General features: G+C 56.4%; 54 protein-coding genes (2 of these 54 running past the window's edge). 32 read left to right on the top strand and 22 right to left on the bottom strand.

Annotation, left to right across the window (positions count from 1 at the left end):
* The 3 genes from AAZT04_RS24650 to AAZT04_RS24640 all read left to right on the top strand — a co-directional run.
* Positions 1 to 535: the 3' portion of a glutathione peroxidase gene (locus tag AAZT04_RS24650; RefSeq protein WP_048762356.1), read on the top strand. The gene continues 197 nt to the left of window position 1, outside the view; 535 of the gene's 732 nt are visible here — the last part of the coding sequence; the start codon falls outside the window, past its left edge; the stop codon is at positions 533 to 535.
* 77 nt (positions 536 to 612) lie between these two features.
* Entirely contained in the window at positions 613 to 2,061 is a 1,449-nt protein-coding gene (locus AAZT04_RS24645; RefSeq protein WP_115060810.1) for a dihydrolipoyl dehydrogenase, read from the top strand.
* A gap of 208 nt (positions 2,062 to 2,269) precedes the next feature.
* A complete protein-coding gene (locus AAZT04_RS24640; protein WP_242498866.1) occupies positions 2,270 to 2,362 on the top strand; it encodes a toxin-antitoxin system HicB family antitoxin in 93 nt (30 codons plus the stop codon).
* 36 nt (positions 2,363 to 2,398) lie between these two features.
* Here AAZT04_RS24640 and argH read toward each other — a convergent pair whose 3' ends face one another.
* The 4 genes from argH to argC all read right to left on the bottom strand — a co-directional run bounded on the left by argH (position 2,399) and on the right by argC (position 6,904).
* Complete coding sequence (gene argH, locus AAZT04_RS24635; protein ID WP_020837524.1) at positions 2,399 to 3,772, bottom strand: argininosuccinate lyase; 1,374 nt, start codon at positions 3,770 to 3,772, stop codon at positions 2,399 to 2,401.
* A gap of 78 nt (positions 3,773 to 3,850) precedes the next feature.
* Positions 3,851 to 5,071: an argininosuccinate synthase gene (locus AAZT04_RS24630; protein WP_020837526.1), complete on the bottom strand. Its 1,221-nt coding sequence runs from the start codon at positions 5,069 to 5,071 to the stop codon at positions 3,851 to 3,853.
* Between the two features lie 25 nt (positions 5,072 to 5,096).
* Positions 5,097 to 5,870: an acetylglutamate kinase gene (argB, locus tag AAZT04_RS24625; protein WP_020837527.1), complete on the bottom strand. Its 774-nt coding sequence runs from the start codon at positions 5,868 to 5,870 to the stop codon at positions 5,097 to 5,099.
* Between the two features lie 29 nt (positions 5,871 to 5,899).
* Positions 5,900 to 6,904 (bottom strand): N-acetyl-gamma-glutamyl-phosphate reductase, encoded by a 1,005-nt coding sequence (gene argC, locus AAZT04_RS24620; protein WP_048762362.1) that lies wholly within the window; start codon positions 6,902 to 6,904, stop codon positions 5,900 to 5,902.
* A 216-nt stretch (positions 6,905 to 7,120) separates the two neighbouring features.
* Between argC and argE the strand changes: the two genes are divergently transcribed.
* The gene (gene argE / locus AAZT04_RS24615) at positions 7,121 to 8,266 is read left to right on the top strand and encodes an acetylornithine deacetylase (RefSeq protein ID WP_048762363.1); all 1,146 of its coding nucleotides are present in this window, start codon (positions 7,121 to 7,123) and stop codon (positions 8,264 to 8,266) included.
* A 387-nt stretch (positions 8,267 to 8,653) separates the two neighbouring features.
* A complete protein-coding gene (ppc, locus tag AAZT04_RS24610) occupies positions 8,654 to 11,290 on the top strand; it encodes a phosphoenolpyruvate carboxylase (RefSeq protein ID WP_046374890.1) in 2,637 nt (878 codons plus the stop codon).
* 178 nt (positions 11,291 to 11,468) lie between these two features.
* Here ppc and metF read toward each other — a convergent pair whose 3' ends face one another.
* The 3 genes from metF to metB form a co-directional block, all read right to left on the bottom strand.
* Complete coding sequence (metF, locus tag AAZT04_RS24605; protein ID WP_020837531.1) at positions 11,469 to 12,362, bottom strand: methylenetetrahydrofolate reductase; 894 nt, start codon at positions 12,360 to 12,362, stop codon at positions 11,469 to 11,471.
* A gap of 226 nt (positions 12,363 to 12,588) precedes the next feature.
* Positions 12,589 to 15,024 (bottom strand): bifunctional aspartate kinase/homoserine dehydrogenase II, encoded by a 2,436-nt coding sequence (locus AAZT04_RS24600; RefSeq protein ID WP_020837532.1) that lies wholly within the window; start codon positions 15,022 to 15,024, stop codon positions 12,589 to 12,591.
* A gap of 2 nt (positions 15,025 to 15,026) precedes the next feature.
* Complete coding sequence (metB, locus tag AAZT04_RS24595) at positions 15,027 to 16,187, bottom strand: cystathionine gamma-synthase (protein ID WP_020837533.1); 1,161 nt, start codon at positions 16,185 to 16,187, stop codon at positions 15,027 to 15,029.
* Between the two features lie 317 nt (positions 16,188 to 16,504).
* On the opposite strand from metB, the gene metJ reads away from it, so the two are divergent.
* Positions 16,505 to 16,822, top strand: coding sequence for a met regulon transcriptional regulator MetJ (gene metJ, locus AAZT04_RS24590; RefSeq protein WP_012147461.1), 318 nt, complete (start codon positions 16,505 to 16,507; stop codon positions 16,820 to 16,822).
* A gap of 77 nt (positions 16,823 to 16,899) precedes the next feature.
* Here metJ and rpmE read toward each other — a convergent pair whose 3' ends face one another.
* A complete protein-coding gene (rpmE, locus tag AAZT04_RS24585) occupies positions 16,900 to 17,115 on the bottom strand; it encodes a 50S ribosomal protein L31 (RefSeq protein WP_012147462.1) in 216 nt (71 codons plus the stop codon).
* Positions 17,116 to 17,314: 199 nt separating this feature from the next.
* Between rpmE and priA the strand changes: the two genes are divergently transcribed.
* The 7 genes from priA (at position 17,315) to rraA (ending at position 25,389) form a co-directional block, all read left to right on the top strand.
* Entirely contained in the window at positions 17,315 to 19,510 is a 2,196-nt protein-coding gene (gene priA, locus AAZT04_RS24580) for a primosomal protein N' (protein WP_116691584.1), read from the top strand.
* Positions 19,511 to 19,798: 288 nt separating this feature from the next.
* Positions 19,799 to 20,827: a DNA-binding transcriptional regulator CytR gene (cytR, locus tag AAZT04_RS24575; RefSeq protein ID WP_020837535.1), complete on the top strand. Its 1,029-nt coding sequence runs from the start codon at positions 19,799 to 19,801 to the stop codon at positions 20,825 to 20,827.
* A gap of 65 nt (positions 20,828 to 20,892) precedes the next feature.
* Complete coding sequence (gene ftsN / locus AAZT04_RS24570) at positions 20,893 to 21,834, top strand: cell division protein FtsN (protein ID WP_020837536.1); 942 nt, start codon at positions 20,893 to 20,895, stop codon at positions 21,832 to 21,834.
* 102 nt (positions 21,835 to 21,936) lie between these two features.
* The gene (gene hslV / locus AAZT04_RS24565; protein WP_012147466.1) at positions 21,937 to 22,467 is read left to right on the top strand and encodes an ATP-dependent protease subunit HslV; all 531 of its coding nucleotides are present in this window, start codon (positions 21,937 to 21,939) and stop codon (positions 22,465 to 22,467) included.
* 12 nt (positions 22,468 to 22,479) lie between these two features.
* A complete protein-coding gene (hslU, locus tag AAZT04_RS24560; RefSeq protein WP_020837542.1) occupies positions 22,480 to 23,814 on the top strand; it encodes an HslU--HslV peptidase ATPase subunit in 1,335 nt (444 codons plus the stop codon).
* A 91-nt stretch (positions 23,815 to 23,905) separates the two neighbouring features.
* Positions 23,906 to 24,823 (top strand): 1,4-dihydroxy-2-naphthoate polyprenyltransferase, encoded by a 918-nt coding sequence (locus AAZT04_RS24555; protein ID WP_020837544.1) that lies wholly within the window; start codon positions 23,906 to 23,908, stop codon positions 24,821 to 24,823.
* A gap of 80 nt (positions 24,824 to 24,903) precedes the next feature.
* Positions 24,904 to 25,389: a ribonuclease E activity regulator RraA gene (rraA, locus tag AAZT04_RS24550; protein ID WP_020837546.1), complete on the top strand. Its 486-nt coding sequence runs from the start codon at positions 24,904 to 24,906 to the stop codon at positions 25,387 to 25,389.
* Between the two features lie 56 nt (positions 25,390 to 25,445).
* Here rraA and zapB read toward each other — a convergent pair whose 3' ends face one another.
* Complete coding sequence (gene zapB / locus AAZT04_RS24545; protein WP_020837547.1) at positions 25,446 to 25,685, bottom strand: septal ring assembly protein ZapB; 240 nt, start codon at positions 25,683 to 25,685, stop codon at positions 25,446 to 25,448.
* A 539-nt stretch (positions 25,686 to 26,224) separates the two neighbouring features.
* On the opposite strand from zapB, the gene AAZT04_RS24540 reads away from it, so the two are divergent.
* The 3 genes from AAZT04_RS24540 to glpX all read left to right on the top strand — a co-directional run bounded on the left by AAZT04_RS24540 (position 26,225) and on the right by glpX (position 29,764).
* Positions 26,225 to 27,070: an MIP/aquaporin family protein gene (locus AAZT04_RS24540; RefSeq protein ID WP_020837548.1), complete on the top strand. Its 846-nt coding sequence runs from the start codon at positions 26,225 to 26,227 to the stop codon at positions 27,068 to 27,070.
* Between the two features lie 43 nt (positions 27,071 to 27,113).
* A complete protein-coding gene (gene glpK / locus AAZT04_RS24535; protein WP_020837549.1) occupies positions 27,114 to 28,622 on the top strand; it encodes a glycerol kinase GlpK in 1,509 nt (502 codons plus the stop codon).
* Between the two features lie 131 nt (positions 28,623 to 28,753).
* On the top strand, positions 28,754 to 29,764 hold the full coding sequence (gene glpX / locus AAZT04_RS24530; protein WP_020837550.1) for a class II fructose-bisphosphatase: 1,011 nt from the start codon (positions 28,754 to 28,756) through the stop codon (positions 29,762 to 29,764).
* A 238-nt stretch (positions 29,765 to 30,002) separates the two neighbouring features.
* Here the strand turns inward: glpX and emrD are convergent, their stop codons facing one another.
* Complete coding sequence (emrD, locus tag AAZT04_RS24525; RefSeq protein WP_046374887.1) at positions 30,003 to 31,187, bottom strand: multidrug efflux MFS transporter EmrD; 1,185 nt, start codon at positions 31,185 to 31,187, stop codon at positions 30,003 to 30,005.
* Positions 31,188 to 31,483: 296 nt separating this feature from the next.
* On the opposite strand from emrD, the gene AAZT04_RS24520 reads away from it, so the two are divergent.
* Together AAZT04_RS24520 and fpr are read left to right on the top strand one after the other, a co-directional pair.
* Positions 31,484 to 32,107, top strand: coding sequence for a helix-turn-helix transcriptional regulator (locus AAZT04_RS24520; RefSeq protein ID WP_434682117.1), 624 nt, complete (start codon positions 31,484 to 31,486; stop codon positions 32,105 to 32,107).
* A gap of 3 nt (positions 32,108 to 32,110) precedes the next feature.
* Positions 32,111 to 32,857 carry a ferredoxin--NADP(+) reductase gene (gene fpr, locus AAZT04_RS24515; protein WP_020837557.1) on the top strand — a complete coding sequence of 249 codons (747 nt, stop codon included), beginning with the start codon at positions 32,111 to 32,113 and terminating at the stop codon, positions 32,855 to 32,857.
* A 16-nt stretch (positions 32,858 to 32,873) separates the two neighbouring features.
* On the opposite strand, the gene AAZT04_RS24510 is transcribed toward fpr, so the two are convergent.
* Positions 32,874 to 33,299, bottom strand: coding sequence for a DUF805 domain-containing protein (locus AAZT04_RS24510; RefSeq protein WP_041415101.1), 426 nt, complete (start codon positions 33,297 to 33,299; stop codon positions 32,874 to 32,876).
* 199 nt (positions 33,300 to 33,498) lie between these two features.
* Here AAZT04_RS24510 and AAZT04_RS24505 point away from each other — a divergent pair, with 199 nt between their 5' ends.
* Both AAZT04_RS24505 and tpiA read left to right on the top strand, forming a co-directional pair.
* Positions 33,499 to 34,089: a DUF1454 family protein gene (locus AAZT04_RS24505; protein ID WP_020837562.1), complete on the top strand. Its 591-nt coding sequence runs from the start codon at positions 33,499 to 33,501 to the stop codon at positions 34,087 to 34,089.
* A 127-nt stretch (positions 34,090 to 34,216) separates the two neighbouring features.
* Positions 34,217 to 34,984 (top strand): triose-phosphate isomerase, encoded by a 768-nt coding sequence (tpiA, locus tag AAZT04_RS24500; RefSeq protein WP_434682116.1) that lies wholly within the window; start codon positions 34,217 to 34,219, stop codon positions 34,982 to 34,984.
* 68 nt (positions 34,985 to 35,052) lie between these two features.
* Here the strand turns inward: tpiA and AAZT04_RS24495 are convergent, their stop codons facing one another.
* The 4 genes from AAZT04_RS24495 to cpxP form a co-directional block, all read right to left on the bottom strand.
* On the bottom strand, positions 35,053 to 36,042 hold the full coding sequence (locus AAZT04_RS24495; RefSeq protein WP_046375108.1) for a sulfate ABC transporter substrate-binding protein: 990 nt from the start codon (positions 36,040 to 36,042) through the stop codon (positions 35,053 to 35,055).
* 192 nt (positions 36,043 to 36,234) lie between these two features.
* On the bottom strand, positions 36,235 to 37,197 hold the full coding sequence (gene pfkA / locus AAZT04_RS24490) for a 6-phosphofructokinase (RefSeq protein ID WP_020837567.1): 963 nt from the start codon (positions 37,195 to 37,197) through the stop codon (positions 36,235 to 36,237).
* Between the two features lie 230 nt (positions 37,198 to 37,427).
* Complete coding sequence (fieF, locus tag AAZT04_RS24485; RefSeq protein ID WP_048762380.1) at positions 37,428 to 38,330, bottom strand: CDF family cation-efflux transporter FieF; 903 nt, start codon at positions 38,328 to 38,330, stop codon at positions 37,428 to 37,430.
* A 287-nt stretch (positions 38,331 to 38,617) separates the two neighbouring features.
* The gene (gene cpxP, locus AAZT04_RS24480; RefSeq protein ID WP_041415106.1) at positions 38,618 to 39,112 is read right to left on the bottom strand and encodes a cell-envelope stress modulator CpxP; all 495 of its coding nucleotides are present in this window, start codon (positions 39,110 to 39,112) and stop codon (positions 38,618 to 38,620) included.
* A 148-nt stretch (positions 39,113 to 39,260) separates the two neighbouring features.
* Here cpxP and cpxR point away from each other — a divergent pair, with 148 nt between their 5' ends.
* From cpxR to AAZT04_RS24455, 5 genes are all read left to right on the top strand, one after another.
* Positions 39,261 to 39,959: an envelope stress response regulator transcription factor CpxR gene (gene cpxR / locus AAZT04_RS24475; RefSeq protein WP_004953234.1), complete on the top strand. Its 699-nt coding sequence runs from the start codon at positions 39,261 to 39,263 to the stop codon at positions 39,957 to 39,959.
* A complete protein-coding gene (cpxA, locus tag AAZT04_RS24470; RefSeq protein ID WP_020837572.1) occupies positions 39,956 to 41,329 on the top strand; it encodes an envelope stress sensor histidine kinase CpxA in 1,374 nt (457 codons plus the stop codon). The genes cpxR and cpxA overlap by 4 nt, the downstream gene beginning before the upstream one ends.
* Positions 41,330 to 41,392: 63 nt before the next feature.
* Positions 41,393 to 41,866, top strand: a complete 474-nt coding sequence (gene trmL, locus AAZT04_RS24465; RefSeq protein ID WP_020837573.1) for a tRNA (uridine(34)/cytosine(34)/5-carboxymethylaminomethyluridine(34)-2'-O)-methyltransferase TrmL — start codon at positions 41,393 to 41,395, stop codon at positions 41,864 to 41,866.
* Positions 41,867 to 41,928: 62 nt separating this feature from the next.
* Positions 41,929 to 42,678 carry a CHAD domain-containing protein gene (locus tag AAZT04_RS24460; protein ID WP_262259576.1) on the top strand — a complete coding sequence of 250 codons (750 nt, stop codon included), beginning with the start codon at positions 41,929 to 41,931 and terminating at the stop codon, positions 42,676 to 42,678.
* A 133-nt stretch (positions 42,679 to 42,811) separates the two neighbouring features.
* Positions 42,812 to 43,483: a DUF3313 domain-containing protein gene (locus AAZT04_RS24455; protein WP_020837576.1), complete on the top strand. Its 672-nt coding sequence runs from the start codon at positions 42,812 to 42,814 to the stop codon at positions 43,481 to 43,483.
* Between the two features lie 63 nt (positions 43,484 to 43,546).
* On the opposite strand, the gene cysE is transcribed toward AAZT04_RS24455, so the two are convergent.
* The 5 genes from cysE to AAZT04_RS24430 all read right to left on the bottom strand — a co-directional run bounded on the left by cysE (position 43,547) and on the right by AAZT04_RS24430 (position 46,735).
* Positions 43,547 to 44,368, bottom strand: coding sequence for a serine O-acetyltransferase (cysE, locus tag AAZT04_RS24450; protein WP_046374883.1), 822 nt, complete (start codon positions 44,366 to 44,368; stop codon positions 43,547 to 43,549).
* A 106-nt stretch (positions 44,369 to 44,474) separates the two neighbouring features.
* Entirely contained in the window at positions 44,475 to 45,494 is a 1,020-nt protein-coding gene (gene gpsA, locus AAZT04_RS24445; protein ID WP_020837578.1) for an NAD(P)H-dependent glycerol-3-phosphate dehydrogenase, read from the bottom strand.
* Complete coding sequence (gene secB, locus AAZT04_RS24440) at positions 45,494 to 45,964, bottom strand: protein-export chaperone SecB (RefSeq protein WP_020837579.1); 471 nt, start codon at positions 45,962 to 45,964, stop codon at positions 45,494 to 45,496. The genes gpsA and secB overlap by 1 nt, the downstream gene beginning before the upstream one ends.
* A gap of 59 nt (positions 45,965 to 46,023) precedes the next feature.
* On the bottom strand, positions 46,024 to 46,272 hold the full coding sequence (gene grxC, locus AAZT04_RS24435) for a glutaredoxin 3 (RefSeq protein WP_012147490.1): 249 nt from the start codon (positions 46,270 to 46,272) through the stop codon (positions 46,024 to 46,026).
* A gap of 28 nt (positions 46,273 to 46,300) precedes the next feature.
* Positions 46,301 to 46,735 carry a rhodanese-like domain-containing protein gene (locus AAZT04_RS24430; protein ID WP_434682113.1) on the bottom strand — a complete coding sequence of 145 codons (435 nt, stop codon included), beginning with the start codon at positions 46,733 to 46,735 and terminating at the stop codon, positions 46,301 to 46,303.
* A gap of 298 nt (positions 46,736 to 47,033) precedes the next feature.
* Here AAZT04_RS24430 and gpmM point away from each other — a divergent pair, with 298 nt between their 5' ends.
* The 3 genes from gpmM to AAZT04_RS24415 are packed head-to-tail and all read left to right on the top strand — an operon-like array spanning position 47,034 to position 50,890.
* Positions 47,034 to 48,578, top strand: coding sequence for a 2,3-bisphosphoglycerate-independent phosphoglycerate mutase (gene gpmM / locus AAZT04_RS24425; protein ID WP_174574904.1), 1,545 nt, complete (start codon positions 47,034 to 47,036; stop codon positions 48,576 to 48,578).
* Positions 48,579 to 48,587: 9 nt separating this feature from the next.
* A complete protein-coding gene (gene envC, locus AAZT04_RS24420) occupies positions 48,588 to 49,922 on the top strand; it encodes a murein hydrolase activator EnvC (RefSeq protein ID WP_262259577.1) in 1,335 nt (444 codons plus the stop codon).
* 2 nt (positions 49,923 to 49,924) lie between these two features.
* A complete protein-coding gene (locus tag AAZT04_RS24415) occupies positions 49,925 to 50,890 on the top strand; it encodes a divergent polysaccharide deacetylase family protein (RefSeq protein ID WP_115060818.1) in 966 nt (321 codons plus the stop codon).
* Positions 50,891 to 50,922: 32 nt separating this feature from the next.
* Here AAZT04_RS24415 and tdh read toward each other — a convergent pair whose 3' ends face one another.
* Complete coding sequence (gene tdh, locus AAZT04_RS24410) at positions 50,923 to 51,948, bottom strand: L-threonine 3-dehydrogenase (protein ID WP_044554904.1); 1,026 nt, start codon at positions 51,946 to 51,948, stop codon at positions 50,923 to 50,925.
* A 9-nt stretch (positions 51,949 to 51,957) separates the two neighbouring features.
* The gene (gene kbl, locus AAZT04_RS24405) at positions 51,958 to 53,154 is read right to left on the bottom strand and encodes a glycine C-acetyltransferase (RefSeq protein ID WP_262259578.1); all 1,197 of its coding nucleotides are present in this window, start codon (positions 53,152 to 53,154) and stop codon (positions 51,958 to 51,960) included.
* Between the two features lie 240 nt (positions 53,155 to 53,394).
* Here kbl and rfaD point away from each other — a divergent pair, with 240 nt between their 5' ends.
* The 4 genes in view from rfaD to AAZT04_RS24385 are tightly spaced (at most 22 nt apart) and all read left to right on the top strand, a layout consistent with a single transcriptional unit that may run on beyond the window.
* Complete coding sequence (gene rfaD, locus AAZT04_RS24400; protein WP_020837590.1) at positions 53,395 to 54,324, top strand: ADP-glyceromanno-heptose 6-epimerase; 930 nt, start codon at positions 53,395 to 53,397, stop codon at positions 54,322 to 54,324.
* A gap of 22 nt (positions 54,325 to 54,346) precedes the next feature.
* Complete coding sequence (gene rfaF, locus AAZT04_RS24395) at positions 54,347 to 55,393, top strand: ADP-heptose--LPS heptosyltransferase RfaF (RefSeq protein ID WP_020837591.1); 1,047 nt, start codon at positions 54,347 to 54,349, stop codon at positions 55,391 to 55,393.
* 2 nt (positions 55,394 to 55,395) lie between these two features.
* A complete protein-coding gene (gene rfaC / locus AAZT04_RS24390) occupies positions 55,396 to 56,367 on the top strand; it encodes a lipopolysaccharide heptosyltransferase RfaC (RefSeq protein WP_116691553.1) in 972 nt (323 codons plus the stop codon).
* A protein-coding gene (locus AAZT04_RS24385; protein ID WP_116691552.1) for a sugar glycosyltransferase crosses the window boundary here: on the top strand, positions 56,367 to 56,922 show its 5' portion. The gene runs 347 nt beyond the window's last position; the window shows 556 of its 903 coding nt (coding positions 1–556); its start codon is at positions 56,367 to 56,369; the stop codon falls past the right edge of the window. Before rfaC ends, AAZT04_RS24385 begins: the two co-directional genes overlap by 1 nt.

Raw genomic sequence — 56,922 nt, 5'->3', positions numbered from 1 at the left:
ACAACACGGCGTTGACAGCATTCTGTGCGTTTCAGTGAACGACACCTTCGTTATGAACGCCTGGAAGGCCGATCAGCACGCAGAGAACATCACCTTCATTCCAGACGGCAACGGCGAGTTCACCAAAGGCATGGACATGCTGGTCGAGAAAGCGGATCTGGGCTTTGGCCCGCGCTCATGGCGTTATTCCATGCTGGTGCGCAACGGCGTGGTGGAAAAAATGTTCGTCGAACCTAACAAGCCGGGCGACCCGTTTGAAGTGTCTGACGCCGACACCATGCTGAAATACCTGGCTCCGGAATTCAAAGTGCAGGAGTCGGTTTCCCTGTTCACCAAACCGGGCTGCCCATTCTGCGCCAAAGCCAAACAAATGCTGCAGGAACGTGGCATCCAGTATGAAGAGATCGTACTGGGTCAGGACGCCACCACCGTTAGCCTGCGCGCCGTCACCGGCCGTGCAACCGTACCTCAGGTCTTCATCGGCGGCCGTCATATCGGCGGCAGCGATGACCTGGAAAACTTCCTGTCAGCCTGATTTATAAGTAATAACAAAGCCAACGTGAACTTTTGGCGGGCTTCGGCCCGCCCTTTTTTTAGCTTTCAGGAGCGGATATGAAACAGTTGAATGTTGACGTCGCGGTCATCGGCGGCGGCACCGCCGGTCTGGGCGCCTATCGCGCCGCCAAGCTTGCCACCCCAAGCGTGGTGATGATCGAAGGCGGAGCTTATGGCACCACCTGTGCCCGCGTTGGCTGCATGCCATCAAAATTGCTGATTGCCGCCGCCGAGGCGGTGCATCAAATCGAGCGGGCACCGGGTTTTGGCGTGTATCCCGCCGGAAAAACTACCATTAACGGCCGTGAAGTCATGGACCGTGTTAAACGCGAGCGCGACCGTTTCGTCGGCTTCGTACTGGAAGGTGTCGACGAAATCCCGGCCACCGACAAAATTCAGGGTTATGCCCGTTTCATCGACGACAATACTTTGCAGGTGGACGATCACACCCGCATTGTGGCGCAACGCATCGTTATCGCCACCGGTTCCCGCCCAAGCTGGCCGGCAGCATGGAATGCGCTGGGCGACCGCTTGATTGTCAATGATGACGTGTTCAACTGGACTGATTTGCCAGACTCGGTGGCCGTGTTCGGGCCTGGCGTAATTGGCCTGGAGCTGGGGCAGGCGCTGCATCGCCTCGGCGTCGAAACCAAAGTATTTGGCGTTGGTGGTGCCGTCGGGCCGCTAACCGATAGTACGGTACGCAATTATGCCGCCAAAGCGTTGGGCGAAGAGTTCTATCTTGATGCCGATGTGAAAGTGGACATGATGCAGCGCGAAGGCGACAAGGTCTTTATCCGCTATCAGGGTCTGAACGGCTTACCGCAGGAGATCATGGTGGATTACGTCCTGGCTGCCACCGGTCGTCGACCGAACGTCGATAATCTGGGTCTTGAGAACACCCGTCTGGTGCTCGATGCCAGGGGCGTGCCTCAGGCCGATCGTCTGACGATGCAAACCAACGTGCCGCATATCTTTATCGCCGGTGACGCCAGCAACCAGCTGCCGTTATTGCACGAAGCCAGCGATCAGGCGCGCATTGCCGGAACCAACGCCGGGAGCTTCCCGGAAGTGACCCCGGGCCTGCGCCGCAGTGCGATCTCGGTGGTATTTTCCGATCCGCAGATCGCCATGGTCGGTTCCACCTTCCGCGAGCTGAATGAAAAATTCAGCGCCTGCGGCTGTTTCGAAATCGGTGAAGTGTCATTCGAAAATCAGGGCCGTTCACGGGTGATGCTGCGTAATAAAGGCATCCTGCACGTCTACGGCGAACAAGGTACCGGGCGTTTCCTCGGCGCAGAAATGATGGGGCCGGATGTCGAGCACATTGCTCATCTGTTAGCCTGGGCGCATCAGCAGAAAATGACCATCAACCAGATGCTGGACATGCCGTTCTATCACCCGGTGATCGAAGAAGGCCTGCGAACCGCACTGCGTGACTTGCAGTCAAAACTGAAACTGGGCGAAGCCGAGGCGGAACGCTGCCAACGCTGTCCGGGCGAGTAGTTCTTCCCCCTGCTATCTATCCCCACCGGGCCTTCGTGCCCGGTTTTTTTTTGCGCTTCGAATTCCACTCTTGTCGCTTGCTGCTTGCCGCAACGCGTACCGCAGCGCTTGAAGGTATTGAAAAACAGGTTAGCGAGATGATCAATGACCTGAAACACCGCCACAGGCGCTGGCCGAGAGAGTTTTCAGCGGCAAACTGGTATTGCGTATGACACCGGAACAACATCGACGTCTGGCGATCAACGCTATAGAGGAAGGCGTCAGCCTGAACCGCTATCTTTGCGCACGGCTGGCGAGATAATCGATAAAGGGCAGCACCGGGCTGCCCTTACGCCACTCAAGCCAAACGCTGTTTCGCTGCGGCGATCGCACTGGCGACCTGTTGAGGAGATACGCCCCCCTTGGCGGAACGTTTATCCAGGCATGATTGAAGTGCCAGAATTGGGTATACGTCGTCGCCAATCACCGCGCTGAATTTCTGCAAATCAGCCAACGGCAGGGCTTCCAACGCCTTACCCTGGCGAATCGCCTCTACCACCGCCTCACCGACGATATGGTGCGCCTCACGGAATGGCACGCCTTTGGCGACCAGATAATCCGCCAGTTCGGTCGAATTGGCGTAACCCTGCTCTGCCGCTTCCTTACAACGCGGACGTTTCACCTGGATGCCATCCAGCACCAGCGCCGCCATCTGCAGACAGTCCATCCAGGTATCCAACGCGTCGAACAGCCCTTCCTTGTCTTCCTGCATATCTTTGTTGTACGCCAGCGGCAGGCCTTTCAGCGTCATCATCATGCCCGTCAATGCACCCTGTACACGCCCGCATTTACCGCGGATCAGCTCCAACGCATCCGGGTTTTTCTTCTGCGGCATCAGCGAGGAGCCGGAAGTCACGCGGTCGGACAGATCGACAAAGGCCGCTTCGCCGCTGTTGAAGAAGATCAGGTCTTCGGCAAAGCGCGACAGGTGCACCATGCTGATGGAGGCGTTAGACAACAGTTCCAGCACGTGGTCACGATCCGAAACGCTGTCCAGGCTATTACGGGTTGCCGAAGCAAAGCCCAGCCAACCGGCCAATTGCTCACGGTCGATCGGGTACGCAGTGCCGGCCAGTGCGCCACTGCCCAGCGGGCTGACGTCCAGGCGTTTCAGCGTATCCTGCAGGCGGCTTTCATCACGCGCCAGCATTTCAACATAGGCCAGACACCAGTGCGCGAAGGTCACCGGCTGCGCACGCTGCAGGTGGGTATAACCCGGCATCACCGCATCCTGGTTGGCTTCGGCGGTTTCCACCAGCGCCTGTTGCAGTTGCACGATGGCCTGATGCAGTTCACCAATTTGGTGTTTGCACCACAATTTCAGATCGGTCGCGACCTGATCGTTACGGCTACGGCCGGTGTGCAGCTTTTTACCGAGATCGCCGACCTTGTCGATCAGCTTTTGCTCCACCCAGCTGTGAATATCTTCCGCATCGCTGCTGACAATCGCCTGCGGATCGGCCTGTACCTCTTCCAACAGCACGCTCAACGCCTGTTCCAGCTGTTGCTGCTCGGTCGCCGTCAATACGTTGACGGTCACCAGCGCTTTCGACCAGGCCACTGACCCTACGATGTCCTGTTCCGCCAGGCGATAATCGAAGCGCAAAGAATCATTTAACTGCTTGAACCGCTGATCTGCCGCCTGACTGAACCGTCCGCCCCAAAGTGCCATACCTTACTCCTGAATTTTATGCGAATAAGGGCGCAGCACGCTGCGCCCTTATCAAGTCACGCCGAATAATCAATAAAGTTACTTGTTCTTTTTCTCGTTCAGTGCACGGATGCGTGAAGAGAGCGAGAACAGGCGGATAAAGCCACCGGCATGGCTGTGATCGTAAACTTCGTCTTCGCCAAAGGTGGCGAACTCTTCAGAGTACAGGCTATTGGCAGATTTCTTCTGAATTGCCGTTACCTGGCCTTTGTACAGCTGCAGCACCACTTCGCCGTTCACTTCTTCGGCCAGTGCCTCAGCAGATGCTTGCAGTGAACGACGCAGCGGCGCGAACCAACGGCCATCGTACACTACGTAAGCCATTTCCAGGCCCAGCTGCTCACGCCATTTGAAGCTATCGCGATCCAGAACCAGCTGCTCAACGCCACGCAGTGCCGCCACCATGATGGTGCCACCCGGGGTTTCGTAGCAACCGCGGGATTTGATACCCACCAAACGGTTTTCCACGATATCGATACGGCCCACACCATGTTTGGCGCCCAGCACGTTCAGGGTTTCCAGGCATTTGTACGGGCTCAACGCTTCGCCGTTTACCGCCACTACCCGACCTTTCTCGACGGTGACAGTCACCTGCTCTGGCTGATCCGGAGCTTCCTGCGGATCGACGGTCCAGACCCAGCAGTCTTTATTCGGTGCATTCCACGGGCTTTCCAGCACGCCGCCTTCGGTAGAGATATGCCAGGCGTTTTCGTCACGGCTGTAGATTTTTTCCAGCGACGCCGTGGTCGGGATGTTGCGCTCTTTCAGGTAGTCCAGCAGCGCTTCACGGGAACGCAGGTTCCACTCGCGCCAAGGGGCTACCACTTTCAGGTGCGGCGCCAGTGCGGTATAGGTGGTTTCGAAACGCACCTGGTCGTTACCTTTACCGGTTGCGCCGTGGCACAGCGCGTCAGCACCGACCTTCAGCGCCAGCTCAACCTGCGCCTTGGCGATGATCGGACGGGCCATTGAGGTCCCCAGCAGGTAGCTGCCTTCATACAGAGCACCGGTTTGCAGCACGGGGTAAACATAATCACTGATGAATTCTTCACGCAGATCAACAACGTGACACTCAGAGGCACCGGATTGCAGGGCTTTTTGCTCCACGCCTTCCAGATCGCTGCGCTCCTGGCCGATATCTGCCACGAATGCCACCACTTCGCAGCCGCCGTAGTTTTCTTTCAGCCAGGGAATGATGGCCGAAGTATCCAGGCCGCCAGAGTACGCCAGAACGATTTTTTTGATGCCTTGGTTTTGCATGGTCTTTTCCTTTTTAATTCTAAATTTAAGCGAGGATCCGGGTGCCAATCGACACGCCGTTAAACAGTGCAGGAAGCTGATCGGCATGGCGCCAACTGGCGATATCTACCGGGCGACCGAGGGTGCGGGCCGCATCGAGCGCCGCATTCACCTTCACCACCATACCATCAGTGATGATGCCCTGGGCAATCAGTTGTTCCGCTTTTTGCGCCGTCATTTCTGCGATGCGCTGCCCTTTTCCGTCGAGGATGCCACTGACATCCGACAGCAGGATCAAATCCGCACCCAGCGTGGCGGCCAACGCGGTCGCCGCCTGATCGGCGTTTACATTCATTAACTTCCCATCGGCGGTAATACCGATAGAGCTGATCACCGGCAGGTAGCCGGCACCCAGCAGGGTATTGAGCAACGCTGGCGACCCCGGCTGCGCGTTGCCTACGTGGCCAAGCGCCGGATCGAGCGGGGTGACGGTGACGCTGCCGCCGTCCGCCAGGCTCAGGCCTACGGCATTAATCTGGTGTTTGATCGCCCATGCCAGCAAGGTTTTGTTGGCCGTACCGGCCAGTGCGCCGGTGATAATGTCGATCTGATCGGCCGGGGTAACCCGCAGCCCATTTTTCTTCACCACCGGCAGGGAAAGCTGCTTCATCAGTTCGTCCACCACGCAACCGCCGCCGTGGACGATAACCAGTGGGCGCTGATGCTGCTGGCGGTAGCTGTCCAGCGCGGTAAACAAACGCTCCAGCGCTTCTTCACTGTCTAATAACACGCCACCTAACTTGATAATTAACGGGTTCATCGCTGTTTACATCCCACGCTGGTGATTTATTAAAGTAATGACTGGGTTTCCGGGAACCCAAAACGGATATTCAGGCATTGCACCGCCTGGGCGGCTGCGCCTTTCAACAGGTTGTCTTCCACCGCCACGGCAATCAGGTGTTCGCCCTGCACAGCAAAGCCGATATCGCAAAACGGCAACCCAACCACTGACTTCAGCGCCGGCACGCCTTTGTCGTACAGCCGCACCAGCGGTTTGTCGTCATAGGCAGCGTGATAAACGGCGGCCACGTCCTGCGCGGTCACGCCGGCTTTAAGGCGACAGGTGATGGTTTCGAGAATACCACGCGGGAAGTTACCCAAATGTGGCGTAAAAATGACCGGCGCTCCCAGATGCGCGACGATTTCCGGATGATGACGGTGGTTGAAAATCCCGTACGGCTGCAGGCTCACTTCACAGAAGCTGGTGGTGACGCTGGCCTTGCGGCCCGCGCCGCTAACGCCGCTAGTGGCGTTGATGACCGGCCACTGGTCGAGGTTCAGCAAACCTTGGTCGATCAGCGGTTTCAGTGCCAGCTGCGCTGCCGTTGGGTAACAGCCTGGCACGGCTATCAGCTGCGCCTGTTTGATTTCGTCGCTCTGCCACTCCGCCAGGCCATATACCGCCTGCTCCAGCAGCTCGGCATGCTGATGTTCAAAACCGTAGTACTGGCTGTAGAAAGCGGTATCTTTTACGCGGAATGCACCGGAAAGATCGAACACCACGCAACCGGCGGCCAGGAACGCTGGCGCGATATCGTGGCTGACCTCATGCGCCGTGGCCAAAAACACCACGTCGATACCTTCAGCCGCTTTCGCAACGTCAACCAGTGGTTGCAACGGCAGATCAACGATGCCTTTTAACTGAGGGTGCAAATCGGAAAGCAATTTTCCTGCATCTGCACTTTGCGCTGAAACCGCTAAAGCGGTTATGTTCATGTGTGGGTGACGATTAAGGTACGCCGTGAGCTCCGCTCCGGCATAACCGCTGGCACCGACAATCAGCGTATTCAACATGGGGCCTTTCACCTTCTTGACTTGCGTTTGGTCGTTTTCGACTCAGGTTTCCAGGCTCACCAGCGTTGTTTCGCCGTTCACCCACGAGGTCGAGCGTTGATGTTTTTATAATCATCCGGGAATCGGGTTCCCTTACGCTCCAGCTTACTGTATTTTTATTCACAATAACTGCATGAATATTGATACCAACCTAACCAAAGGCTGTCAACAGTGAAGATGAAATTACCTCCATTTATTGAGCTGTACCGGGCGTTGATCGCCACTCCGTCGATCAGCGCCACCGATGGTGCCCTCGATCAGAGTAATGAAGCGTTAATCAACTTGCTGGCCGGCTGGTTTGCCGATTTGGGTTTCCGCGTCGACGTGCAGCCGGTGCCGGACAGCCGCAACAAATTCAACCTGCTGGCAAGCATTGGCGAAGGCAGTGGCGGCCTGCTGCTGGCGGGCCACACCGATACCGTGCCTTATGATGAAGGCCGTTGGACACGCGATCCTTTCACCCTGACCGAGCACGACAATAAGCTGTATGGACTGGGTACCGCCGACATGAAGGGCTTCTTTGCCTTTATTTTGGATGCGGTGCGTGACATCGATGCCAGCCAGCTGACCAAGCCGCTGTACATTTTGGCCACCGCAGATGAAGAAACGACGATGGCCGGCGCACGTTACTTCGCCGCCTCGACCAGCATCCGCCCTGACTTCGCGATTATCGGCGAACCGACCTCATTGCAGCCGGTGCGTGCGCACAAAGGCCATATGGCCAACGCCATTCGCATTGTCGGCCAATCTGGCCATTCAAGCGACCCGGCGCGCGGCGTGAACGCCATCGATCTGATGCATGACACCATCGGCCGTTTGATGGAGCTGCGTAAAACGCTGCAGGAGCGCTACAACAACCCGGCATTCGCCGTGCCTTATCCCACCATGAACTTCGGCCATATCAGCGGCGGCGATGCCGCTAACCGCATCTGCGCCTGCTGTGAACTGCATCTGGATATCCGTCCGCTGCCGGGCATGACGCTCGACAATATCAACGAACTGATGCACCAAACGCTGGAACCCATCAGCCAACGCTGGCCGGGCCGCCTGAGCATTGAAGAACTGCATGCCTCGGTACCGGGCTACGAGTGTCCGACCGATCATCAGATGGTGGCGGTGATTGAGAAACTGCTGGGCACCCGTACACAGGTGGTCAACTATTGCACCGAGGCGCCGTTCGTCCAGCAGGTCTGTCCGACCCTGGTACTGGGCCCCGGCTCTATCGACCAAGCGCATCAGCCGGATGAATACATCGATATCGGCTTTATCGAACCCACGCGCAAACTGCTGGGCCAATTGGTCGATCATTTCTGCCGTCAATAAACCTGATACAAAGTAGGGGTTATGATTTATCATTTCCCCTACCTCAAAATACGTATTAAACCAATGAAATAAGCCAGACTGATAACCGGCGTGCCGTAATTAAATTTCAGAAAATGCGCCGATTTTGATGTTTTTTTGCTAAAAATAGTGTCAATTGACGATTGGACAGGAACGTGGCGAGATAAAACAGGCGCTCTTCGCCTGACACGTGAAATTTACTTACAAGATAAAAATCATCTACCCAATAGATTTCAAGTTGCAGCTAGGCGGCGAACGCTTGAATCCCCGGGAGCTTGGATCAACCAAGTGAACGGGGTGAGAGCGCGAAGCCAACACCGCTGTGGCTTGAAAGATGAAGGGTAAATACAGAATTGGGTCAGGGGTTATATGAACGAACAATATTCGGCAATGCGAAGTAATGTCAGTATGCTCGGCAAATTGCTCGGCGATACCATCAAAGAAGCTCTGGGCGAGCATATTCTCGATCGCGTTGAAACTATCCGTAAGCTTTCCAAATCTTCACGTGCAGGCAATGAAGCGCACCGTCAGGAGCTGCTTTCCACCTTGCAAAACCTGTCCAACGACGAGTTGCTGCCGGTCGCACGCGCCTTCAGTCAGTTTCTCAATCTGACCAATACCGCCGAGCAGTACCACAGCATTTCACCCAACGGTGAAGCCGCCAGCAACCCGGAAGCGCTGGCTCAACTGTTCACCCGGCTGAAAGACAAAAAGCTCAGCACCAAAGAGCTGCAGAATGCGGTGTCTCAACTTTCTATCGAGCTGGTGCTGACTGCGCACCCGACGGAAATCACCCGCCGCACCCTGATCCACAAACTGGTAGAGGTGAACACCTGCCTCAGCCAGCTCGACCATAACGATCTGGCCGACTACGAGCGCAACAAGATCATGCGCCGCCTGCGTCAGTTGGTGGCTCAATCGTGGCATACCGACGAGATCCGCAAACACCGTCCGTCCCCGGTTGACGAAGCCAAGTGGGGCTTTGCGGTGGTGGAAAACAGCCTGTGGGAAGGGGTCCCTGCCTTCCTGCGCGAATTCAACGAACAGCTGGAAAATTCCATCGATTACAGCCTGCCGGCGGAGGCGGTGCCGGTGCGTTTCACGTCCTGGATGGGCGGTGACCGCGACGGCAACCCGAACGTCACGGCCGAGATCACCCGCCACGTGCTGCTGCTGAGCCGCTGGAAAGCCTGCGATCTGTTCACCCGCGATATTCAGGTGCTGGTGTCCGAACTGTCGATGACCGAATGTACTCCGGAACTGCGCGCCCGGGCCGGTGGTGACGAGGTTCAAGAGCCGTACCGCGAAATCATGAAGCAGCTACGCAGCCAGTTGATGAGCTCTCAGGCCTATCTGGAAGGCCGCCTTAAAGGCGAGCGCGTGCTGAAGCCGCACGATCTGCTGGTGAATAACGAACAGCTGTGGGAACCGCTGTTCGCCTGTTACCAGTCGCTGCAGGCCTGCGGCATGAGCATCATCGCCAACGGCCAATTACTGGATACCCTGCGTCGCGTGCGCTGCTTTGGTGTGCCGCTGGTACGCATCGACGTTCGCCAGGAAAGCACGCGCCACACCGAAGCCATCGCCGAACTGACCCGCTACCTGGGCCTTGGCGACTACGAAAGCTGGTCAGAAGCCGACAAGCAGGCGTTCCTGATCCGTGAACTGAATTCCAAACGCCCGCTGGTCCCGTTGAAGTGGGAACCGAGCGCCGACACCCAGGAAGTGCTGGAAACCTGCCGGGTGATCGCCGAGGCGCCAGAAGGCTCGATTGCCGCCTACGTGATCTCCATGGCGCGCACGCCTTCGGACGTGCTGGCGGTTCACCTGCTGCTGAAAGAAGCCGGTTGTCCGTTCCCGCTGCCGGTCGCGCCGCTGTTCGAAACTCTCGACGACCTGAATAACGCCGACGACGTGATGACCCAGTTGCTGAATATTGACTGGTATCGCGGCTTTATCCAGGGCAAACAGATGGTGATGATCGGCTATTCCGACTCGGCGAAAGACGCCGGGGTGATGGCCGCCTCCTGGGCGCAATACCGCGCTCAAGACGCACTGATCAAAACCTGCGAAAAGGCCGGCGTAGCGCTGACTCTGTTCCACGGCCGTGGCGGTTCGATTGGCCGCGGCGGCGCACCTGCGCATGCGGCACTGCTGTCGCAACCGCCGGGCAGCCTGAAAGGCGGCCTGCGCGTGACCGAGCAAGGCGAGATGATCCGCTTCAAATTCGGTCTGCCGGAAGTCACCATCAGCAGCCTGGCGCTGTATGCCGGTGCTATCCTGGAAGCCAACCTGCTGCCGCCGCCAGAGCCGAAAAAAGAGTGGCGTACGCTGATGGATGAGCTGTCAGACACCTCATGCAAAATGTACCGTGGCTACGTGCGCGAAAACCCGGATTTTGTGCCTTATTTCCGCGCCGCAACGCCGGAACTGGAGCTGGGCAAACTGCCGCTGGGCTCCCGCCCTGCCAAGCGCAAGCCAAACGGCGGCGTAGAGAGCCTGCGCGCCATTCCGTGGATCTTCGCCTGGACGCAGAACCGTCTGATGTTACCGGCCTGGCTGGGCGCCGGTGCCGGTTTGCAGGAAGCGGTAAAAGCCGGCAAGCAGGATCAGCTGGAAGCCATGTGCCGCGACTGGCCGTTCTTCTCCACCCGTATTGCGATGCTGGAAATGGTGTTCGCCAAGGCCGACCTGTGGCTGGCGGAATATTACGACCAACGCCTGGTGGACAAATCGCTGTGGCCACTGGGCCAGCAGCTGCGCGATCAGTTGGAAAGCGACATCAAGGTGGTGCTGACCATCGCCAATGACGCGCACCTGATGGAAGACCTGCCGTGGATCGCCGAATCCATTGCGCTGCGTAACGTGTACACCGACCCGTTGAACGTCCTGCAGGCTGAGCTGCTGCACCGTTCGCGCCAGCAGGAGCACCCGGACGCCCGCGTTGAGCAGGCGCTGATGGTCACCATTGCCGGCGTTGCTGCCGGGATGCGCAATACCGGCTAGGTTAAGCGCCAAAAGCACGGCTCCTGCTTGCAGGGGCCTTTTTTTTTATCCCTCGCTGACGGATGCTTCATCTCAACGGGTTGCCCAGCAGCGGTAGCGGTATTGGAAGAAATTGCGCCCAACAAAAAGGGCGCTGCATTGACCCAGCGCCCTTCCCGATGATGATGAATAGAGTGAATCAGGCCGCGACCGGACGCACACCCAGCGTATGGCAAATGGCGTAGCTCATCTCTGCACGGTTGAGCGTATAGAAGTGGAAATCCTTTACCCCTTCGCGGCTGAGGATCTTCACCATATCCATCGCGATATTGGCGCCGACCATTTTGCGGGTTTCCGCGTCGTCATCCAGCCCTTCAAACATGCTGGTCATCCAGCTCGGTACGCGTACGTTGGTCATGGTGGCAAAACGCTGCAGCTGCTTGAAGTTGGATACCGGCAGAATGCCCGGGACGATTTCCACATCAATGCCGGTAGCGACGCAACGATCGCGGAAGCGCAGGTAGCTTTCCACATCGAAAAAGAACTGGGTAATCGCCCGGTTGGCGCCGGCATCGATTTTACGTTTCAGGTTAATCAGGTCCGCCTGCGGGCTTTTCGCTTCCGGATGCACTTCAGGGTAAGCGGCAACCGAGATATCGAAATCGCCGACCTCCTTCAGCAAGGCCACCAAATCGGTCGCGTACATGTCCGGCTTGCCGCTGCCCGGTGGCAAGTCGCCACGCAGTGCCACTATATGCCGGATGCCGCTGTTCCAGTAATCGGTCGCAATCTCACGCAGCTGAGCCGGGCTGGCGTCGATGCAGGTCAGGTGTGGGGCCGCATCCAGACCGGTGCGATCCTTGATCCCTTTGATGATGCTGTGGGTGCGATCGCGCTCGCCGGAGTTAGCGCCATAGGTCACGGAAACAAATTTTGGCTTCAGGCTGCTCAGGCGGTCAATGGATTGCCACAGGGTGTCTTCCATCTCGCTGGTGCGCGGCGGGAAGAATTCAAATGATACGTTAATCTGGCCGTTTAACTCCGCCAGACTCTGATTCAGCGCTTCCCGCTGGTTTGCGTGGAAAAAACTCATACCCTGCCCGCCTCTTATCGATCGCTGTTCTGCTTGTTTTGATAAGCGTCTATACGTTTAGACGTCTAGATAGAAAATGCCGTATGTTGGCTAAAGAGTCAACAGGAAAGTGAGGGGAATACGATGATTAATCCTCACCCGTTAAGAGAAGGAATTTCATGTTCGCAACACAGAGAATTATGGCAGGAAAAACGAGGGGCGCGACGAATGCGCGCCCACAAGAAGATTAAAGCAGCTGCGCCAAACGGTTAAGGTCTGACTGGATCGCCCCGGCAGTGACGTCGCGCCCGGCCCCGGGTCCACGGATCACCAGCGGATTGTCACGATACCAGCGGCTTTCGATAGCGAATACGTTATCGCAAGGCAGCAACGACGCCAGCGGATGTTCAGGGCGGACCGCTTCAACACCGACCCGCGCCTTGCCGTTGGCATCGAAACGCGCTACATGGCGCAGCACCAGCCCCATTTCACTGGCGGCCTCAAAGCGCTGCAGCATCTGTTGGTTCAACGCATCACCATTTTCAAAGAACTGATCCACGGAGCCAAGCTCTGCGCCCGCAGGCACCAGCGACTCCACCCGCACCTGATTCGGCTCAATGTCGTAGCCCGCTTCGCGCGCCAGGATCACCAGCTTGCGCATCACATCCTGACCGGAGAGATCGACACGGGGATCCGGTTCTGTCAGCCCCTGTTGCCAGGCCTGATCCACCAGGTCGGTGAACGGCACCGTGCCGTCGAACTGCAGGAACAGCCAGGACAGCGTACCGGAGAAGATGCCGCTAATGGCCAGAATGCTGTCACCACTGTCGCGCAGATCGCGTACAGTATGGTTGACCGGCAGACCGGCACCGACGGTAGCGTTATACAGCCAGTGGCGGCCGGTCTTGGCAAAGGCATCGCGAATTTGGCGATAGTTGGCGCTGCACGACGCTCCCGCCAGTTTGTTGGCGCTGATCACATGGAAACCGTAGCTGGCGAAGTCCAGATACTGCTCGGCCAGATTTTCACTGGCGGTCACGTCCAGCACCACCAGATCGTCAAACGGGTGCGCGCGCATCCACAAGAACAACGACTCCTCGTCCAGTTCCTGCGCTTCGTCCTCGAAGAAGGCCAATACGCGGCTGGCGTCCAGCCCGTCGTAATTGAGCAGGCTGCGGCGACTGTCCACCACGCCCGCCAGGCTGAATTCGAAGCCGCTGCGGGCGGAGATGTTTTTCTGCTCGCGGGCAAACAACTCCAGCCAGCGTGCGCCGATATTGCCTTTGCCGAACAGCACCAGACCAATACGTTTTTCAGCGCGGAACAGGGTCTGATGCAGGCCCTGAATCAGCAGCGCGGTTGGCCCCTGACGCAGCACCGCCACCATGCTGATGCCGTCTTCAGCCTGCCAGATAAACTCTACCGGCTGGTCTTTCAGTTGCTGATAGAAGCGATGGCTGTGCAGCGGGTTTTTACAAACGCCGGCACCTACCAGCGCTACCAGCGCCAAGCCTTCGCGCAGTTGCAGCTCACCCGGCAGGCCCGCGTTTTGCAGCGTGTGCAGGACGCTGTTCACCACTTCGGAGGTGTAGCACAGCTGAACCAGACTGCGGTCCGGATGAACCCCTACCGCCAGCGGTTTGATCTGCGCGCGCTTAAGCACCAAATCCAACTCTTGCTGTGCCAGTTTAAAATCATGCTGACTGGCAACCTGCAGCTCAATCAAACACACGTCGTCATGGCTGGTGACGATCTTCGCACCGGTGCCCGAGGCCAGCACGCGTTCGATACGCGTTGAACCCTGTTCCGGCTGATAACTGCAACGCAGTTGAAGATCGATATCGCTGCCGGATACCGGTTGCAAAGTACGGGTGTGCAGCACCGGAGCCGCCAAACGCGCCAGTTCACTGGCTTCGTCCAGGCGCAGCAGCGGCAGCAGGCAGGCGTCTTTCACCTTGCGGGGATCGGCGCTGTAGACCCCAGCCACGTCGCTCCAGATGGTCACGCGCTCCGCACCGGCCAACGCACCGACCTGCGTGGCGGAATAGTCACTGCCGTTACGCCCTAACAGCACGGTTTCACCGGCGTCGTTACGTGAAATAAAACCGGTCACCACCAGGCGTTTGCCCGGATGCTGTGCCAGCAATTGTTGCAGCAGAGGATAAGAACGGCCTTCATCAACCTGCGGCTGGGCAGCACGTTCCGCCCGCAGGAAATCGCGCGCGTCCAACCAGGCCGCCTGCATATCCAGCTTGTTCAGTACCGCCGCCATCAGGCGCGCCGACCAGATCTCGCCGTGACCAACCACCTCGGCATAGATGACGTCGTCGAGCTTTTCGTCCAGCAACACGGCCAGACGCTCCAGATCCTGAATAAACTCGGCGATCAAGGGTTCAGCGGTTTCCGGCGGTAACAGACCGCTAATCAAATCGCTGTGATAACGACGCAGCGTCTGCTGAACCTGATGCGCAGAAAGGCGATCGCTCTGACTAAGCTTCAGCCAGCTAATCAGTTGGTTGGTGGTGCTGCCGGCAGCCGACACCACCATCATGTCGCCTGGCTGGCTGTATTCGGCCATGATCCCGGCCACCCGCAGATAACACTTCACGTCCGCCAGGCTGCTGCCGCCAAACTTGTGCAGTTGACGCCCGCTCACAGGCCCTGCTACCGCAATTGCATTCATGCTTACCTCGTTGCCGCCGCCTGGAAGGCACGTTCCAGATCGGCAATCAAATCTTCACTGTCTTCAATACCCACGGAGATACGCAGCAGGCTCTCGGAAATACCGGCCGCCGCACGGGCTTCTGCCGCCATACCTGCATGGGTCATGGTCGCTGCATGCGAGATCAGGCTTTCTACGCCGCCCAACGATTCTGCCAGAGTAAACAGCTCAAGGGCAGACAGAAAACGGCGCAATAGCGCTTCATCACCGTCCAGTTCAAAGCTGAGCATCGCGCCAAAACCGCGTTGCTGACGACGTGCAATCTCGTGCCCAGGGTTCTGTGGCAGAGAAGGATGATACAGCTTTTTCACCAAGGGTTGCTGCTGTAAATAACTGACAATAGCTTCGGCGTTTTGTTGCGCCGCCTTGATACGCGGCGACAGGGTACGCATGCCGCGCAGCAACAAATAGCTGTCGAACGCGCCGCCGGTCACGCCGATATTATTGGCCCACCACGCCAGCTCCACCGCCAGATCTTTATCTTTGGCGATCACCGCGCCTGCGACCACGTCGGAATGGCCGTTAAGATATTTGGTGCAGGAATGCACCACCAGATCGGCACCCAGCCCGATGGGTTGCTGCAGCGCCGGGCTGAGGAAGGTGTTGTCCACCACCGTCAAGGCCCCCACTGCGTGTGCCGCATCGCATATCGCCGCAATATCCACCACGCGCAGCAGCGGGTTACTTGGACTTTCAATCAGCACCAGCTTGGGCTTTTGCGCCAATGCCTGCTGCAGCGCCTCTTCATTCCCCTGATCGACAAACAGCACGCGGTAAGCGCCACGCTTACTGAGGCTATCGAACAACCGGTAGCTGCCGCCGTAGCAATCATGCGGCGCCACCAGCAGATCGCCGGGCTGCAGCAATACGGTGGTCACCAGATGGATCGCCGACATCCCGCTGCTGGTCATCACCGCACCGGCACCGCCTTCCAGTTCCGCCAGCGCACGCTGGACCACGTCACGCGTCGGGTTACCGCGGCGCGAGTAGTCATGAGCGCGAGGCTGATTGAAGTCGGTAAAATTATAGGTGCTGGAAAGGTGGATCGGCGGAACAACGCAGCCGTACTGTTCGTCATCGTTCAGGCCGCTACGTACGGCAATCGTGGCAGGTTTACGCGTCATAGGGTCGCTCGGCTCTCGGGATTCGGATGAATGAGGCCTAAAGATTAATCGCAGCGAGGATAGACGTCAATACATCTGGACATCTAAACTTCTTTGCGTATAGATTGAGCAATGCCCTAATACCCGCTAAAATTATGCCGGTTTGATATAACGATACGATGTTAACCCGGAATGCATAGGCGACACCTATTGATCGTCCGCATTCAGTGACCTTGGTCGCGTATAATTGACATTTATTTAGTGAGAACAGTGAAGATCGGGCATAATTGGCCGGTTTTTAGAATTTTGTAATTTTTCTGACAAATTTAAGGTGTCCCATGGCTGAGTGGAACGGCGAGTATGTCAGCCCTTACGCTGAACACGGTAAAAAAAGCGAGCAAGTCAAAAAGATCACGGTATCCATTCCGCTGAAGGTCCTGAAAATCCTCACCGATGAACGGACCCGTCGCCAGGTCAATAACCTGCGCCACGCCACCAACAGCGAATTGCTGTGTGAAGCGTTTCTGCACGCCTTTACCGGCCAGCCGCTGCCGAACGACGAAGACCTGCGCAAAGAACGCAGCGATGAAATCCCGGAAGCCGCGAAGCTGTTGATGCGTGAATTGGGTGTGGATCCCGATACCTGGGAATACTAAGCGCCGGTCTGCGAAAGCAGACGGTAGAAACGAAAAAAGGCGCCGAAGGCGCCTTTTTCATCTGACAATAAGAAATCTTATTTCTTAGCGCCTGGCACGCTGAAACGCTTGTTGAAGCGGTCAACGCGGCCACCGGTAGCAACGTCACGCTGCTTGCCAGTGTAGAACGGGTGGCATTCGCCACAAACGTCCAGGTTCAGATCGTGACCCACGGTAGAGCGGATTTTGATCACGTTACCGCAAGAGCAGTTAGCAGTAACTTCTTCGTATTTTGGGTGGATACCTTGTTTCATGGGAAACCTCAGTTAAGGCCGTGTCGCTATCCAGCCCTGTTTCGCCAGACACCACACGTGGTTGATAATAAAATTTGGTATCGAATTATACCAAAGGCGGCAAATTATACAGAATTAAAAGTACCACGCAATCGGAACCGTACATTTGCCGATGCGCCGTGTAAACTGATGGACTGTTTTTTTACTCTGGATGACCTCAATGCCTGTTGTTCACGTTGCTTTGCCGGTACCCCTCGCCCGCACCTTCGACTATCTGCTGCCGCAAGGCCTGCAGCCTGCGGTCGGCGCGCGCGTAGGCGTTCCCTGGGGCAAGCAGCGGGCGATCGGTATCGTCACCGGCTGCAGCGAAACCAGCGAATTGCCGCTGGATAAGCTCAAACCGATCGACAGCGTGATCGACGACGCCTCCTTATTTTCCTCCAGCCTGTGGCGTATTCTTCGCTGGGCCAGCGACTATTACCATTACCCGATCGGCGAAGTGCTGTTCCACGCGCTACCCATCCTGCTGCGTCAGGGGAAAGCGGCGGAAACGGCCCCGCTGTGGCAATGGTTCGCGACCGAACAGGGCCGCGCCACGCCGCCGGAAAGCCTGAAGCGCGCCCCCAAACAACAGCAGGCGCTGGCGGCATTGCTGCAACGCCCGGTTTATCGCCACCAGGTCAATGAACTGGCGTTAACCGAGAGCGCTTTGCAGGCCTTGCGCACCAAGGGGCTGGTCGATTTACGGGCCCAGACGGTAGCAACGCAAGACTGGCGGCCCGGCTTTGAAGTGCTGGGCGAACGGTTACGGTTGAACACCGAGCAGGCAACCGCCGTGGGCGCCATCCGCAGCGAAGATACTCAGTTCGCCGCCTGGCTGCTGGCCGGGGTCACCGGCTCCGGCAAAACCGAGGTCTATCTCAGCGTGCTGGAAAACATCCTGGCTGCCGGCAAACAGGCGCTGGTGCTGGTGCCGGAAATCGGCCTGACGCCGCAAACCATCGCCCGCTTTCGCGAACGCTTCAATGCGCCGGTAGAGGTGCTGCACTCCGGTCTTAACGACAGCGAACGGCTGTCGGTGTGGTTGCGCGCCCGCAGCGGCGAAGCGGCGATTGTCATCGGCACCCGCTCGGCGCTGTTTACCCCGTTTGCACGCCTGGGCGTGATCATCATCGACGAAGAGCACGACAGCTCTTATAAACAGCAGGAAGGCTGGCGCTACCACGCACGCGATCTGGCGGTGTTTCGCGCCCGCGAGGAAAACATCCCGATGGTGATGGGCTCCGCGACGCCGGCGCTGGAAACGTTGCACAACGTGCAATTGGGCAAATATCGCCAGTTGAAACTCACCCAGCGTGCGGGCAACGCCAAACCGGCGGCTCAGCACCTGATCGATCTGAAAGGCCTGCCGCTGAAGGTGGGGTTGTCGCAGCCGTTGCTGAAAAGCATGCAGCACCATTTGAAGGCCGGTAACCAGGTGATGCTGTTCCTTAACCGTCGTGGCTACGCCCCGGCGTTGCTGTGTCACGAATGCGGCTGGATTGCCGAATGCCAGCGCTGCGATCATTACTACACCTTCCACCAAAACCAACGTCAACTGCGCTGCCACCACTGCGACAGCCAGCGCCCGGTACCGCACCAGTGTCCGCAGTGCGGTTCGACGCACCTGGTGTCGGTGGGCGTCGGCACCGAACAGTTGGAAAACGAACTGGCGCCGCTGTTCCCGGAAACGCCCATCACCCGCATCGATCGCGACACCACCAGCCGCAAGGGCTCGCTGGAACAGCACCTGGCGGATATTCACCGCGGCGGTGCGCGTATTTTGATCGGTACCCAGATGCTGGCAAAAGGGCACCATTTCCCGGATGTCACGCTGGTGGCCTTGCTGGACGTTGACGGTGCGCTGTTCTCGGCCGACTTCCGTTCCGCCGAGCGTTTTGCCCAGTTGTATACCCAGGTTTCCGGTCGTGCCGGCCGGGCAGGTAAAGCCGGCGAAGTGTTGCTGCAAACCCATCATCCGGAACATCCGCTGCTGCAAATTCTGTTGCAACAGGGCTACGACGCCTTTGCCAAACAGACGCTGGCAGAGCGCAACAGCGTATTCCTGCCACCCTATACCAGCCACATCATTATCCGTTCGGAAGATCACGATAACCAACAGGCTCCGCAATTCCTGCAGCAATTGCGCAATCTGCTGGAAGCCAGCCCGCTGAAGGACGATTCACTGTGGGTGATGGGGCCGGTTCCCGCGCTGCAGTCAAAACGCGGCGGCCGTTTTCGTTGGCAGTTACTGTTGCAGCACCCTTCACGGCAGGTGTTACAACGGCTGATGAAGAGCACCCTGCCGTTAGTCGGTACCCTGCCGCAGGCACGCAAGGTGAAATGGACGCTGGACATCGACCCGATAGACAGCTGAACCCAGAAAAGTCTGATTCAGTTCCTGCCAGGCAAACGTTTACCCTTGAAATTGCGAGCGAACGCTAAAAAACCTCCTCAGGTCACACTTTTTATGCAAATTAGGTAACAAAGGCAGGACATATTCTGTTTAGAATGTCTGTGAAGGCAATTTTGTCACCGCTGCACTACCGTGACCGAATGTTTAAGCGCGGATGGCGCTAAATCATAACAACTCCACCGCACGCCAGAATTTGTGAGCAAACTGAAGTAGTCGCGTTGGCATGGGGCTAACGCAAGGAGAAAGGCGTTGGAACACAAGAAAGAATTATCCATGGCAACCATGAAAGACGTTGCCGAAATGGCGGGCGTTTCAACGGCAACCGTGTCGCGTGCGTTGATGAATCCGGAAAAGGTGTCAACGCCGACGCGTCAGAAAGTGGAACAGGCCGTGCTGGCCGTAGGCTATTCTCCTCATGCCCTCTCACGTAATATCAAACGCAACGAATCCCGCACCATCCTGGTGATCGTCCCCGACATTTGCGATCCCTTTTTCGCCGATGTGATCCAGGGGATCGAGCAAACTGCGGCACAACAGGGTTATCTGGTGCTGATTGGCGACTGCGCGCAACAAAACCAACAGGAACGCACCTTCGTCAATTTGATTATCACCAAGCAAATCGATGGCATGCTGCTGCTCGGCTCCAACCTGCCGTTCGACGCCAGCAAGGAAGAACAACGCAATCTGCCGCCGATGGTGATGGCCAACGAGTTTGCCCCGGAGCTGGAACTGCCGACGGTACACATCGACAACCTGACCGCCGCCTTCGAGGCCGTGCATTATTTACATCAGCTCGGACACAAGCAAATCGCCTGTGTCGCCGGGCCTGAACAGATGCCGTTGAGCCATTATCGGCTGCAAGGTTACATTCAGGCGCTACGTCGTAATGGCATTAGCGTCGAAAGCAGCTATATTACCCGAGGTGATTTCACCTACGAAGCTGGCGCGCAGGCGCTGGCGGCGCTAATGGCGCAACCAAAACCACCGACGGCAGTCTTCTGCCATAGCGACGTAATGGCGATTGGCGTGCTGTCGCAGGCGAAAAAAATGGGGCTGCGGGTACCGCAGGACCTCTCCATCGTTGGCTTTGACGACATTAAACTGGCGCAGTATTGCGATCCGCCGTTAACCACGGTGGCTCAACCGCGCTACCAGATTGGCCAGCAGGCAATGCTGTTGCTGTTGGAGCAGTTGCACGGACAGAACGTGGCCAGCGGCTCCCGGCTTTTGGACAGTGAATTGATTATCAGAGGCAGCACGGCTGCCCCTAAACGCTAGTCAAACATTTTAGGGTTCAGTAACATGACGGACTTATCCCCTCATCAGGACACAGCGGAATAATAGTGGCACAAAAAGACTATGTAAGCCGTGGGCGCGCAGCAGGAGCTAAGCGAAAAACCCCCAGCCGTAAAAAACGCAGTTCTCCGAAGGTCTCCAAAACCGTGTTGGCGCTGGCCGTCGCACTTCTGGTGATATTTGTCGGTGGCCTCTATTTCATTACGCACAACAAGCCGGATGACGTGCCGCTGCTGCCTGCGCACACCAATCGTCCGGGCAACGGCCTACCGCCGAAGCCGGAAGAACGTTGGCGTTATATCAAAGAGCTGGAGAATCGCCAGATTGGCGTACAAACCCCGACCGAACCGACGGCCGGCGGCGAAGCCAACTCCAAGACTCAGCTGACCGCCGAGCAGCGCCAACTGCTGGATCAAATGCAGGCGGATATGCAACAGCGCCCGACGCAGCTCAATGAAGTGCCGTATAACGACCCTTCACAGGCCGCTGCGCGTAACAACCGCCAGCAGCAACAGCAGATGCAACAGCAGCCAATCCAGCAGCAACAGGTCCAACAGCAGCCGCAGGTGACTCAGCCGCGTAATCCATTTAACAACGGTGCGACGACACAGCCGGTGCAGCAACAGCCTAAGCCGCAACCCAAACCGCAGCCGGTCACACCGCCGCCTGCGCAGGTTAAGCATCCTGAGCCAAAACCGCAGCCGAAGCCGGAAGTGAAACAGGAAACGGCCAAGCAGGAAACGGAAACCAAGCCAGAATCGAAGCAGAAGTGGATGGTCCAGTGCGGCTCGTTCCGCGCCACCGATCAGGCAGAATCCGTACGTGCGCGCCTGGCGTTTGAAGGCATCGAAAGCCGTATCACCGCCGGCGGAGGCTGGAATCGCGTGGTTCTTGGCCCATACAGCAGCCGGGCTGCTGCGGACAAAACCCTGTCGCGCCTGAAGGGCGTAGGCATGTCAAGTTGCATTCCCCTCTCCGTTGGGGGTTGAAAAGCGTCAATCCCCCCCCATCTATACTCTCAATATGCCTCGTAGTGTCTGCGCAAGCAGATGCTGCGAGGGCTTCTTTCCGTCTTCAACGAGGGTCTGCTCGTGACAACAATTGTAAGCGTACGCCGCAACGGCCAGGTAGTGATCGGTGGCGATGGCCAGGCCACCTTGGGCAATACGGTAATGAAGGGCAACGTCAAGAAAGTACGTCGCCTGTATAACGATAAAGTGATTGCCGGTTTTGCCGGTGGCACCGCGGATGCCTTCACGCTATTTGAGCTGTTCGAGCGCAAGCTGGAAATGCACCAGGGTCACCTGGTGAAAGCAGCCGTTGAATTGGCGAAAGACTGGCGTACCGACCGCATGCTGCGCAAGCTCGAAGCGCTGCTGGCCGTCGCGGATGAAAACTCATCGCTGATCATCACCGGTAACGGTGACGTGATCCAGCCTGAAAACGATTTGATTGCGATTGGCTCCGGCGGTCCGTACGCCCAGGCAGCCGCTCGTGCGATGTTGGAAAATACCGAGCTGAGCGCCCGCGAAATTGTTGATAAATCCCTCAACATCGCCGGTGACATCTGTATTTACACCAACCATTTCCACACCATTGAAGAATTGCCTTCCAAAGCGTAAGGATCGAATACTATGTCTGAAATGACCCCGCGCGAGATCGTCAGCGAACTGGACAGCTACATTATTGGCCAGAACAAAGCCAAACGTGCCGTTGCCATCGCCCTGCGTAACCGCTGGCGCCGGATGCAGCTCAACGAGATGCTGCGCCATGAAGTCACGCCAAAGAACATTCTGATGATCGGCCCGACCGGCGTCGGTAAAACCGAAATCGCCCGCCGTCTGGCGAAGCTGGCCAACGCGCCGTTCATCAAGGTTGAAGCCACCAAGTTCACCGAAGTGGGCTACGTCGGTAAAGAAGTGGATTCCATCATCCGCGATCTGACCGATGCCGCGATCAAAATGGTGCGCCTGCAGTCAATCGACAAGAACCGCACCCGTGCCGAAGAGCTGGCCGAAGAGCGTATCCTCGATGTGCTGATCCCGCCGGCCAAGAACAACTGGGGCCAGGCGGAAGAGCATCAAGAGCCTTCTGCTGCACGTCAGGCATTCCGCAAGAAACTGCGTGAAGGCCAGTTGGACGATAAAGAAATCGAGATCGATCTGGCTGCCGCGCCGATGGGCGTGGAGATCATGGCTCCTCCGGGCATGGAAGAGATGACCAACCAGCTGCAGTCGATGTTCCAGAACCTCGGCGGCCAAAAGCAGAAACCACGCAAGCTGAAGATTAAAGAAGCCTTCAAACTGCTGGTGGAAGAAGAAGCGGCCAAACTGGTGAACCCGGAAGAGCTGAAAGAACAGGCGATTGAAGCGGTTGAACAGCACGGCATCGTGTTTATCGACGAGATCGACAAAATCTGTAAGCGCGGTGGCCAGAGCTCCGGCCCGGACGTGTCACGTGAAGGCGTGCAGCGCGATCTGCTGCCGCTGGTGGAAGGCTGTACCGTCTCCACCAAGCACGGCATGGTGAAAACCGATCACATTCTGTTTATCGCCTCCGGCGCATTCCAGACCGCCAGCCCGTCAGATTTGATCCCGGAACTGCAGGGCCGCCTGCCAATCCGCGTTGAATTGCAGGCGCTGACCACCGAAGATTTCGAGCGCATCCTGACCGAGCCAAGCGCGTCGCTGACCGAGCAGTACAAAGCGCTGATGGGCACCGAAGGCGTCAATATCGACTTCACCGCCGATGGCATCCGCCGCATCGCAGAAGCCGCATGGCAGGTTAACGAAAGCACCGAAAACATCGGCGCGCGTCGTTTGCACACCGTGCTTGAGCGTCTGATGGAAGATATTTCCTATGATGCGAGTGAAATTAATGGTCAATCCATTACAATTGATGCGGATTACGTACGTAATCATCTGGATGAACTGGTAGCGGATGAAGATTTGAGTCGTTTTATCCTATAATCGCTCAATCATGTCCAGTCAGTCATCTGTGGGAGGCATTGCCTCCCACAATTATTTCTAACGGACACAGCCACTAACTCTGAAGCGAAAAATGAGCTCATCAACTACCACCTCCCCGGCCAGAGCCTGGCTTGAAAGTTTACGACCGCGCACCCTGCCGCTGGCCTTTGCCTCGATCGTCGTCGGTTCCGCCATTGCCGCCTGGCAAGGCAGCCTGAAACCCGGCGTGGCGCTGCTGGCACTCCTGACTGCTGGCCTGCTGCAAATCCTCTCCAACCTGGCGAACGACTATGGCGATGCGGTAAAAGGCAGCGATAAAGAAGATCGCATCGGGCCGTTGCGCGGCATGCAGAAAGGCATGATCACCCAGGCACAAATGAAGCGCGCGCTGGTGGTGACGGTAGTATTGATCGCGATTGCCGGCTGTTCATTGATCGCCGTGGCCTGCGAACAACCCAGCGACGTGGTGGGCTTCCTGGTGCTGGGCGGGCTGTCTATCGTCGCCGCCATTACCTATACCGTCGGCACCAAACCCTATGGCTATCTGGGGCTGGGCGATATTTCGGTGCTGGTGTTCTTCGGCTGGCTGAGCGTAGCGGGCACCTACTACCTGCAAACCCATGCGTTCGACAGTATCGTGATGTTGCCGGCCACGGCCTGCGGCCTGCTGGCCACCGCGGTGCTGAACATCAATAATTTGCGCGATATCGAAAGCGACCGCGCCAACGGCAAAAATACGCTGGCGGTACGCCTTGGGCCACAGAATGCACGCTATTACCACGTGGCGCTGCTGATCGGCGCAGTAGCCTGCTTCGCGCTGTTCACGCTGCTTAACCTGCATAGTCCGTGGGGCTGGCTGTTTGTCCTGGCTATCCCGTTACTGGTGCGCCACGGCCTGCGCGTGTTACGCGATCCAACGCCGGCAGGCATGCGCCCGATGCTGGAACATATGGTCAAAGCGGCGCTGTTGGCCAATGTGTTGTTCGCGATTGGCGTGGTGCTCAGTTAGCCATCGAACTGATGATTTTGCCAACAGGGCGGATAAAGGGATATACTGGTTATTCCAGCGGCAAACAGACGTAAAATCCTATGAAATACGATACTTCCGAACTTTGCGACATCTATCATGAAGAGGTAAACGTTGTTGAACCTCTATTCTCCAATTTTGGCGGGCGTACTTCATTTGGCGGGCAAATCACTACGGTGAAATGCTTTGAGGATAACGGCCTGTTATTCGAGCTGCTTGAAGAAAACGGTCGCGGCCGTGTTCTGGTGATTGATGGCGGTGGTTCGGTTCGCCGTGCCCTGATCAACGCAGAACTGGCGCGCCTGGCTACCCAGAACGAATGGGAAGGCATCGTGGTTTACGGTGCGGTACGCCAGGTGGACGATCTGGAAGAACTGGACATCGGCATTCAGGCGATGGCGGCCATTCCGGTCGGCGCAGCCAGTGAAAGCATCGGCGAAAGCGACATCCGCGTAAACTTTGGCGGCGTGACCTTCTTCTCCGGCGATCATCTGTATGCCGACAACACCGGTATTATTCTGTCCGAAGACCCGCTCGATATCGAGTAATCTTCCGACATGAAAAAGGGCGCCTCAGGCGCCCTTTTCGATCGTGCAATACGGAATCAGACTTCTTCCATTTTGCCCAACAGCGCGCGCAGGCGGTCTTGCCATACGTGCTGCTCTTCTTTCAGTTGCTGGTTCTCGCGTACCAGCGATTCCTGGTTGCCGGAGGCAGCCTGAACTTCCTGAGACAGAGTATTGTTTTTTTCTTTCAGCTCTTCAATTTCCATCTGCAGCAGGGTGATGGTATCGATCGCCTGCTGAACTTTTGATTCCAATTTCTCAAATACTTCAAATGACATTCTTCAGTCCCCTCATGATAGCAAGGCGTACATCTATAGGTAACGGCCGCAACTCAGGTTGCAACTGCTGCGAATATGCATCGCGCCAAGTGACACACGCTTTTATTGAAAATAACGCGCCTGTCTCGATAAAACGCTTCTTTCGATAAAAACGATTGTAAGTAGCCTGTCCCCGGCTGTCTAGCAACATCCGGCTCATCGCGCAGTCTGTTGCAATTTTCCTGCCCCCACCATCAGCAAAAACCGAAAAAGCCTCTTGGTCATAAATTGATTTGTTAACAGTCGGGGATAAAAGCACTGGTCAGATCACAGTTTTATGGAGCAGAAAGAACACAAAACGACGCGAATTCGCTCAATTTTATGACGAAGCACACACATTTTGATTTCGCTATTTCTCGTTTATGTTCGTTAACGATAAATTTACATCACGTCCTCAATTAATAATTGGACGAGATGAAAAAAACTGTACCCCTAGGACGGATCGATATACCTTCCGAGCCTATAAACCTATAACCGCCGTTTTGCAGGACAACAACATTATGAGCCAAACCACCAGTCCGACCCTAAAAGGCCAGTGCATCGCTGAGTTCCTCGGCACCGGTCTGTTGATCTTTTTTGGCGTAGGCTGCGTTGCCGCGCTGAAACTGGCAGGCGCCAGCTTCGGCCAATGGGAAATCAGTATCATTTGGGGCCTGGGCGTCGCCATGGCCATCTATCTGACCGCTGCCATCTCCGGCGCGCACCTCAACCCGGCCGTGACCATTGCGCTGTGGTTGTTCGCCTGCTTTGACGGACGCAAAGTACTGCCTTACATTGTTGCGCAGATCGCCGGAGCCTTCTGTGCAGCAGCCCTGGTCTACGGGTTGTACTACAACCTGTTCTTCGATTTCGAAGCGGCCAATCATATGGTACGCGGCAGCGACGAAAGCCTGGCCCTGGCCGGCATCTTCTCTACCTACCCGAATGCGCACATTTCCGTTGGCCAGGCGTTCCTGGTTGAAACGGTCATTACCGCAATCCTGATGTGCCTGATCCTGGCACTGACCGATGACGGCAACGGCATCCCGCGCGGCCCGTTGGCCCCGCTGTTGATCGGTATTCTGATTGCCGTGATCGGCGCCTCTATGGGACCATTAACCGGCTTTGCGCTGAACCCGGCGCGTGACTTCGGCCCGAAAATGTTCGCTTATCTGGCCGGCTGGGGCAAAGTGGCCTTCACCGGTGCACGTGATATTCCGTACTTCCTGGTGCCAATCTTTGGTCCAATCATCGGTGCCTGCCTGGGTGCCTTCGGCTACCGCATGCTCATTGGCCGCAATCTACCGTGTGACGTTTGTGTAGACGAAGAACAACCCGCCGCCAAGGCCCAGCAGCGTAAAGCGTGATTGGCACAGTTTTAAAACGGTTAACAACAGCAGGACTAAGATCATGACTGTAGAAAAAAAATACATTGTTGCTCTCGACCAGGGTACCACCAGTTCACGTGCCGTAGTGCTCGACCACGATGCCAACATTGTTGCGGTATCCCAGCGCGAGTTCACGCAGATTTACCCAAAAGCCGGCTGGGTTGAGCATGATCCTATGGAGATCTGGTCATCACAGAGCTCCACGCTGGTGGAAGTGCTGGCGAAAGCCGATATCAATTCCGATCAGATCGCCGGTATCGGCATCACCAACCAGCGTGAAACCACCATCGTCTGGGAAAAAGAGACCGGCAAACCGATTTACAACGCCATCGTCTGGCAATGCCGCCGCACCGCCGACATCTGCGAAAAGCTCAAACGTGACGGCCTGGAAGAATACATCCGGCACAACACCGGCCTGGTGGTTGACCCGTACTTCTCCGGCACCAAGGTAAAATGGATCCTCGACAACGTTGAAGGCGCCCGCGAACGCGCCAAACGCGGCGAGCTGCTGTTCGGTACCGTCGATACCTGGCTGGTGTGGAAAATGACCCAAGGGCGGGTGCATGTGACCGATTACACCAACGCCTCACGTACCATGATGTTCAACATCCATGAGCTGGATTGGGATGACCGCATGCTGGAAGCGCTGGATATCCCACGCGCCATGCTGCCTAAAGTCCGTCCTTCTTCTGAAGTGTATGGCCAGACCAACATCGGTGGTAAAGGCGGTACGCGTATTCCTATCGCCGGTATCGCCGGTGACCAGCAGGCGGCGCTGTACGGCCAACTGTGTGTTCAACCGGGCATGGCGAAAAACACCTACGGTACCGGCTGCTTCCTGCTGATGAACACCGGCAAAGAAGCGGTACGCTCCAGCCACGGCCTGTTGACCACCATCGCCTGCGGCCCACGCGGCGAAGTGAATTACGCACTGGAAGGTGCTGTGTTCATCGGCGGTGCTTCTATCCAGTGGTTGCGCGACGAACTGAAACTGATCAGCGATGCGGCCGACTCCGAGTACTTCGCCACCAAGGTGAAAGACAGCAACGGCGTGTATGTGGTCCCGGCCTTCACCGGCCTGGGCGCTCCTTACTGGGACCCGTATGCCCGTGGCGCGATCTTCGGCCTGACCCGCGGCGCGAACAGCAACCACATCATCCGTGCAACGCTGGAATCCATTGCGTATCAGACGCGCGACGTGCTGGATGCCATGCAGGCAGACTCCAATACCCGTCTGCAATCGCTGCGTGTGGACGGTGGCGCGGTCGCCAACAACTTCCTGATGCAGTTTCAGTCAGACATCCTCGGTACCCGTGTCGAGCGCCCTGAAGTGCGTGAATCGACTGCGCTGGGTGCCGCATTCCTGGCGGGCCTGGCTATCGGCTACTGGAATGACCTGGATGAAGTGAAGAGCAAGGCGGTTATCGAACGCGAGTTCCGTCCAAGCATTGAAACCACCGAGCGTAACTTCCGTTACAGCGGCTGGAAAAAAGCGGTTGCCCGCGCACAAGCGTGGGAAGAGCACGACTAACGCTGTTTTGCTTTGTTACCCTGATCACGCGCTGCCTTCGGGCGGCGCGTTTTTTTTGCCCCGCCCCCGCCGTCGCCCGCTGTGATAAACTTTGCCGATATTTTCTTCCTTTCTCACAGACAGGTTTTGCCATGAAACGTGAATTAGCCATCGAATTTTCCCGTGTTACCGAAGCCGCCGCGCTGGCGGGCTACAAATGGCTGGGACGCGGCGACAAGAATGCCGCCGACGGCGCCGCGGTCAACGCAATGCGCATTATGCTCAACAAAGTGGATATCGATGGCCGCATCGTGATCGGCGAAGGCGAAATTGATGAAGCACCGATGCTGTATATCGGCGAGCAGGTCGGCAGCGGTCAGGGCGATGCGGTGGATATCGCGGTCGACCCGATTGAAGGTACCCGCATGACCGCCATGGGCCAGCCCAATGCATTGGCGGTGCTGGCGGTCGGCGATCGCGGCACCTTCCTGCACGCGCCGGACATGTATATGGAAAAACTGGTGGTTGGCCCGGCGGCACGCGGCGCTATCGATCTTAACCTGCCGCTGGCGGAAAATCTGAATAAGGTGGCGGCCTGCCTAGGCAAACCGCTGACTCAACTGACCGTGGTCATTCTGGCCAAGCCGCGTCACGACGGCGTTATCGCCCAGATGCAACAACTCGGGGTTCGCGTATTTGCCATTCCTGATGGTGACGTAGCGGCTTCTATTCTGACCTGTATGCCGGACAGCGAAGTCGACGTGATGTACGGCATCGGCGGCGCGCCTGAAGGGGTGATTTCTGCCGCGGTGATCCGCGCATTGGATGGCGATATGCAGGCTCGCCTGCTGCCACGCCATCAGGTGAAAGGCGACAGCGCCGAAAATCGCCGTATTGGCGAAGAAGAGTTGGCACGCTGCAAAGCGATGGGCATCGAAGCCGGCAAAGTGCTGGTATTGGATGACATGGCGCGCAACGACAACGTTATTTTCTCCGCAACCGGCATCACCAAGGGCGATCTGTTGGAAGGCATCAGCCGCCAGGGAAATATGGCCACCACGGAAACCCTGCTGATCCGCGGTAAATCACGCACTATCCGCCGCATTCGTTCGACCCATTATCTGGATCGCAAAGATCCGGCGCTGCACGAGTTCCTGCTGTAATGAAACAGGGCGCCGATTGGCGCCCTCAGACTGCTGACAAAGCCCGTTATTAGGGAGAGCGTGCCGATGGGGTCGTAGCGGCTTGCCCGCCGACCCATTTGCCGGGAGCAAATGGGAACGACTTCCAGTCGGCCCGTAGGGTGGGACACAGGGATGTGTCCCATAATGGCCCCTCGGTGCGCTAGGCCCGAGTATCTCGGGTCCACAGACCACTTTGTCATCAAACTCCCTACACATTTTATGCGGTATGGCCCTGATGCTGCATTCGATTCGACAGCGGCCACCAGCACAGCAATATCAGCAGCGCCATGGCAAACATCAGCAGACCGAGGCTGAACTGCCCGGTTTGCGGCAGCATGGCGGAAAGCCAGGTCGCCAAACCAGACCCCATATTCTGCATACCACCGACCAATGCCCCCGCCGCGCCGGCCAGATAGGGGAACGGCTCCATCGCACCGGTGGTGGCCAACGGGAACATCATCCCCGCGCCGAAGAAGAACAGCGCAGCCGGCACAATCAGCGTCCAGATGTTCATCACCCCAAACCAGCCCGGGATCCACATCATCAGACCCGCCAACAGGCAGCTTATAACCGAATGCCACACCAGAGTATGGAATGTTTTACCGTCGCGACCGGCATACCAGGCGCCAAAGAACGCCGCCGGGATCGGCAGAATAAACAGGAGACTGACGGTCAGGCCACTCAGACCCAGCACGCCACCCATCAACACGCCACAGCTGGCTTCAAATACGGCGATCCCCGCCAGCGCACCAATCAGCATGACCAGATAACAACTGAACGTGCCGTCAGCCAGCAGCTTGCGGAAACTCGCCAACATGCGCCGTTTTTCGGTTTGCGGCGGCCGGGTTTCCGGCAGCCAGCGGAACATGGAGAAGGCTACACCGGCGCACAATACCAACAGGAAGGCATAACAGGCGCGCCAACCAAAGAGCATCGCCAACGCACCGCCGATGATCGGTGCCAGCAGCGGACTCACCAGGATGCCCATATTCAGCAAGCTATTGGCATACCGCAGTGAAGTGCCGGCATACAGGTCGCGCGGCATGGTACGCGCCATCACCCCCGCCACGCCGGTGCCCATCCCCTGAATGGCGCTGGCAGCAACCAGCATCGTCAGGCTGTTGGACAACAGCGCGCCCAGGGCCCCCATCAGGAAGATCATCATCCCGGCCAGGATCACCGGACGGCGGCCTATGCGGTCCGACAACGGGCCGTAAATCAACTGCGAGAACCCGTAGGTCATCAGATACGCCGCCATCACGCGCTGCACTGCGCCGGAGCGCACCGACAGATCCTTGGCGATATCAGCAATAACAGGAACATAAATGGTTTGTGCCATCTGACCGACGGCCACCAACAGGATAAGCATCACCAGCAGGTGAAAGTTTTCTATTTTTCTCATTATCTTCGTTAACGTTTTAACTCGTCACAGCGTCCCGGTATGGCCCCACTTTCAGCCAGAACGGCGAGCAGCCCTCTATGGCGGCATAAGCTAACAAATCTGATTTTTTTAGCGAGTTTCAGACAGATATTGATCTGCGTCACAGTGGCAGCAAAGGCAACCAGCCTCGTAAATTAAACTGTACGTCTACCGCTTAAGGGTTAAAAAGGGTAAATTTTCAGTAGTTTAGCTTTAGCATTTAATCGATAATTATTTTCATCATCTTGAAATAAAATAACACCATAGGGATTTGGATTATGAAGACACCAGAGCTGATTTTGTTGCAGTTAAAAACCCTGGGGCCACACTCCGCCAAAATGCTGGCCGAGCATCTGGATATCACCCCCATGGGCATTCGTCAGCATCTGCAATCCCTGGAAAAACGTGAGCTGGTTTGTTATGAGGAAGCGCGCACCAAAGTGGGCCGCCCGACGCGCTACTGGTCGCTGACCCATGAGGGACACAGGCGGTTCGCCGATGGTCACGATACTTTGGCGACGACGTTGTTGGATTCCGCCCATCAGCTGTTTGGCACTGAAGCGGTTGAACAGTTACTCAGTGCGCGCGAAGAAAAACTTTATCAGCGCTATGCCGAAGAGCTGTCGGAAGAGACCTGTCATCAAGCCAAGCTTGCCCGGCTGGTGCGTCTGCGGCAGCAGGATGGTTATATGGCCGAACTGCTTGAGCATCCGGAGGGCACATTGCTGGTGGAAAACCACTGCCCTATCGGCGTAGCGGCCACCGCCTGCAGCAGCCTGTGCAACTCGGAGCTGCAGCTGTTTCACCGCCTGTTTGGCCACGGCTATCGTATAGAGCGTACTGCGCATGCTATTTCCGGCTCACGACATTGCGCTTATTTGATTCGACCATTGGAGCTTTAGAGTATGGCTGATTGGGTTAATGGCAAGGTTACGCAAGTCAAACAATGGACCGACGGGCTGTTCAGCATTATCGTCGACGCCCCCATAGATCCCTTTATTGCCGGGCAGTTTGCCAAGCTGGCGCTGGAAGTTGACGGCGAACGTGTGCAGCGCGCCTATTCTTACGTCAACGCCCCCAGCGATCCGAATCTGGAGTTTTACCTGGTTACCGTGCCGGAAGGCAAACTGAGCCCACGGCTCAATCAGCTACGGCCGGGTTCGGACGTGATGGTGACCAAAGAGGCCGCCGGATTTTTCGTGCTGGACGAGGTGCCGGAATGCGACACCCTGTGGATGTTGGCCACCGGTACCGCCATCGGCCCTTACCTGTCGATTCTGCAGGAAGGCAAAGGCCTGGAGCGCTTCAAAAACCTGGTGCTGGTGCATGCCGCACGCTTTGCGCGCGATCTCAGCTACCTGCCGCTGATGCAGCAGTTGCAACAGCGTTACAATGGCAAACTGCGCATTCAAACCATCGTCAGCCGTGAAGAAGTCCCCGGCTCGCTGACGGGACGCGTACCCGCGCTGATTGAGGATGGCCGGCTGGAAGCGGCGGTAGGCTTGACCCTCGACGCCGAAACTGACCACGTCATGCTGTGCGGTAACCCGCAAATGGTGCGCGATACCCAGCAAACGCTGAAAGATCAGCGCCAGATGCGCAAGCACCTGCGCCGCAAACCGGGCCATATCACCAGCGAACACTATTGGTAATTGATAGCCTCTGGTTTTAATCCGCGCCGAACTTGACGGGTTTGGCCGGCGGACCAAAACGATTATCCTCGGGCGTGCCGACAAACGCGCCCAAATCGATCATCATCATCACAATGATCAGCGTCGGGATAAAACGCCCCACGCCCCACTGCCAAACCGGCGCCAGCATTTGCCAGTTACCCGCCGCCAGCAGCCAAGCCACAATCAGTAACAACGCCCACCAACCGGCTTTATTGCGGTCATGCAAACGCTTCACCAGCACCGCCGCCGTTGGCCACAACAGCCCAACGATAAAAAAGGCGATGGTTTGGATATCCACCAGCTTATTGCTGGCGAGTGAAAAAGCCACCGCCATCAGCACTACCCACAGCACCATCCAAATCCAGAAATCACGCCGCCCAATTCGGCCCTTAAACGAAAAACACCACTGTTGTATTGTCATTGAATCCTGCGTTGTTTGCCTGCCCATATTCTGCCGTGCAGTGTAACATAGGCGCTGCCGGGCGAAGATTTCTGCCCTGCATTACGCGGAGTAACGCACAGCTTTCTTGTCAGCGAGCGATAATGGCGCGGGATCTTTGACACCCCCCTCTGTTCTCGCTTTAATCGGAGCCATCTTTGCCATTGATGCCGTGTATACCATGCTGAGAAAAACCATCGCCATTGCCTGCCTGTTGCTGGGCATCGGCAGCGCCTGGGCCGATCCGCCGGATGCCCCCGCCAACGCTTCACCTACCGCGCCCTACCTGCTGGCCGGAGCGCCAACGTTTGATCTGACGGTGGTGAAGTTCCGCGAAAAATATAACCGCGATAACCCGACGCTACCGATCGGCGAATTCCGCGCTATTGCCACGACCGAAGACGATACGCCGCTGTTGACGCGCGCTGCCAGCAAGCTAAACGAAAATCTCTATGCCTCAACCGCGCTGGAAAAAGGCACCGGAAAAATCAAAACGCTGCAAATTACCCACCTGCCGCTACAGCAGAGCAACGAAGAAAAAGCCGCTCGCACCATTGCCGTCAGCTATATGGCCGCGTTGATGCGCCAGTTTGAACCGACGCTGACGGTGGAAAAAAGCCTGAGTAAAGTGGCCAACCTGCTGGAAAAAGGCAAAGGCCAGCGCTTTTACCAACAGCAGGTCGGTGCGATCCGCTATGTAGTGGCAGACAACGGCGATAAAGGAGTAACTTTCGCTGTTGAACCGGTTAAGCTGACGTTATCCGAGCCGTAACGGCAGGCTATTTAATGACGAAAAGCAAAGCCTTCGCGCTTAATCATCTCTATACTGTTGGGCAGGTAAACTGCCGGTCCGGCAGTGGTTATTTCGACTCTCGCGTTCCCTTGTTGGAGGAAAAAACATGCGTCATCCATTAGTTATGGGTAACTGGAAGCTTAACGGCAGCACTCACATGGTTAACGAACTGATCGCCGCTCTGCGCAATGAGCTGAGCAGCGTTGACGGCTGTGGCGTCGCTATCGCACCGCCTGTGATGTACCTGGACCAGGCGAAACACGCACTGGCCGGCAGCCGCATTGCTCTGGGCGCTCAAAACGTAGACGTGAACCTGTCCGGCGCATTCACCGGTGAAGTTTCCGCCGACATGCTGAAAGATATCGGTGCGCAATACATCATCATCGGCCATTCCGAGCGTCGTACTTACCACAAAGAAACCGATACAGCGATCGCCGAGAAATTTGCCGTGCTGAAAAAAGCCGGCCTGATCCCAGTGCTGTGCATCGGTGAAACCGACGCAGAAAACGAAGCGGGTAAAACCGAAGAAGTTTGTGCACGCCAGATCGACGCCGTGTTGAAAACTCAGGGCGCAGAAGCCTTCAAAGGCGCGGTTATCGCTTATGAGCCAATCTGGGCTATCGGTACCGGTAAATCCGCCACCCCTGCGCAGGCTCAGGCAGTACACAAATTTATCCGCGATCACATCGCTAAACAGGACGCTGCAGTAGCTGCAGAAGTGATCATCCAGTACGGCGGTTCTGTGAACGATAAAAATGCCGCCGAGCTGTTCACTCAGCCGGACATCGACGGCGCGCTGGTTGGCGGCGCCTCACTGAAAGCCGATGCTTTCGCTGTGATCGTCAAAGCCGCTGCCGCTGCTAAAAAAGCCTGATTTCTTTCTCTGGCTGCTAAATAAAAAACCCCGGCAAGCCGGGGTTTTTTATTATTGTCATCAAGGCATCAGCGTTTGCTGATTTCGTCGAACACACCGCCGGTGGCGAAGTGTACCTTCTGTGCCTGAGTCCAGCCGCCGAAGGTATCATCCACCGTGAACAGCTTCAGTTTCGGGAATTGCTCGGCAAACTTGGCCGCCACAGCCGCGTCACGCGGACGGTAGTAGTTTTTCGCCGCGATGGTTTGTCCTTCCGGCGTATACAGATATTTCAGGTAAGCCGTCGCCACATCACGGGTACCGCGCTTATCAACCACTTTATCCACCACCGAGACGGTCGGCTCCGCCAAAATCGATTCGCTTGGGGTGATAATTTCAAACTTGTCTTTACCCAGCTCTTTCTCCGCCAGCAAAGCTTCGTTTTCCCAGGCGATCAGCACATCGCCAATACCACGCTCAACGAAGGTATTGGTTGAACCGCGTGCGCCGGAATCCAGCACTTCGACGTTCTTATACAGGTTTTTAACGAACTCCTGCGCTTTGGCCTGATCGTTATTGTTCTGGTGTAGTGCGTAACCCCAGGCCGCCAGATAGTTCCAGCGTGCGCCCCCGGAAGTTTTCGGGTTCGGGGTGATCACCGAGACGCCCGGCTTAATCAGGTCTGGCCAGTCGTGAATTTGTTTTGGGTTGCCTTTACGCACCAGAAATACAATGGTCGAGGTATAAGGTGCCGAGTTGTCCGGCAGACGTTTGATCCAATCTTTATCGATGCGTCCGCGTTCGGCAATGGCATCCACGTCATAGGCCAGCGCCAGCGTGACCACATCGGCTTCAATACCGTTAATCACCGAGGTCGCCTGCTTGCCGGAGCCACCATGTGACTGACGTACCGTCACTTTATCGCCGGTCTGCTGCTGCCAATATTTACCGAATGCGGTGTTATATTCCTGATAGAACTCGCGTGTCGGGTCGTACGAAACGTTCAGCAGTTGGATATCTTTCGCCATGGCGCCGGACGCCAACAGCATTATTGTCAGACCTACACCCCATTTACGCATACGCATCGACTCGCTCTCCCAGGAAAATTAATCACAACCTCAATCGGTTGATTTAGCATCAGAGCCTGCCAGAAACTTTCCCGCCAATTAAAGAATAAAAAATTTTGGGCTAGACGATTCTGGAATATAACTACCACGGGCATAAAAAAAGCCTCCGCGTGCGGAGGCTTCTCGAGCTGAATTAATGCGGGATCAGTACAGCTTTTTCGCTGTATCCAGCCAGTCGCCCTTGAACGGACGCTTCATGTTTTCGATCGCATCGATGATGTCGTGGTGCACCATCTTCTCGTTCTGGATACCGACGCAACGGCCGCCGTAGCCCTGCAGCAGCAACTCAATCGCGTAAGCGCCCATGCGGGAAGCCAGAATACGGTCATAAGCTACCGGTGAGCCGCCGCGCTGAATGTGGCCCAGCACGGTCGCGCGGGTTTCACGCTTGGTTTCTTGTTCGATATGGCGAGCCAACTCATCGATATCGCAGATGTGTTCGGTGATCGCCACTATCGCGTGTTTTTTGCCTTTGGCAATACCGGCCTTGATTTCGCAGACCAGGTCTTCGCGGTTGAACTCGGTTTCAGGCAATACGATAAATTCACAACCGCCGGCAATCGCCGCCGCCAGGGTCAGATCGCCACAGTAGCGCCCCATCACTTCAACGATGGAAATACGCTGATGAGAAGATGAGGTATCGCGCAGACGGTCAATAGCTTCCACGACGGTTTCAAGCGCGGTGAAGAAGCCGATGGTGTAGTCGGTACCGGCCACATCGTTATCGATGGTGCCTGGCAGGCCGATACAAGGGAAACCTTCTTCCGTCAGGCGTTTGGCGCCCATATAGGAACCGTCGCCGCCGATCACCACCAGCGCATCAATACCGCGGTTTTTCAGATTCTCAATTGCCTTGGCGCGTACGCTGTCGTCTCTGAACTCAGGGAAGCGGGCTGAACCGAGGAAAGTGCCGCCGCGATTGATCATATCGGACACGCTATAGCGGTCCAATTGTTCCATGCGATCTTCGTACAAGCCAAGGTAGCCATCGTAAATACCAAAAACTTCCAGACCTTCCGAAAGTGCAGCACGCACAACGCCGCGGATTGCAGCGTTCATACCCGGCGAATCACCGCCACTCGTCAGTACACCGATTTTCTTGATCATGACTACCTCTGAACTGTAGATGCAATTTCTTAAGAATTCTGTATTCGCCGATTGTCTTGAAACCTCTCCGGCTGCAGAAAACCAGCTTTACGGCTTTATTGCTGGATATTATAGCAAAAACACCCAGCTGAATTGATTCAAGTCACGCAATATTGCGGTAAAAAAGCGTCATGGCACGCGGAGCTAATGCCATTATTTATCCGCTGTGCGTGCTCGTCATCCTGCATTAATTATAGCTCCCAACGCCCCTGTCGGCCCGCGGGCACTACAGAACAAGGATCCTGATGGATAAGAACATCAGCCCCCGGGAAACGGTGCAACAGCGCCTGCTCCACCTGTTCAGCCAGAATATGCGCCTGCATCAGCGGTAACGCATCGTCCATCTCCAGATGCAGCTGAATAAAACGCGTCGGACCGGACTGGCGAGTGCGTAGATCGTGCGCGCCTTTGACCCCAGGCCATGAGGAGATCACGTCGATAATCGCCTGGCGCTCGTTGTCCGGCAATGCCCGATCCAGCAGCGATTGCACGGCTTCATTGCCCATTCGCAGCGCGCTATAAAGAATGTAGACGCCTATTCCCAGTGCAAACAGCGCATCTGCCCGGTGAAAACCGTACCAGCTTAGCGCAAGCGCTATAAGAATAGCACCATTCATCATGACATCTGACTGATAATGCAGCATATCTGCTCGGACGGCCTGACTGCGAGTTTTTCTTACCACCCAACGCTGATAGGTGACCAACAGCAGGGTGCTGACCAACGCCACTATCGTCACGGCAATACCGATGCCAGGGTCACGCAAGGTTTCCGGTGAGTACAGATGCTGAAAACCGGTGAGAAACAAAAATAGCGCCGAGCCAGAAATAAACATGCTTTGTGCCAGCGCCGCCAACGATTCGGCCTTGCCGTGCCCGAAGGTATGTTCCTCATCGGCCGGCTGCAGCGAGTAACGTACTACCAGCAGGTTGGTCAGCGACGCGGCAATATCCACCAGCGAATCCACCAGCGCGGCCAACAGGCTCACCGAACCGGTGCGGTACCAGGCGACAATTTTGATCAGTAACAGCGTTGAGGCCAAAACGGTGGCCGCTAACGCGGCAGATTTCACCAAACGCGCATATTGCGGTTCCATAACCCATCCCGGTTAAACGTTCAGAGGGCCAGTATAACGGAATGGTGAGCAAAAAAGCCCTTCAGATAACCGCCGCCAACGCAGTACATATCGCGAAGGGATGTCGCCATATCGATGCAAACAATCCGTGCGACCGGCGCTAAACGTCGTCATGGTCCATACTCTGTGGTTTAACCTTGCAGAGTTGCCTGGCGGGCTATCAAGCTGTAATTGATGGATAAAAAAAACCCCGCCATCATGGCGGGGGAAGACAGGGATGGTGTCTATGGCAAGGAAAAAACAGGGGACTACTCAGTCGTACTTAACTTCTGGGCAGAAGTTTGCTGCAAACCAGAAATCTGTTGCTCCATCTGCTGCATGCGCTGCTGATGTTTCTGGTCTAAAACGCTTTTTTGCTGTGGCGTCAGTAGGTTATACATTTGGTTGCGTACCCGGGCCATTTCGACCTGACGCTTAACCTGCTGCTGGGCCATCTGTTCCGCCTGGGCATACACGGCGGCTTCATCAAATTTGTCTGCGGTCACCAGCTTATGCATGGCTTCCATTTCAGCTACATTGACACCTGGCAGATCGTGGCGCGCCTGGCGCATTAAATCGCGCATTTGCTGGCGCTGTTGCTCAGTCAGGCTGACACCGTCAAACATGTGGTGTTGGCCAGGTGTTCTGGTGGTCGCATCGTTTCCGGGAGTCGGTGCAGTTTCCGATGTAGTGTCGGCAGCGAACGCAGCGGTAGAACCTATTGCCAGCATTGATGCCATAACTAATGCGGTCACCTTACGCATTTCAACTCCTCGTGCTTTCTCACTTTGCGAATCAACGAGGAGCAGTGTACTGCTGCACCTGCAAACATGCGTCAGTGCATGTAAAACTACGTAAAGTCATGGAATGCCAACAGTTGATGACGTATTTTGCGTCAGGAGGTAAAACATAATGAATAAAATTCTGTTAGTTGACGACGACCGCGAGCTGACCTCGCTGTTAAAAGAACTGCTTGAAATGGAAGGCTTTACCATCGTGGTTGCTTACGATGGCGAACAGGCGTTGTCGCTACTGGACAGCTCCATCGATCTGCTACTGCTCGATATCATGATGCCGAAGAAAAACGGTATCGATACGTTGAAAGAGCTGCGTCAGCATCACCAGACGCCGGTCATCATGCTGACCGCTCGCGGCAGTGAACTTGACCGCGTTTTGGGCCTGGAACTGGGCGCCGATGACTACCTGCCAAAACCCTTTAACGATCGCGAACTGGTGGCACGTATCCGCGCAATTCTGCGCCGTTCCAACTGGAGCGAACAACAGCAGAATGTCGATACCGGCGCACCAACGCTGGACGTAGACGGCCTGCAGCTCAACCCGGGTCGCCAGGAAGCCAGCTTCGACGGCCAAACGCTGGATCTCACCGGCACCGAATTTACCCTGCTGTACCTGCTGGCGCAGCACCTTGGTCAAGTGGTGTCACGCGAACTGCTGAGCCAGGAAGTACTGGGTAAACGACTGACGCCTTTTGATCGCGCTATCGATATGCACATCTCCAACCTGCGACGTAAGCTGCCGAACCGTAAAGACGGTCATCCGTGGTTCAAAACGCTGCGTGGTCGGGGTTACTTAATGGTATCTGCAACATGATCAACAGTTTGACGGCACGCATCTTCGCCATTTTCTGGTTCACATTGGCCCTGGTGCTGATGTTGGTGTTGATGGTGCCCAAGTTAGACTCCCGCCAAATGACCTCGCTGCTGGACAGCGAACAGCGGCAGGGGCTGATGCTGGAACAACACGTCGAAGCCGAGTTGCAAAACGATCCGGCCAACGATCTGATGTGGTGGCGGCGCTTATTCCGCGCCATTGAAAAATGGGCCCCGCCAGGGCAGCGCCTGCTACTGGTCACCAGCGAAGGCCGGGTGATTGGCAACATGCAGCGCAACGAAATGCAGTTGGTGCGCAATTTTATCGGCCAATCCGATAACGCCGATCATCCGAAGAAGAAGAAATATGGCCGTGTCGAACTGGTCGGCCCTTTCTCGGTGCGGGATGGTGAAGACAACTACCAGCTGTACCTGATCCGCCCTGCCAACAGCCCACAATCCGATTTTATCAACCTGATGTTCGACCGGCCGCTGCTGCTGCTGATCGTCACTATGCTGATCAGCGCCCCCTTGCTGCTATGGCTGGCCTGGAGCCTGGCAAAACCGGCGCGCAAGCTGAAGAATGCGGCGGACGATGTCGCACGTGGCAACCTGAAACAGCATCCAGAGCTGGAGGCCGGGCCACAAGAGTTCCTGGCGACCGGCGCCAGTTTTAACCAAATGGTCAGCGCGTTGGAACGCATGATGACCGCTCAGCAACGGCTGATCTCCGATATTTCGCATGAGTTGCGCACGCCGCTGACCCGCCTGCAGCTGGCCACGGCATTAATGCGCCGTCGCCACGGCGAAGGGCACGAGCTGGCACGTATAGAAACAGAAGCACAGCGTCTGGACTCGATGATTAACGATTTACTGGTGTTGTCGCGTGGGCAACAGAAAAGTGAGTTGGTGCGTGAGCGCTTGCTGGCCAACGAACTGTGGGCCGACGTGCTGGACGACGCCAGCTTCGAAGCAGAACAAATGGGCAAACAGCTGGAGATCACCTCCCCTCCCGGCCCGTGGACCCTGTACGGTAACGCCGGTGCGCTGGATAGCGCGCTGGAAAATATCGTGCGTAATGCCCTGCGTTATTCGAACACCCATATTGCCGTGGCGTTCAGCGCAGACAACCAAGGCATCACCATTGTTGTCGACGACGACGGTCCCGGTGTCAGCGCGGAAGATCGCGAGCAAATATTCCGACCGTTCTATCGAACCGATGAAGCACGCGATCGCGCATCCGGCGGGACAGGTCTGGGCCTGGCCATCGTAGAGGCGGCGGTTAACCAGCATCGTGGCTGGGTGAAAGCGGAAGACAGTCCGCTCGGCGGCCTGCGTCTGGTGCTGTGGTTACCGCTCCACCAACGCTGATAGCCTAAGACAGGCCGGTAAGATTTTGCTATTCTGCGCCCCTCGTCATGAGGGGCTTTTTACATGCTGAACATCGTTTTATTCGAACCTGAAATTCCACCCAATACCGGCAATATCATCCGTCTGTGCGCCAATACCGGTTTTCAACTGCATCTGATAGAGCCAATGGGCTTCCCGTGGGACGATAAACGCCTGCGCCGCGCGGGGCTGGACTACCATGAATTCGCCAGTATCCGACGTCATGCCGACTACGCCGCCTTTATCGCCAGCGAAAATCCGCAGCGTCTGTTTGCCCTGACCACCAAAGGCACCCCGGCACACAGCGCAGTCAGCTACCAGGCCGGCGACTACCTGTTGTTCGGACCGGAAACTCGCGGTCTGCCCGCCGAGATCCTTGACGCCTTGCCGGCACAACAGAAAATCCGCATCCCTATGCAGGCACAAAGCCGCAGCATGAACCTGTCCAATGCTGTCGCGGTAGTCGTGTACGAAGCCTGGCGGCAGTTGGACTACGCGGGCGCGCTGATTAAGTCTTAATCAATGACAACCGTTCCTGCGGAGACGATAATACTGAAAGGTTGCCTCTCCGGGGACATCGCATGGCTTTGGCTAAGAGCATTATTGCGCAGCTACGCAGGCTCGAGCGCGCGCTGAATCAGGCGCTGCTGCGTTTGCAGGACACCTCAGACGTTGAGGCCTTGCACGACGTACGCATCAACCTGCAGCGTATCAGAAGTCTGCTGCGACCATTACGCGGTATCCCCGGCGTAACTGGCCTCAGCAGCGCTGCTGCCGACTTGGGAAAAATCACTACGCCGATACGCGATCTGGAAGTGCTGATCGCAGAACTGGAACTGCATCAGTTGGCATGGCAGGCCAATACGCGCAAAACCGAGCTGCACCGCCGCAAACTCGCGCTGATGTCACAGCCGTTGCTGACCCACTTTCCCACTCTGCTACATATCTGGCCAAAAACCTTCCATCGAACTCAACCCCGACACATCAAACGTCGTGTTGCCCTCCGCCTGCGCCTCCAGGTAAAACAGCTACGCCTGGCATTGGCCGACATACATTACGATCGGCACCAACTGCGCCTGCTGGTTAAGCGTCTGCGTTATATTGCCGAAGCCTATTCTCAACTCTCCCTCATCACGCCTGAAACCGTCGCCAGCCTGAAAACGGCACAAAGCGCACTCGGAGATTGGCACGATCGTTTTGTCTGGTGCCAGCAGGCCGAAAACCAGCAAGATCTCTGGCCGCTGTTGCCGCAGTGGCAAATGGCGCTGGAGACGACGCGGGAGCAAGCAGAAAAGGCACTGCTTTCACTTTCGCGAACGCTGAGTGCCTAAAACCAGCGGCATATCACGATACTGTCAAAAGAATGCAGAAACAGGGCACGGCGAGCGCCGAAAACATTCACTGCCCCAGAGGATAATAAGCTATGTTTTGTAAGGGTAATCGACATTCATCATAGGAAATCGTATGAAAAAACAACGTTTGGGCGTTGCCATGGCGGTTTTGGCAGCGGGCCTGTTACTGGCGGGCTGTTCGTCCAAAGTAACCAAAACGGATCAGTACTCGGGATTCCTGTCTGACTACAGCAAACTGCAGGAAACCACATCACCAAGCGGCCACAAAACGCTGCGCTGGATCGACCCAAGCTACAAAGAGTCCAACTACCGCGGCCTGTATTTTGAGCCAGTAGTCTATTTCCCTGCTGAAAAACCGACGACGCGCGTTAGCCAAGATACGCTGAATAAAATAAAGGCTTACGCTTCTCAGCGGATTAAAACCGCGCTTCAAGATCGCTTTACCGTACTCAATAGTCCGGCCGGATCACGCGTGCTGGTGGCTAAACTCGCCATCACGGCAGTGTCTGCAGAAAACGAAGATATGAAATTCTATGAGGTGGTACCGGTCGCGGCTGTGGTTGCCAGCACCATGGCAGCCAGCGGTCACAGAACCCAAAACACCACGCTGTATATCGAAGGTGAATTGATCGATCAGGACACCGGCAAAACGGTGCTGGAAGTCGCTCGTAAAGCCTATGGTAAAACCGTCAGCAACGACAGCTCACCGGTAACAGCGGAAGACGTCAAAGCCGCGATCGACGACATGGTTAAAGACATCACCAACTTCCCTAAACAGGGTTAACCCTGCGAAGAAAAAAATCGGGGGAGCCAAAGCTCCCCCGATTTTATTCGTCAACTCACCGGATTAAATCCCGTCACCGTATTCAAAACCGTGATTAGTACCGTTGAAGTACTGGTCCATATCCATCGACGGCGTATCGCTTTCTGGCCGGCCGACGAGGCGTGCAGGCACGCCCGCGGCGGTCGTATGCGCAGGTACAGACTGCAGCACCACCGAGCCAGCACCGATTTTAGCGCCTTTACCCACTTCGATATTGCCGAGAATTTTAGCCCCGGCGCCAATCATTACGCCCTCACGGATCTTCGGATGGCGGTCGCCGCTGGTCTTTCCGGTACCACCAAGGGTAACCGACTGCAGAATAGACACGTTATTTTCTACTACGGCAGTTTCACCGATCACGATACCAGTAGCGTGGTCAAGCATAATGCCGCAGCCAATCGTGGCCGCCGGGTGGATATCCACGCCGAAAGCGACCGAAATCTGATTCTGCAGATATATCGCCAATGCTTGCCGCCCCTGCAGCCACAGCCAGTGGCCGATACGGTAGGCCTGCAGCGCATGAAAACCTTTCAGGTACAGCAGCGGCGTTGAATATTTATCTACCGCCGGGTCTCGCAGGCGCACGGCCAGGATGTCACGGGCGGCCGAAGCGATCATTTGCTGGTCGGCTAAGTAGGCGTCTTCCACCACTTCACGCACCGCAATGGCCGGCATAATGGGATTTGCCAGCTTGTTTGCCAGAATATAGCTGAGCGCACCGCCCAGGTTATCGTGCTTGAGCAACGTCGCATGATAAAAGCTAGCCAGCATCGGTTCACACTCAGCCAGCTCTCTCGCCTCTGATTTAATGCTATTCCAGACCTGCTCTAACTCTTCTGACGACATCAGGTTCCTCTCCGCCTTGCAAAACAGGCTGCCTCATCGCATAGCAATCAGGCAGCCCAATTCAGTTGCCGGGGTCAGCATGCCGCCCCGCATTCTATTTTATAGGTCAAGCGTTGTGTTTTTCGTCTTTTCTGGTCCGCCCCAACAGGCTTAGCGCGGCCTCGCGGGCATCTTTATGGCAGTACAGCACCTGGTAAATCTGTTCGGTAATCGGCATTTCAACGCCGTGCCGCTGCGCCAACGCCAATACCTCTTTGGTATTGCGATAGCCTTCGACCACCTGACCTATACTGTCCTGCGCTTCCTGCACGCCTTTTCCCTGCCCCAGCATAATACCGAAGCGGCGGTTGCGCGATTGGTTATCGGTGCAGGTTAACACCAGATCGCCCAGCCCTGCCATGCCCATGAAGGTCGAAGGATCGGCACCCAGAGCAGAGCCAAGGCGTGTCATTTCCGTCAAGCCGCGGGTAATCAATGCGGTACGGGCATTGGCACCAAACCCGATACCGTCTGACATCCCAGCGCCAATGGCAATCACGTTTTTCACCGCCCCGCCCAACTGCACGCCGATAAAATCGGGGTTGCTGTAGACGCGGAAACTTTTGCCGCAGTGCAGCAACTGCTGCAAGTCATCGGCGAACTGCGCATCGGTAGAGGCCAACGCAATGGCGGTAGGCAGCCCGGCAGCCAGCTCTTTGGCGAACGTCGGTCCGGAGACCACCGCCAGCGGAATGGCTTCGCCCAGTGCTTCGCGCGCCACGTCCTGCAACAGCCGACCAGTTTCTGCCTCCAGCCCTTTGGTTGCCCAAACGATACGGGCATCCGGCCGCAAATGCGGTTTCAACTGGCGTAGCACATCACCGAATACATGGCTTGGCACCACCACCAGCACGTCGCGACTAGCCGCCAGCGCACGGGCCAAATCGGCTTCAAGCAACAGCGTATCGGGGAAGGTGACGTCGGGAAGAAAGGCCTGATTGCAGCGATCGTGCTGCATTTTTTGAATCTGCTCGGGGTTATGGCCCCAGAGCACCACGGAGTGGCCGTTACGCGCCAGCGTAATAGCTAATGCGGTGCCGTACGAGCCGGCACCGATAACGGTCATTGAAGCATTGACGCTGTTCATCAGGCATCCTGATGTGGTGCGGCACCTTCGCCTTCCGCCTGCTGCTGCAGATAGTTCATGAACAGCGCGTCAAAGTTAACCGGTGCCAGGTTCAGCTGCGGGAATGTACCGCGAGAAACCAGGCTGGTGATGCACTCACGCGCATACGGGAACAGAATGTTCGGGCAGTATGCGCCCAGGCAATGCGCCAGCTGCGTGCCGTCGATGCCCGCTACGGAGAAGATGCCCGCCTGCTGCACTTCACACAGGAACGCAGTTTCTTCGCCCAGAGACGCCGTCACGGTTACGCGCAGTACAACCTCATACACTTCGTCAGCCAACTGGCTGGAAGCGGTATCTAGATCCAGTTTAACTTCTGGCTGCCATTCCTGCTGGAAAACCTGCGGCGCTTTTGGCGCTTCGAAGGAGATATCCTTGGTGTAAATGCGCTGAATCTGGAAAGCCATCTCTGTGCTGTTTTGTTCTGACATGTGTGTAATACCCTTGGTTAAACGTCCTTATTGACACTCAGTAACCGGTAGCGGCCCGCTTAAAGCAGCGGATCCAGACCACCACGAGCATCGAGTTCATATAAATCATCGCAGCCGCCGATATGTTGGCCATCGATGAAAATCTGAGGCACGGTGGTGCGCCCACTGCGCGCAATCATCGCTTCGCGTTTTTCATTATCGCCATCGATGGCGATTTCGTTAAACGCGGCGCCCTTGCTGTTCAGCAGCGCTTTGGCGCGATGGCAGAACGGGCAGGTCGCTTTGGTGTAGATATCAATGTTAGCCATGGATTACCACCTCAACTACGTTAAATAATTACTTACCGCGTACTAATGGCAGGTTTTCCCCGCTCCAGCCGGCAATCCCGTCCTTCAGCGTGGTGACATTTTCGAAACCCGCCTTGTGCAGGTTTTCTGCCGGCTCGCGGGAAGTGGTGCCGTTGGCACACACCACGATGATCGGCTGAGCCTTGTGTTTTTCCAGCTCGCCCAGGCTGCCGCTTTTGATTTCGCTGGCGGTCAGGTTAATGGCGTTGGCCAAGTGGCCTCTGCGGAAATCATCACGGCTGCGGGTATCCACCACAACGGCATCTTCTTTATTAATCAGTCGGGTGGCTTCACCACGGGTGATCTCTTTCACCTTGGAGAAACGGCTCTTGAAGGTCATGACGATCACCGCAACCAGCAGGGCGATCCAGGCCAGGCTCAGTATGGGATGCTTGCTAACGAATTGCATAATTTCTTGCAGCATGGGGTGTAACAACTCCCGTCAGTTTAAGGAAAAAATAACTCAAGGTTCCAGAGTATACCTGCCGAGTGCAGCAAATACAGCCAATAAGCAAGCGCTATTGCAGAAACTGCGGGCTACGCTGAGAAATTCACTGCGCCACAGCCTAAAAGCCGACCTTGTTGACCGCAACTTTGATCTCTCTGGGCTCTTTTTAACCGTCGGCGTTGTAAAATCGGCCGGTTTTTAGGGTGAATAGCCATCACTCCGGGCACGGGCTGATGGCTATTCACAACTTAAAATTCATAACGAGGTTAATGCAATGTCGAGCAACAAAAAACCGATGGTACTGGTGATCCTGGACGGCTACGGCCACCGTGAGGAGCAACAGGACAACGCCATTATGAACGCCAAAACGCCGGTGATGGATCGCCTGTGGCAACAACAGCCGCATACTCTTATCGCCGCATCCGGGCTGGATGTCGGCCTGCCTGACGGTCAGATGGGCAACTCGGAAGTCGGGCACGTCAACCTGGGGGCCGGGCGCATCGTTTATCAGGATCTGACCCGGTTGGATAAAGAAATCAAAGAAGGCGATTTCTTCGTTAACCCAACGCTGACGGCGGCGGTCGACAAGGCCGTGCAGGCCGGCAAAGCAGTGCATATCATGGGGTTGCTGTCGCCGGGCGGCGTGCACAGCCACGAAGACCATATTCTGGCCATGATTGAACTGGCCGCGCAACGCGGTGCCAAAGCCGTTTACCTGCATGCCTTCCTCGACGGTCGCGATACCCCGCCTCGCAGTGCTGAACCCTCCTTGCAACGCTTTAGCGATACCTTTGCCAGCCTCGGCTGCGGGCGTATCGCATCGCTGATCGGCCGTTACTACGCCATGGACCGCGACAACCGCTGGGATCGCGTTCAACTGGCTTATGATTTACTGACCCAGGCCAAGGGCGACTTTGTCGCCGACAACGCCGTTGCTGCCCTGCAGGCCGCTTACCAGCGTGGCGAGAACGACGAGTTCGTCAAGCCGACCGTTCTCCAGACTGCCGGGGAGGCCACTGCCGAACTGCACGACGGCGACGCACTGATTTTCATGAACTTCCGCGCCGATCGCGCACGCCAGATCGTTCGTGCCTTCGTAAATGCGGATTTCGACGGTTTCCCACGCGCCAAAGTCATCAACTTTGGTGATTTCGTGATGCTGACCGAATACGCTGCCGACATCAAAGTTCCCTGCGCCTATCCACCGGCATCGTTGAACAACACCTTCGGCGAATGGTTAATGAAGCACGACAAAACCCAGCTGCGCATTTCGGAAACCGAAAAATACGCCCACGTCACCTTCTTCTATAATGGCGGCGTTGAAGAGCCGTTTGCCGGGGAAGAACGTGTGCTGATCAACTCACCGAAGGTCGCGACCTACGATCTGCAGCCAGAAATGAGCGCCGCCGAACTGACCGACAAACTGCTGACCGCCATTAACAGCGGCAAGTACGACGCCATCATCTGCAATTATCCAAATGGCGATATGGTGGGTCATACCGGGGTTTACGACGCGGCAGTGAAAGCGGTGGAAACGCTGGACGGCTGCATCGCCCAGGTCGTCGAAGCGGTGAAAGCCGTCGACGGGCAACTGCTGATCACCGCCGACCACGGTAATGCCGAGCAAATGCGCGATCCGGCGACCGGTCAGGCGCACACCGCCCACACCAGCCTTCCGGTACCGCTGATTTACATCGGCAAGCCTGCCCGCGCAGTCAACGGCGGCAAGCTTTCGGACATCGCGCCGACCATGCTGACGCTGATGGGAATGGAAATCCCGCAAGAGATGACTGGTAAGCCGCTGTTCATCGTGGAATAATCCTTCCCTATGAGGGAAAAGGCGTTTTTTGCACTATCAAGGGTAACCCGAAGCGCAAACCCAGGCAGCCAGCCGCTGCCTGAACGCAACGCGCCAAGGAAGTTAACCACCCTGTGCGCCAGCGTATTTTACGCTGGCGTCTTGTTGTTGCCGTTAGCCAGCCAGGCGGCGGAAGACAATAAATCCCAGCTCAAAGACATCCAGCAAAGCATCGCCGAGAAAGAAAAGGCGGTTAAGCAGCAGCAGCAACAGCGCAGCTCATTGCAGGATCAGCTTAAGCAGCAAGAAAAAACCATCGCGCAGGCCAGCCGCCTGCTGCGTGACACCCAAAGCACATTGAGCCAACTGGGGAAAGATATCTCCGGCCTGAATGCCTCAATCGCCAAGCTGCAAAAGCAGCAATCCACCCAGCAGGAAATCCTCGCCAAACAGCTCGATGCCGCCTTCCGCCAGGGCCAGCACAGCGCCGTGCAATTGATCCTCAGCGGTGAAGAGAGCCAGCGTAGCGAGCGTATTTTGGCTTACTTCGGCTACCTGAACGACGCGCGTCAGCAAACCATTGAAGAACTGAAGCAAACCCGCGCCGAGCTGGCAAAGCAAAAAACCACGCTGGTGGCCAAGCAGGGCCAACAGAAATCGCTGCTAGGCGAACAACAAACGCAGCAGCAGAAACTGGAGCAGGCACGCGGTGCACGTAAGAAAACGCTGACCGCGCTGGAAGCCTCGCTGGAAAAAGATCAGCAGCGTCTGGTGGAACTGCGCCAGAACGAAACCCGCATGCGCGACAAGATTGCCCGTGCCGAACGAGAAGCCCGTGCCCGAGCGGAACGCGAAGCGCGTGAGGCCGCCAAGGTTCGCGAGCAGGTTCGCGTCAAAGAACAGCAGGCGAAGAAAACCGGCACCAGCTATAAGCCAAGCGAAGCCGACCGTTCACTGATGGCCCGTACCGGCGGCCTTGGCAGACCGGGTGGGCAGGCAATATGGCCGGTCCGCGGCCGCACGTTGCATGGTTTCGGTGAACAGCTGCAAGGTGAACTACGCTGGAAAGGCATGGTGATCTCCGCCGCCGAAGGCAGCGAAGTGAAAGCTATCGCCGACGGTCGCGTGCTACTGGCCGACTGGCTGCAGGGCTATGGCCTGGTTGTCGTCATCGAACACGGTAAGGGTGACATGAGCCTGTACGGCTACAACCAAAGTGCACTGGTTAACGTCGGGGCACAGGTGCGCGCCGGCCAACCGATAGCCTTGGTGGGTACCAGCGGAGGCCAGGGAACGCCATCGCTCTATTTCGAAATTCGTCGCCAGGGTCAGGCCGTTAACCCACTACCGTGGTTGGGAAGATAGATTTGCGCTATAACAAAATCCGTACTGCCGTCTTGATTGGCTGTCTGCTGCAGGTCTGCGCCGCACAGGCAGGGAAACTCTCCATCGTCATCGATGATGTGGGCTATCGCCCGCACGAAGAGGGTGCGGTGCTGCAAATGCCGACGGCCATCTCCGTTGCAGTGCTGCCCAATGCCCCCCATGCCCGCTTAATGGCCACCCGCGCCCACAGTCAGGGCCGGGAAGTACTGATCCATATGCCGATGGCGCCGCTCAGTAAGCAACCGCTGGAGCGTGACACGCTGCAGCCTTCCATGAGCAGCGAAGAAATCCAGCGCATTATCCGCAATGCGGTCAATAATGTGCCCTATGCGGTAGGTATGAATAACCACATGGGCAGCGCCATGACCTCCAGCTTGCCCGGTATGCAAAAAGTCATGCAGGCGCTCGACAGCTATCAGCTCTATTTCCTCGACAGCATGACCATCGGCAACAGCCAGGCCACTCGAGCGGCAGCCGGCACCCATGTGAAGGTGATCAAGCGTAAGGTGTTCCTGGACGATACGGCCAGCGAAGCCGATATTCGCCGCCAGTTCAACCGGGCGGTCGAATTGGCACGGCGCAACGGTTCCGCTATCGCCATTGGCCACCCGCGGCCGGCGACGGTGAAAGTGCTGCAGCAAATGCTGCCTACGCTGCCAAGCGACATCGTGTTGGTGAAACCCAGCTCGCTGCTGAACGAACCACAGGGCGGCGGTAGTGGCGGCAGCTATGTTCCACCACCGGTCAAGCCGCAGAAACCGCAGCCGAAGAACCCGTTCAATGGCGGGATCAAACAGTGTAAGGTCAAGTTGCCGAAGGAAAAAGTCAACGCGGGCAAGGTCATGAGTGTGATCGGCGAAAGCGTGACCCAGTCGCCGGCCGTGACCTTCATTAAACGTCAGTGGCAACGCTGGACGGACTCAACGCCAGACAAACCTAAAGCATAAAATCAGGGCCGGAATTCCGGCCCTTTTTACTGTTAATCCCAGCTCAAAATCACTTTCCCGGACTGGCCGGAACGCATGGCATCAAAGCCCTGCTGGAATTGGTCGATCGAGAAACGGTGAGTAATGATAGGCGTCAGATCCAAACCAGACTGAATCAGCGCCGCCATCTTATACCAGGTTTCAAACATCTCACGACCGTAAATCCCTTTGATAAACAGCCCTTTGAAGATCACCTGATTCCAGTCGATCGACATATCCGACGGTGGAATACCCAGCATGGCAATACGCCCACCGTGGTTCATCGCATTGAGCAACGAACGAAACGCCGGTGGCGCACCGGACATTTCCAGCCCAACGTCAAACCCTTCGGTCATGCCCAACTCGGCCATCACGTCGTTCAGGTTTTCTTTGCTGACGTTCACCGCACGGGTCACGCCCATTTTACGCGCCAGATCCAAACGGTATTCGTTAACGTCGGTAATCACCACGTGGCGAGCGCCAACGTGCTTACATACCGCTGCGGCCATGATGCCAATCGGGCCGGCGCCGGAAACCAGCACGTCTTCGCCCACTAAATCAAACGACAGCGCGGTGTGCACCGCATTGCCGAACGGGTCGAAGATTGACGCCAGTTCATCGGAGATATTGTCCGGGATCTTGAAGGCATTGAACGCCGGGATCACCAGATACTCAGCAAACGACCCTGGACGGTTCACGCCCACACCGGTGGTATTGCGACACAGGTGCGTGCGGCCACCCCGGCAGTTGCGGCAATGGCCGCAGGTGATATGACCTTCGCCTGAAACGCGGTCGCCGACGTTGAACCCTTTGACTTCCTGGCCGATGGCAACCACTTCACCCACGTATTCGTGGCCGACGACCATAGGCACCGGGATGGTTTTCTGTGACCATTCATCCCAGTTATAGATATGAACATCGGTACCGCAGATCGCGGTTTTACGGATTTTAATCATGATGTCGTTATGACCCAGCTCCGGCTGAGGCACATCGGTCATCCAAATCCCTTCTTCCGCTTTCAGTTTTGACAATGCTTTCATGGTTTTACCTTATGCAATAACGCCAAGATCTTTACCGATACGAATGAACGCCGCAACAGCACGCTCAATTTGCTCCGGGGTATGATCGGCAGACATCTGGGTACGGATGCGTGCCTGGCCTTTCGGCACCACCGGATAGAAGAAACCTGTTACATAGATGCCTTCCTTGAGCAACGCATTGGCGAATTCCTGCGCCAGTTTTGCTTCACCCAACATCACCGGGATGATGGCGTGATCGGCCCCAGCCAGCTCAAAGCCCGCCGCGGTCATTTTTTCACGGAACAGGCTCGCATTGGCCCACAGGCGATCGCGCAGTGCATCGCCCTCTTCCAGCAATTCCAATACTTTGATCGACGCGGCGACAATCGCCGGTGCCAGCGAGTTGGAGAACAGATAAGGGCGCGACCGCTGACGCAGCCACTCCACCACCTCTTTCTTCGCCGCGGTATAGCCGCCGGATGCGCCGCCCAACGCCTTGCCCAAGGTACCGGTAATGATGTCGACGCGCCCCATCACTTCGCAATACTCGTGGGTGCCACGCCCGTTGGCGCCAACGAAACCAACCGCGTGGGAGTCATCCACCATCACCAACGCCTGATATTGGTCCGCCAGATCGCACACGCCTTTCAGGTTGGCGATCACACCGTCCATGGAGAACACGCCGTCGGTGGCGATCATGATGTGCCGTGCGCCATCAGCCTTGGCCTGCTCCAGCTGTGCAGCCAATTCAGTCATATCGTTGTTGGCGTAACGATAGCGCTTCGCCTTACACAAGCGGACACCGTCGATGATCGAAGCATGGTTCAACGCATCAGAAATAATGGCGTCTTCCGGACCCAGCAGGGTTTCGAACAGACCACCGTTGGCGTCAAAACAAGAGGAATACAGGATGGCGTCTTCCATCCCGAGGAAATCGGCCAGCTTTTTTTCCAGCTGTTTATGGCTATCCTGGGTGCCACAAATAAAGCGCACCGACGCCATGCCGAAACCGTGGCTGTCCATACCGGCCTTGGCCGCCGCGATCATCGCCGGGTGGTTAGCCAGGCCCAGGTAGTTGTTGGCGCAGAAATTGATCACATGGCTGCCGTCGGCTACGGCGATATCAGCCTGCTGAGCGGTAGTAATAATGCGCTCTTCTTTGAACAATCCCTCGCTACGGGTGGTCTCAAGTTGTTGTTCCAACTGCTGATAAAAAGACGCGGACATTCGGTTATCTCCAGGATTGGGCTGTTTTCAACATATTTTACTGATTTGTAACCAAACTGACGAGAATCAGCGGGAGAGAATATGAAAATTGCAGCAGATATCACGGCAAAGTACTGCAGTGCTCGACATCACGGGATATTCAGAGCCCGTCCGATGTTTGCAGCGGCATGAAATGCTATTATAAGCGGCATTGAGCGTGGGACACCGTGTCCCACCGGGCAGAATAACAGGGGTAACCCAATGATTATCGTCACTGGTGGCGCCGGCATGATCGGCAGCAATATCATTAAAGCGCTGAATGACACAGGGTATCGCGATATCCTGGTGGTAGATAACCTGAAAGACGGCACCAAATTCGCCAATCTGGTCGATCTCGACATCGCCGACTATATCGACAAAGAAGATTTCATCGCCAATATCGTGGCCGGTGACGATCTGGGTGAAATCGACGCGGTTTTCCACGAAGGTGCCTGCTCGTCCACCACCGAGTGGGACGGCAAGTACATGATGGACAACAACTATCAGTACTCTAAAGATCTGCTGCACTACTGCCTGGATCGCGAAATTCCGTTCCTGTACGCCTCTTCTGCAGCCACCTACGGCGGTCGTGAAGAGTTTATCGAAGAGCGCCAGTTTGAAGAGCCGCTGAACGTTTACGGCTACTCGAAATTCCTGTTCGACCAGTACGTGCGTGAAATTCTGCCGGAGGCAGACTCGCAGATCTGCGGCTTCCGTTACTTCAACGTCTACGGCCCGCGCGAAGGCCACAAGGGCAGCATGGCCAGCGTGGCATTCCACCTGAACAGCCAGATCAACCGCGGCGAGAACCCGAAACTGTTCGACGGCAGCCAGAACTTCAAGCGTGACTTCATCTACGTCGGCGACGTAGCGGCAGTGAACCTGTGGTTCTGGAAAAGCGGCGTCTCCGGCATCTTCAACTGCGGCACCGGCCGTGCAGAAACCTTCCAGGCGGTGGCCGACGCGGTAGTCGACTTCCATCAGAAAGGCGCAGTGGAAAACATCCCGTTCCCGGAAAAACTCAAAGGCCGTTATCAGGCGTTTACCCAGGCCGACCTGACCAAGCTGCGTGCCGCCGGCTATGACGCACCGTTCAAAACGGTCGCCGAAGGCGTGAAAGAGTACATGGCCTGGTTGAACCGCACCGCCTAAGCTGAAGGAACAAACGTAGGGTATGAAAATACTGGTTATCGGCCCTTCATGGGTTGGCGATATGATGATGTCGCAAAGTCTCTACCGCACCCTGAAGGCCGAGCACCCGACGGCAGAAATTGATGTGATGGCGCCGGCCTGGTGCCGTCCATTGCTGGCGCGTATGCCGGAGGTCAACCAGGCCCTGTCGATGCCGTTAGGCCACGGCGCGTTGGCACTCGGTGAGCGTCGACGTCTCGGGCATGCCCTGCGCGCTAACGGATACGATCGCGCTTATGTGCTGCCGAACTCCTTCAAATCTGCGCTGGTGCCCTTCTTTGCCCAGGTGCCACGGCGCGTTGGTTGGCGCGGGGAAATGCGCTATGGCCTGCTGAATGATATTCGCGTACTGGACAAGGCCGCCTTCCCGCTGATGGTGCAGCGTTATGTCGCGCTAGCCTATGACAAACAACGCATTCAACGCGCAGAAGATCTGCCGCAGCCGCTACTGTGGCCGCAACTGCAGGTCAGCGACGAAGAGATTGCCGAAACTACCGCCGCCTTCAACCTGACCGATCATCGGCCGATCATCGGCTTTTGCCCCGGCGCCGAGTTCGGTCCGGCCAAACGCTGGCCGCATTATCACTATGCCGCTCTGGCGCAAAAGCTGATCGATCAGGGTTATCAAATCGCCCTGTTCGGTTCCGCCAAGGATAATGAGGCGGGCGAACAGATCCGCGCTGCGCTGGATGACGACGCCCGCGGCTTTTGCATGAACTTGGCTGGGGAAACTCAGCTGGAGCAAGCGGTGATCCTGTTAGCCTCCTGTTCGGCCGTGGTCAGTAATGACTCAGGTTTGATGCACGTTGCGGCGGCGTTGAATAAACCGCTGATAGCCTTGTACGGCCCGAGCAGCCCGGACTTCACGCCGCCGCTGTCCGACAAGGCCAAAGTGATCCGCTTAATTAGCGGTTACCATAAGATACGCAAAGGCGATGCCGATCAGGGTTACCATCAAAGCCTGATCGATATTCAGCCACAGCAGGTGTTGGACGCGCTGACGCCGTTACTTGCCGCCAGCGAGGAATAAGCATGCAGGTGTTGATTGTAAAAACCTCTTCCATGGGAGATGTGCTCCACACGCTACCTGCGCTCACCGACGCCATGCAGGCCATTCCCGGTATTCGCTTTGATTGGGTGGTTGAGGAAAGCTTCAGCCAAATCCCCACCTGGCATCCGGCGGTGGACCGCGTGATCCCAGTGGCGATTCGCCGCTGGCGCAAAAACTGGTTTGGCAGTGAAACTCGCCAGCAACGCTGCGACTTTAAACGCGTGGTGCAGGAGCGAAATTACGACGCGGTGATCGACGCCCAGGGGCTAATCAAAAGCGCCGCGCTGATCACTCGCATCGCCAAAGGCAGCAAACACGGTCAGGACAGCAAAAGCGCCCGTGAGCCCTTCGCCAGCTGGTTCTACAACCACCGCTACGATATCGACAAACAGCAACATGCCGTTGAGCGTACGCGCGAGCTGTTTGCCAAAAGCCTGGGCTATGAAAAACCCGACAGCGTCGGCGATTACGCCATTGCGGCCCGCTTTCTCAGCCATCTGCCGGCCGATGCCGGCCAGTATCTGGTGTTTTTACATGCTACCACCCGCGATGAGAAACACTGGCCGGAAACACACTGGCGCGATCTGATTGCGTTAACTGAGCCAACCGGTTTGAAGATCAAACTACCGTGGGGCGCAGAGCACGAGCGTCAACGCGCACTGCGTCTGGCGGAAGGTTTCCCGCACGTCGAGGTTTTACCCAAGCTCAGTCTGCAGCAGGTGGCCGAAGTGCTGGCCGGTGCGAAATGCGTGGTCTCGGTTGATACCGGCCTCAGCCACCTGACCGCCGCGCTAGACAGGCCGAATATCACGCTGTTTGGTCCCACCGATCCAGGATTGATCGGTGGTTACGGTCAGAATCAATACGCCTGTCGCCCCACTCATGGCAACAGTATGGCAGACATTACCGCACAAAAAGTTGCTGAGCTCATTTGTGAAAGGATGGCCGTATAATGGGAACATTCTTCAAGCAGATATATCGCTATACTCACACTCGTCCTTTTCGGCATAACGAAAATCTCTGGCCCTACGTAAAAATTAAACGCGCTGCCAGCGGAGAAATCGTCGAACTACGGTACAAAAAGCAACATGTACCGCTAGAACAGTTAGCCGATTTAAAGGGACAATTCGCTGGTGATATCTTGCTAACAGCCACCGGTCCGTCAGTGAAAAATCTTCACTTGGAAAAATTTCCGAGCATGCCAGCAATGGGCGTCAATGGCGCTTATTTTCTGCACGACAGAGTGGATTTTAGATTTTATGTCATTGTCGATATAGGCTTTATAGATCAAAAACCGGAAATCATCAGCGATATTATCGATGATCAACGGCTGACGCTGTTTACCACGGTGCACTGCGTGGCTAAAATCATCGACAGGTTCGGGCTGGAGCGAGTGAAATGCCGCTTTGCTGTGATAGAGGATGCTGCATACAAAATCTATCAACCCAAAATTACCAATGATGAACTCTGGTCAGTCTACCAAGATAATCGTGATGTCATTTTCGCCA

It is taken from the genome of Serratia sp. Je.1.23.a, assembly GCF_051129805.1.
Lineage (GTDB): Bacteria > Pseudomonadota > Gammaproteobacteria > Enterobacterales > Enterobacteriaceae > Serratia > Serratia liquefaciens.
Note: the sequence above shows the minus strand (reverse complement) of the source record. Positions and strands in the feature narration are given on the sequence as shown.

What these genes read in the sequence shown, in the direction of transcription:
- argH (WP_020837524.1), bottom strand. Translation starts at nt 3,772, where the DNA reads ATGGCACTTTGGGGCGGACGGTTCAGTCAGGCGGCAGATCAGCGGTTC.
- AAZT04_RS24505 (WP_020837562.1), top strand. Translation starts at nt 33,499, where the DNA reads ATGCTGAGAAAAACCATCGCCATTGCCTGCCTGTTGCTGGGCATCGGC.
- rfaF (WP_020837591.1), top strand. Translation starts at nt 54,347, where the DNA reads ATGAAAATACTGGTTATCGGCCCTTCATGGGTTGGCGATATGATGATG.
- metF (WP_020837531.1), bottom strand. Translation starts at nt 12,362, where the DNA reads ATGAGTTTTTTCCACGCAAACCAGCGGGAAGCGCTGAATCAGAGTCTG.
- AAZT04_RS24630 (WP_020837526.1), bottom strand. Translation starts at nt 5,071, where the DNA reads ATGCAAAACCAAGGCATCAAAAAAATCGTTCTGGCGTACTCTGGCGGC.
- rfaC (WP_116691553.1), top strand. Translation starts at nt 55,396, where the DNA reads ATGCAGGTGTTGATTGTAAAAACCTCTTCCATGGGAGATGTGCTCCAC.
- priA (WP_116691584.1), top strand. Translation starts at nt 17,315, where the DNA reads ATGCCTGTTGTTCACGTTGCTTTGCCGGTACCCCTCGCCCGCACCTTC.
- ppc (WP_046374890.1), top strand. Translation starts at nt 8,654, where the DNA reads ATGAACGAACAATATTCGGCAATGCGAAGTAATGTCAGTATGCTCGGC.
- cpxA (WP_020837572.1), top strand. Translation starts at nt 39,956, where the DNA reads ATGATCAACAGTTTGACGGCACGCATCTTCGCCATTTTCTGGTTCACA.
- rfaD (WP_020837590.1), top strand. Translation starts at nt 53,395, where the DNA reads ATGATTATCGTCACTGGTGGCGCCGGCATGATCGGCAGCAATATCATT.
- gpmM (WP_174574904.1), top strand. Translation starts at nt 47,034, where the DNA reads ATGTCGAGCAACAAAAAACCGATGGTACTGGTGATCCTGGACGGCTAC.
- emrD (WP_046374887.1), bottom strand. Translation starts at nt 31,187, where the DNA reads ATGAGAAAAATAGAAAACTTTCACCTGCTGGTGATGCTTATCCTGTTG.
- cpxP (WP_041415106.1), bottom strand. Translation starts at nt 39,112, where the DNA reads ATGCGTAAGGTGACCGCATTAGTTATGGCATCAATGCTGGCAATAGGT.
- pfkA (WP_020837567.1), bottom strand. Translation starts at nt 37,197, where the DNA reads ATGATCAAGAAAATCGGTGTACTGACGAGTGGCGGTGATTCGCCGGGT.
- AAZT04_RS24555 (WP_020837544.1), top strand. Translation starts at nt 23,906, where the DNA reads ATGAGCTCATCAACTACCACCTCCCCGGCCAGAGCCTGGCTTGAAAGT.
- hslU (WP_020837542.1), top strand. Translation starts at nt 22,480, where the DNA reads ATGTCTGAAATGACCCCGCGCGAGATCGTCAGCGAACTGGACAGCTAC.
- metB (WP_020837533.1), bottom strand. Translation starts at nt 16,187, where the DNA reads ATGACGCGTAAACCTGCCACGATTGCCGTACGTAGCGGCCTGAACGAT.
- AAZT04_RS24510 (WP_041415101.1), bottom strand. Translation starts at nt 33,299, where the DNA reads ATGACAATACAACAGTGGTGTTTTTCGTTTAAGGGCCGAATTGGGCGG.
- AAZT04_RS24645 (WP_115060810.1), top strand. Translation starts at nt 613, where the DNA reads ATGAAACAGTTGAATGTTGACGTCGCGGTCATCGGCGGCGGCACCGCC.
- AAZT04_RS24600 (WP_020837532.1), bottom strand. Translation starts at nt 15,024, where the DNA reads ATGAATGCAATTGCGGTAGCAGGGCCTGTGAGCGGGCGTCAACTGCAC.
- argE (WP_048762363.1), top strand. Translation starts at nt 7,121, where the DNA reads ATGAAATTACCTCCATTTATTGAGCTGTACCGGGCGTTGATCGCCACT.
- argB (WP_020837527.1), bottom strand. Translation starts at nt 5,870, where the DNA reads ATGAACCCGTTAATTATCAAGTTAGGTGGCGTGTTATTAGACAGTGAA.
- glpX (WP_020837550.1), top strand. Translation starts at nt 28,754, where the DNA reads ATGAAACGTGAATTAGCCATCGAATTTTCCCGTGTTACCGAAGCCGCC.
- trmL (WP_020837573.1), top strand. Translation starts at nt 41,393, where the DNA reads ATGCTGAACATCGTTTTATTCGAACCTGAAATTCCACCCAATACCGGC.
- tpiA (WP_434682116.1), top strand. Translation starts at nt 34,217, where the DNA reads ATGCGTCATCCATTAGTTATGGGTAACTGGAAGCTTAACGGCAGCACT.
- tdh (WP_044554904.1), bottom strand. Translation starts at nt 51,948, where the DNA reads ATGAAAGCATTGTCAAAACTGAAAGCGGAAGAAGGGATTTGGATGACC.
- argC (WP_048762362.1), bottom strand. Translation starts at nt 6,904, where the DNA reads ATGTTGAATACGCTGATTGTCGGTGCCAGCGGTTATGCCGGAGCGGAG.
- AAZT04_RS24460 (WP_262259576.1), top strand. Translation starts at nt 41,929, where the DNA reads ATGGCTTTGGCTAAGAGCATTATTGCGCAGCTACGCAGGCTCGAGCGC.
- AAZT04_RS24495 (WP_046375108.1), bottom strand. Translation starts at nt 36,042, where the DNA reads ATGCGTAAATGGGGTGTAGGTCTGACAATAATGCTGTTGGCGTCCGGC.
- gpsA (WP_020837578.1), bottom strand. Translation starts at nt 45,494, where the DNA reads ATGAACAGCGTCAATGCTTCAATGACCGTTATCGGTGCCGGCTCGTAC.
- AAZT04_RS24455 (WP_020837576.1), top strand. Translation starts at nt 42,812, where the DNA reads ATGAAAAAACAACGTTTGGGCGTTGCCATGGCGGTTTTGGCAGCGGGC.
- kbl (WP_262259578.1), bottom strand. Translation starts at nt 53,154, where the DNA reads ATGTCCGCGTCTTTTTATCAGCAGTTGGAACAACAACTTGAGACCACC.
- fpr (WP_020837557.1), top strand. Translation starts at nt 32,111, where the DNA reads ATGGCTGATTGGGTTAATGGCAAGGTTACGCAAGTCAAACAATGGACC.
- AAZT04_RS24640 (WP_242498866.1), top strand. Translation starts at nt 2,270, where the DNA reads ATGACACCGGAACAACATCGACGTCTGGCGATCAACGCTATAGAGGAA.
- fieF (WP_048762380.1), bottom strand. Translation starts at nt 38,330, where the DNA reads ATGGAACCGCAATATGCGCGTTTGGTGAAATCTGCCGCGTTAGCGGCC.
- grxC (WP_012147490.1), bottom strand. Translation starts at nt 46,272, where the DNA reads ATGGCTAACATTGATATCTACACCAAAGCGACCTGCCCGTTCTGCCAT.
- rraA (WP_020837546.1), top strand. Translation starts at nt 24,904, where the DNA reads ATGAAATACGATACTTCCGAACTTTGCGACATCTATCATGAAGAGGTA.
- glpK (WP_020837549.1), top strand. Translation starts at nt 27,114, where the DNA reads ATGACTGTAGAAAAAAAATACATTGTTGCTCTCGACCAGGGTACCACC.
- metJ (WP_012147461.1), top strand. Translation starts at nt 16,505, where the DNA reads ATGGCTGAGTGGAACGGCGAGTATGTCAGCCCTTACGCTGAACACGGT.
- AAZT04_RS24430 (WP_434682113.1), bottom strand. Translation starts at nt 46,735, where the DNA reads ATGCTGCAAGAAATTATGCAATTCGTTAGCAAGCATCCCATACTGAGC.
- envC (WP_262259577.1), top strand. Translation starts at nt 48,588, where the DNA reads ATGAGGGAAAAGGCGTTTTTTGCACTATCAAGGGTAACCCGAAGCGCA.
- secB (WP_020837579.1), bottom strand. Translation starts at nt 45,964, where the DNA reads ATGTCAGAACAAAACAGCACAGAGATGGCTTTCCAGATTCAGCGCATT.
- cysE (WP_046374883.1), bottom strand. Translation starts at nt 44,368, where the DNA reads ATGTCGTCAGAAGAGTTAGAGCAGGTCTGGAATAGCATTAAATCAGAG.
- AAZT04_RS24520 (WP_434682117.1), top strand. Translation starts at nt 31,484, where the DNA reads ATGAAGACACCAGAGCTGATTTTGTTGCAGTTAAAAACCCTGGGGCCA.
- zapB (WP_020837547.1), bottom strand. Translation starts at nt 25,685, where the DNA reads ATGTCATTTGAAGTATTTGAGAAATTGGAATCAAAAGTTCAGCAGGCG.
- AAZT04_RS24540 (WP_020837548.1), top strand. Translation starts at nt 26,225, where the DNA reads ATGAGCCAAACCACCAGTCCGACCCTAAAAGGCCAGTGCATCGCTGAG.
- rpmE (WP_012147462.1), bottom strand. Translation starts at nt 17,115, where the DNA reads ATGAAACAAGGTATCCACCCAAAATACGAAGAAGTTACTGCTAACTGC.
- cpxR (WP_004953234.1), top strand. Translation starts at nt 39,261, where the DNA reads ATGAATAAAATTCTGTTAGTTGACGACGACCGCGAGCTGACCTCGCTG.